The sequence below is a fragment of the Microbacterium sp. WCS2018Hpa-23 genome, assembly GCF_031843845.1.
Taxonomy (GTDB): Bacteria; Actinomycetota; Actinomycetes; order Actinomycetales; family Microbacteriaceae; genus Microbacterium.
The window spans coordinates 111,119-167,585 of sequence record NZ_JAVTIZ010000009.1 but is presented as its reverse complement, the minus strand read 5'-3'; the positions used below and the strand labels follow the sequence as shown (position 1 = coordinate 167,585).

The following is a 56,467-nucleotide window of genomic DNA, read 5'->3' as shown; positions in this document are numbered from 1 at the left end:
CCGTGGTCCCGATCGTGAACGGCGTCGAGCTGACGGCATCCGCCTCGGCATCCGTCACCGCCTGGGCCGAGGGGCACTACGACCTGCCGCTCCAGAAGCCCGCCGACGGCGTCACCCCGAAGGGGGAGGCGTACACATACTTGGCGAACGACGTCTCGGTCGGCGACGTCGACGGCGACGGGCAGTACGAGTACGTCGTGAAGTGGGATCCCTCAAACTCGAAGGACGTCTCGCAGCGCGGCTACACGGGCCCGGTCTATCTCGACACCTACGAGCTCGACGGCACCCTGCTGAACCGTCTCGACCTCGGCGTGAACATCCGCGCGGGCGCGCACTACACGCAGTTCCTCGTCTACGACTTCGACGGCGACGGGCGATCCGAGACGATGCTGAAGACGGCGCCCGGCACGAAGTCGGTGCAGTTCGCGGCCGACGGCTCGGTGGCGAGCGAGTCGTACATCACGCTCCCCAAGCCCGACCGCAAGGCCGGCTACTCGAACGACGACGACTACCGCCTCAGTGCCGCCGACTACGAGGCGCACCTGGTCGAGATGTTCCTCGGCTGGAGCGAGCGCGACGAGGTCGTGTCCGGTCAGTGGCCGGCCACTCTCGAAGAGGCATGGGGCATGCCCGTGACTCACGAGTACCCGCTGTCTCCTGAGGCCGCTCAGGAGCTCGCCACCACCTTCATCGACGTCTACGCACCCAGTCGCAGCGCGCGCAACCTGCTGCGCGAGTTCGAGGGCTTCATCGTCGACGGCCCCGAATACCTCACGGTCTTCGACAGCGCGACCGGCACGGAGCTGCAGACCATCCCATATCCGACCGAGCGAGGGGACGACGGACTGCTGTGGGGCGACTACGCGATGTCGCGCATCGAGCCGGCCAACCGCGTCGATCGATTCCTGGCCGGTGTCGGATACCTCGACGGACAGCATCCGTCGGCCGTGTTCGCTCGCGGGTACTACACGCGCACGACCGTCGCCGCCTTCGATTGGGACGGCAAGCGTCTGACGCAGCGCTGGGATGTCGACAGCGGCCACGCGCCCATGTCGAACCCTTTCAACGACTCGCCGCACGGCCGAGACGGCACCGACCCCGAGTTCGGCACGATCACGACTCAGGGCGATCACTCGCTGAGCTTCGCCGACGTGGATGCCGACGGAAAGCAGGAGCTCGTCTACGGATCGGCGACCATCGACGATGACGGCAGCCTGCTGTACAGCTCGTTCGACGTGCTGCCTGAGGGCAGTGCCGACCCCGGCGCGACCGTGCGACTCGGCCACGGAGACGCGATGCACGTGACCGACATCGATCAGAACCGCCCCGGCCTCGAGATCTGGACCGCCCACGAGGGCGCGACCAGTGCGCCGTACGGTTCCGTGATGCGCGACGCCGCGACCGGGGAGTCGCTCTTCGGCGCCTACTCCGGCCGTGACACGGGTCGAGCGATGATCGGCGACGTGCGACCGGATGTGCCCGGCATCGAGGTGTGGTCGAGCATGCCCGGCGGCACCGAGGGCAGCGGCCTTCTCAGTGCGACCGGTGAGGTGCTGCAGGCCGAGACGCCTGGCACGAACATGTCGATCCGTTGGGCGGGAGACATGACCACCCAGCTCGTCAACGGCAGCGGCGACCAGACGCCCACGATCGACGACTGGACGCGGGGCACCGTGCTGACCGCCACCGGCACGCTGACCAACAACGGCACCAAGGGCAACCCCTCGCTGGTCGCCGACGTGCTGGGTGACTGGCGGGAGGAGCTGCTCGTGCGCACGGCCGACTCGAGCGCACTGCGGTTCTTCACGACCACCGAGCCCACGGCGCACAAGCTCACGACCCTCATGCATGACGTGCAGTACCGGGTCGAGACCGCTCGTCAGCAGACGACGTACAACCAGCCGGCGTACACCTCGTTCTATCTCGCGAGCGACCTCGACTGGGCGAACGTCCCGGTGCTGACGACGCCGACGACGCCGAAGGCTCCGACCTTCACCGACAAGCCGGGCACCGCTCGCGACGAGGTGAAGGTGCCGACGAACGTGAAAGGCATCACGTACTACGTGAACGGCGAGAAGGTCGAAGCGCGCAACGGAAAGGTGCGCGTCACCGGTGAGGTGACCGTCGTCGCAGTGCCGGATGCCGGCTACCGCATCGCCGACGGCGCCGACTCGACGTGGACGGAGACCCTCCGCAAGCGCTGAGCACTCGTGCGGTGATAGACCGCCGCCCCGAGCCGAATCTTCCCGTGCCGGCTCGGGGCGGTTCTGTCTTGTCCCTCGAGTGCTGCTCCTGCTCCCGCGTGCGCGCCTCTGCGCCGCCTCAGGCGCCGGTCAGCACCAGCCAGAGCAGGGCGCCGTTGAGAGCGATGAGCAGCACCGACGCCACGACGCCCGCCGCCGTCGTCCACACCCGGTTCACCCAGGGGCCGAGCGTGCGGCGCTGGGCGGTGAGCGCGACGAGCGGAATCAGGGCGAACGGGATGCCGAACGACAGCACGACCTGGCTGAGCACGAGGGCCAGGGTCGGATCCACTCCGACGCCGAGAATCACGAGCGCCGGAATCAACGTCACCAGGCGTCGAGCGAGCAGCGGGATGCGCACGTGCAGCAGGCCGTGCATGATCTCGGCTCCCGCGTACGCGCCGACCGAGGTCGAGGCGAGGCCCGAGGCGAGCAGGCCCACCGCGAAGAATGTCGCCACGACGGGGCCGAGCCCGGCGGCCAACGCGGCATGGGCACCCTCGAGCGAATCGGTGCCCTCGACGCCGGCGAGGTTCGCGGCGGCGAGCAGCAGGATGCCGAGATTCACAGTGCCCGCGATCACCATCGCGATCGAGACGTCCCAGCGGGTCGCTGTGAGCAGGCGGCGGATGCGCGAGGTCTCGGTGCGCGCGGCCTCGGTCGGGGCGTGCGCTGCCGCCGAGCCGAATCGGTCTCGTGTCAGCGACGAGTGGGCGTAGATCGCGTGCGGCATGATGGTCGCGCCGAGAATGGATGCCGCGAGCAGCACCGACCCCGTGTCCTCGAAGCGGGGCACGAGCCCTGCGACCACGCTCGCCGCGTCCGGCGGGGCGACGAAGAGCCCGGCGACGAAGCCGACCGTGATGATCACCATGAGCCCGATGATCACGAACTCGAAGGGTCGAGCGCCGCGCCGGCTCTGCACCGTGAGCAGGATCATCGACACCGCCCCGGTGATGACCCCTCCGAGGAGCAGGGGGATGTCGAAGAGCAGGTAGAGCGCGACCGCGCCGCCGATGACCTCGGCCAGGTCGGTCGCCATCGCGACGAGCTCGGCCTGCAGCCAATACGCCCGTCGAGCCCACGGCCGCGTGAGCCGCGTGCCGAGCACCTCGGGGAGGCTCTGCCCGGTGACCACTCCGAGCTTCGCCGAGAGGTACTGGATCAGCCACGCCATGACGTTTCCGGCGACGACGACCCACACGAGCAGGTAGCCGTACTGGGCTCCGGCGGTCATGTTGCTGGCGACGTTGCCCGGGTCGAGGTAGGCGACGCCCGCGACCAGGGCGGGGCCGAGCAGCCACAGGCTGCGGGGTGCGGCGGCGCGGGCTGAGGGGGCGACCTCGTCGAGCGCGACATTTTTAGGCATGCCGAAATCGTAGCGGATTTTTCGGCACACCTAAATATGGTGTCCGTCGTGTGGCGGATAGCCTGGCGGAATGGATGAGCAGGCGCCCGCGGCAGCAGCGGAGACAGGCGGATCGTCGGCGCAGCCCGGATACGGGGTGGGGCCGTGGCCCGGGGGCGAGTCGGAATGGCCCGAGGGCGAGCAGTACGATCCCGAGCTGCTTGCGGCGGGTGACACGCGCAACGTGATCGATCGCTACCGCTACTGGCGGATGGAGGCGATCGTCGCCGACCTCGATACGCAGCGGCATCCGTTCCACGTCGCGATCGAGAACTGGCAGCACGACATGAACATCGGTTCGATCGTGCGCAGCGCCAACGCGTTCCTCGCCGACACCGTGCACATCATCGGGCGCCGCCGCTGGAACAAGCGCGGCGCCATGGTCACCGACCGATACCAGCACGTCGTGCACCACGAGGACGTCGAGACGTTCGCCGAATGGGCGGCGGCCGTCGGCATCCCGATCATCGCCGTCGACAACGTCGACGGCGCCGTGCCCGTGGATCGCGCCGAGCTGCCGCAGGCCTGCGTGCTGCTGTTCGGGCAGGAGGGTCCGGGGCTCTCGGATGCCGCGCTCGCCGCAGCATCCGCGCACGTCGAGATCACCCAGTACGGTTCGACGCGATCGATCAACGCGAGCGCGGCGGCCGCCGTGATCATGTACGAGTGGTGCCGGAGATACGCGGGCTGACAGGTGTCGCATGCTCCTCTCGACAAGGCTCGGTCACGGGCGTAGCGTGAGTGCCGATCCGAGGAGGCTGCCATGGCAGAGATCAGTCCCATCCGCCCGTTCCTCTGGTTCGACGGTCGGGCGCAGGAGGCGATGGAGTACTACGTCTCGGTGTTCCCGAACTCGTCGATCGACCAGGTGGTGCTCTACCCCGACGAATCGCTCGATCGACATTTCGAGGGCATGAGCGGCAAGGTGCTCAACGGGGAGTTCACCCTGAACGGCACACCGTTCGGCTGCCTCGACGGCGGACCCGAGTTCGCCTTCAACGAGTCCATCTCGTTCGTGATCGGCTGTGCGGATCAGGACGAGATCGATCGCTATTGGGCGGCGCTCTCTGCCGTGCCCGAGTCCGAGGCCTGCGGCTGGTGCAAGGACAGGTTCGGGGTCAGCTGGCAGGTCGTGCCGGCGGGCCTCGATCTGCTGCAGCAGCGGCCGGAGCAGATCCAGGCGCTCATGCACATGAAGAAGATCGTGATCGCCGACCTCGAGAACGCCTGATCCCTGACAGGTCAGTCTCTGCGACGATCGTGCAGTCTCAGATGCCGGCCGAGATCCAGCGCCCTGATCGCACGCGCCAGCCGAGGGTGCCGAGCCGTGCGAGCAGATAGACGCCGAAGAACACGACGGCGAGCCAGATGAGACCGGCGGCGCCGTCGACCCCCGTCGCGGCGATGATCCACAGCGCAGGCAGGAACGGCAGGAGGTTGAGCACGCCCGCGAGCGCGAGGTAGCGGGCATCGTTCGCGCCCATGAGAACGCCGTCGAGCACGAACACGACGCCCGCGATCGGCTGGGCGACCGCCAGGATCAGGAGCGCCGGCTGCACGAGGGCGGCGACCGTCGGGTCACCCGTGAACACGATGCCGAGCACGCCTGAGAGCGCCGCGATGAGCGCACCGACCACGACGCCGAACCATGCGCCCCAGGCGACGGTGCGCCTGAGAACGCGGTGTACCTGGAGCTCATCACCTGCGCCGAGCTCCTTGCCGATCAGCGCCTGCGCGGCGATCGCCAGAGCATCGAGGGCGAAGGCCGCCGCCGAGAAGATCGTGAACACGATCTGCCAGCCGGCGAGCTCGTCCGTGCCGATGCCCGTGGCCACGGCGACGGTTACGAGGAGAGCCGCCCGCAGGCTCACCGTGCGCAGGAACAGCCAGCCGCCCGAACGCGCAGTGCTGCCCATGCCCTCCCTGCGTGCTCGCAGTGAGGCGTCGTGCTTCACGGCGAGACGGCGGATCACCAGCACGTAGGCACCGACCATGCCCCACTGCGCGACGACGGTTCCGGCTGCCGAACCGGCGATGCCCCAACCGAACCCGTAGATGAACACGACGTTGAGCAGCGCGTTCGCGCCGAACCCCAGGCCCGCGATCCACAGGGGCGTCATGGTGTCCTGCATGCCGCGCAGCAGCCCCGTGGCAGCGAACACGATCAGCATGGCGGGGAGACCCCACATCGAGACGATGAGGTAGTCGTTCGCCTGGGCGGCCACGGCATCGGTCGCGCCGAACAGCGACACGAGCCACGGGGAAGACGCAGCGCCCGCCGCGGCGAGCACGGCTCCGATCGCGAGCGCCAGCCACATGCCGTTGATGCCGACCGAGACGGCTTCGCCCGGCCGTCCGGCGCCGAAGAGCCGAGCCACCGCAGGGGTGGTCGAGTAGGCGAGGAAGACCATGAGGCCGACGATCGTCTGCAGCACGGCTCCGGCGATGCCGAGGCCCGCGAGCGGGGTGGTGCCGAGGTGCCCGACGAGGGCGGCGTCGACGATGAGGAACGCCGGTTCGGCGATCAGCGCGCCGAGGGCGGGGACGGCGAGGCGCAGGATCTCACGATTGAGGGTGCGCTCGGTCATCCTCCGAGCCTATGGGCTGGTGCCGACAGTGCTCGCTGCGCCGTTCCGGTCGTACGCTGGGAGCACTCGGATGGCACGGGAGGTGCATCATGACGGATCCGCGCGAAGCCGCGGCGCGATATCGCGCGCGACAGCAGAGCGAGAGTTCGGAGGAGGATGCCGAGTCCGGCGCCGCTCCGGGGATCGCCGCCGCGACCGATCGGGCGGCGTTCATCGAGACGGCGATCCAGGTCGCGATCCGCCGGGGCGACTTCGACGATCTGCCCGGTGCGGGCAAGCCCCTCGAAGGACTCGGCACGCATCACGACCCGGACTGGTGGATCCGCCGCAAGATCGAGCAGGAGAACCTCACCGGACTCGGCCCGCCGGCCATCCTGCTGCGCACCGAGGACCGCGAGCTCGACGACCAGCTCGACCTGCTGGGGCGCGAGGCAGACGTGCGCGACGTGCTCGTGGACTTCAACAGGCGTGTCATCGAGGCCCGCCGTCAACTGCAGGGCGGGCCTCCCGTCGTCACGGAACCTCGCGACATCGACGCCGAGATCGCGGCCTGGGCCGACAGGCGGGCGGCGAGATTCGCCGCCCGCGCCACGGAGGCACCGGAGCAGCCGCGGCGTCGGCGGTTCGGCATCCGTCGCAGGGGCTGAGACCGCAGGGCGTCATACTGCAGGGCGTCCGTCCCTTTCCTCCCGAATGTCGGAGCGACGCATAGGCTGTTCGCATGACAGACGTGCTTCCCTCCGGCCTCGAGACCTCCGAGTTCAGCTCCGACATCCGCCCGCAGGACGACCTCTATCGTCACGTCAACGGCGCGTGGCTCGCGCGCACCGAGATCCCGGGCGACAAAGCGCGCTGGGGGTCGTTCCACCTGCTCGCCGAGCAGGCCGAGAAAGACGTCAGGGCGATCATCGAGGAGTCGCAGGATGCCGAGGACGGCACTCTCGCACGCAAGATCGGCGACCTGTTCGCGAGCTTCATGGACACCGACCGCATCGCGGCGGCCGGTGTCACGCCGCTCGCCGAGACCCTCGCCGAGATCGACTCCATCGACGGCGTCCCGGCCTTCCTCCGCACGGTCGGCGCATACGACCGCGACGGCCGCGCGCACCTGATCGGCTTCTACGTCGACGGCGACCCCGGCAACCCCGAGCGCTACCTCCCCGTCGTCGTGCAGTCGGGCCTCTCGCTCCCCGACGAGAGCTACTTCCGCCTCGACACGTTCGCCGAGACGCGTGCGGCGTACCGCGCCCATCTCGAGCGACTGCTGTCGCTCGCCGGCATCCCGGAAGCGGCAGGCACCGCCGACCGCGCGATCGCGCTCGAGACCGAGCTCGCCGGTCACCACTGGGACAACGTGAAGAGCCGCGACGCCGTCGCGACCTACAACCTCAAGTCCTGGGCCGAGCTCCAGGAACTCGCCGGCGTCGACCTCGAGCCGTGGCGCGACGCCGTCGCCCCCGAGCACCCCGAGGCGTTCTCCGAGATCGTCGTCTCCCAGCCGAGCTTCCTCGAGGGCCTCGGCACGCTTCTCGTCGCCGAGCGCCTCGACGACTGGAAGGCGTGGCTGCGCGCGCAGGTCGTGCACGCCGCAGCTCCCTACCTCACCGATGACTTCGTTCAGGAGAACTTCTCGTTCTACGGCACCGAGCTCACCGGCGTCCCGACGATCCGCGAGCGCTGGAAGCGCGGCGTCTCGGTCACCGAGAGCGCGCTGAGCGAGGCGATCGGCAAGGTCTACGTCGAGCGCCACTACCCGCCGACGGCGAAGGCCGCGATGGACGAGCTCGTCGCGAACCTCATCGAGGCATATCGCCGGAGCATCACCGACCTCGAGTGGATGACCGCCGAGACCCGAGAGCGCGCCCTTGCGAAGCTCGACTCGTTCACCCCCAAGATCGGTCACCCCACGGTCTGGCGCGACTACTCGAGCCTCGTCATCGACCGCGACGACCTGTTCGGCAACGTGCGGCGTGCGGCGATCTTCGAGCACGACCGCAACGTCGCGAAGGTCGGAAAGCCGATCGACCGTGACGAGTGGCACATGCCTCCGCAGATGGTCAACGCGTACTACAACCCGTCGATGAACGAGATCGTCTTCCCTGCGGCGATCCTGCAGTACCCGTTCTTCGACGTCTCCCGCGATGCCGCAGCGAACTACGGCGGCATCGGCGCGGTCATCGGGCACGAGATCGGCCACGGCTTCGACGATCAGGGAAGCCGCTACGACGGCGCCGGCAAGCTCGAGGACTGGTGGACGGATGCCGACCGCGCTGCGTTCGAGGAGCGCACCAAAGCTCTCATCGCGCAGTACGACGAGCTGGTTCCCGAGGGGCTCGACGCCGCGCACCATGTCAACGGCGCCCTCACGATCGGCGAGAACATCGGCGACCTCGGTGGTCTCGGCATCGCGCTGAAGGCCTACGAGCTCTCGCTCGACGGGGCGGAGGCTCCGGTCATCGACGGATACACGGGCGTGCAGCGACTGCTGCTGTCGTGGGCGCAGGTGTGGCAGCAGAAGAGCCGCGACGCCGAGACGCTGCGACTGCTGACGATCGACCCGCACTCGCCCAACGAGTTCCGCTGCAACCAGATCGTCCGCAACATCGACGCCTTCTACGAGGCCTTCGACGTCGCGGAGTCCGACGCCCTCTGGCTGCCGCAGGACTCGCGTGTGACGATCTGGTGAGTCGTCGGTCGTAGCCGAATCCGGTTCCGGGGGTGCCCTGCTTTCTCCTGCATGACGATCTGATGACCAAACATCGGAGTCTGTAGGGCATCCTCACCTGAGGGGGTTACGATATCGATGCTGCGGGGGATGAACCCCGCAGCATCCCGCCAATCCAACCCCCCTTTAAGGATCACGCGTGGGTGCTCCCGAGCCTGTCGAAGGGCCGTCACTGGCCTCGCTGCGCCGCTCTCAGCGGACCAGCCGACGCTTGCCGCGTCGTGCCGCCGCGGGGCGACGCTCGTTTACCTCGACCCTGCAGGCGCTCGAGCAGCTGGCCGATTCCGGCGCGCAGGTCTCTGTGCACGTCGTCGACCTCGACAGTCACGTGCACGTCCTCTCGGGCGACGACCACGTCACGATGCCGATCGCGGGTCTCGGGGTCGTCCCCCTGCTGATCGAGGTGGCCTCGGCGTTCGAGGCAGGAACCCTCGACCCGCTCGAGATCGTCGAACGCAGCGCCGTCGAGTCCGTCTCGAGCTCGGGACTGTGGCGGCACCTGCACGCACCGGCGCTTCCGCTCGAAGACCTCGCCGTGCTCGCGGCGACGGCCGGAGATCCGATCGCGGTCAACGCGCTGTTGCAGCGGGTCGGTCACGACCGCGTGCGCGAGCGCATCGAGGCTCTGGGGCTTCGCCGCACGGCGCTCCTCGACCGGTTCCGCGATGAGCGCGGCCCCGACGACGCGCCTCAGGTGGCCGTCGGCTCCGCGCGGGAGCTCGCCGGTCTCTTCTCGGCCCTCGTGAACTCGCAGGTGGTCGGCGCCTCGGTGAGCGCTCAGGTATCGGAGTGGCTCAGCCTGAACCAGGATCTCAGCCTCGTGGCTGCATCGACCGGGCTCGACCCGTTCGCGCACGACCACGATGCCCACGGCCTCCTGTTCATCAACAAGACCGGGCGCGACCGCGGCGTGCGGGCCGAGGCGGGTGTGCTCGCAGGGCCCCGCGCGGGCATCGCCTACTCACTGATCGTGTGCTTCGACGACCTGTCGATCACGCATCGGCTGCGCGCTCACGACGCCTTCCGCGTGCTCGGCGTCGAACTCATGGAGTACACGCACTGAGTTCCCCGCGGCCGCTCGTCGGCGCGGCTAGCATCGAGGCATGCCCCGCCCCGACTGGACCCCGCATCGCCGCGATGACCGTGAGCTGCTCGGGTGGATCCACCCGGAGGGGGACGCCTGGGTCGCCGTCGATGTGCTCGGCCGTCCGGCATCTGATCCCACGGAGTGGCTCGACCCCGAGGCTGCGCTCGAGGAACGGGGTCTCGCGTGGCTCGCGGATCCGTGGATGCTCGAGGGCGACGCGGAGCGCCCCCTTCGCGTGCGCATCCTCGAGGTCACCCCCGATGAAGCCGGGGTTCCCGGGCGCATCGTGGTGAAGATCGACGACTTCGGCGACGTCACCCGGCCATCCGTGCAGCAGTTCGTGCTCGAGTGGCCGATTCCTGCGCGGTTGCGACCGCCGACGGCGGCCGATCCCGATCCGCGCGTGATCTGACCACGGTCGGATCGGCGCCTACCCCGGGAGCGACGGATGCTGCTCGGCAGCGCGCTGGCGCGGGATGAAGAGCGACAGCACCAGGGCGACGATGCCGGCGGCGATCGCCAGCCAGAAGCACAGATCGAACGCCGCGCGGGTGGGCACGGAGACCCCGCCGACGTCGACGCTCATGGCCGCGAGCACCCCGCCCATCACGGCCGAGGCGCTGGAGGTGCCGACCGAGCGGAAGAGCGCGTTCAGTCCGTTGGAGGCACCCGTCTCGTTGGTCGGCACCGACCGCATGATGATCATCGGCATGGCGGCGAAGGTGAACCCGATGCCGACGCCGATCAGCAGGTTGCCGACCAGGATGTGCCAGACCTCGCTCGACCACAGCAGCACGAAGACGTACGCGAGCACGATCGCACCGGCGCCGACCGTGAACAGGGGGCGGGGTCCGACGGCGCGCTCGAGCCAGCCCGACAGCGGCGAGATCACCATCATCACGAGCCCCGCGGGCATGATGATGAGCGAGGCCGACACCATGTCGAGTCCGAAGCCGGCGCCGGAGGCTGCGGGGCCCTCGAGCAGCTGCGGGAACGTCACGTTCGAGGCGAAGAGCGCGAACCCCATGCCGATCGCGGCGATGTTCGTGAACAGCACCGCAGGTCGCGCGGCGACGCGAAGATCCAGCAGCGGATCCTTCGTGCGCAGCTGGTACCAGCCCCAGATCAGCAGCACGCCGACGCCGCCGATGATGCAGGTGAGCGTCAGCGGAGCGGTCCAGCCCCACTCGGCTCCCCGCGAGACGAAGAGCAGGATGCCGGTGAGGCCGATCGCGAGACCGATCGCGCCGAGCACATCGAGGCGGCCGGGGAAGCGCAGCACGTCCTCGGGGACCACGAGGAGCACGAGGGCGAGGCCGACGACTCCGAGCCCGGCGGCGAGCCAGAACAGCCAGTGCCAGTCGGCGTTCTCGGCGAGGAGGGCGGCCACCGGCATCCCGATCGCACCGCCGACGCCCATCGTGGCGCTCATCAGCGCGACCGCCGTGCCGAGGCGTTCGGGAGGGAGCACGTCGCGCATGATCGCGATGCCGAGAGGCACGACCCCCGTGACGGCGCCCTGCAGCGCACGGCCGATGATGACACCCACGATCGAGCCGGAGAGCGCGGCGATCAGGGAGCCGAGGATGAGGAGCCCGAGCAGGACGATCACCACGCGCCGCTTGCCGTACATGTCGCCGAGGCGGCCCGAGATCGGGGTGGCGACGGCCGCGACGAGCAGCGTGATCGTGACGACCCAGGTGGTGTCCTCGCGAGATGCGTTCAGGAGGCGGGGCAGCTCGGCCTGCAGCGGCACGACCAGCGTGAACATGAACGACGAGCAGAGTCCGGCGAATGCCAGAACCGCGACGATCGCCCACTTCGGAGGTGTTCGGGAGAGTCTTCTGCGCGCGCGATCATCGTTCTCTCCCATCCCTTCAGGCTATCGGCGCCCGCGACACCCGAGGCGCGCGCGGCCCGAACCAGACGCTCTCCAGACGGGCAGTGCCGTCAGTTCACGCCCTTCATGAGCCGCAGCACCGGCTTCACGGCGAAGAGCAGCCCCAGGCCGACCACGATCGCGATGCCGCCGAGGATCGAGAAGTACGGCACCTCGTTCTTCGGATCGTAGAACTGCACGAGCCAACCCGAGATCGCGGTGCCCAGGGCGATCGAGAGGAAGAACAGTGCAACCATCTGCGTGTGGAAGACCTTCGGTGCGAGCTTCGTCGTGACCGACAGGCCGACCGGTGAGATCAGCAGCTCGGCGACCGTGAACACGAACAGGATGCCGACGATCGCGAGCAGTGGAGTGGAGTTCGCACCTCCTCCAGCGAACGGGAGGAAGAGCAGGAAGGCTGCGCCCATGATGATCGCGCCGAGGGCGAACTTCACCGGCGTCGACGGCTGGCGGGTGCCGAGGCGCGTCCAGATCGCCGCGAAGACGCCCGACAGGATGATGATGAACACCGGGTTGATCGACTGCACCCACGAGACCGGCATCTCGAATCCGAAGATGTTGCGGTCGAGGCGCTCGTCCGAATAGACCGTGAGCACGGTGAACTGCTGCTGGTACAGCGACCAGAACGCGACGCTCGTGACGAACAGCGGCAGGAAGCCCCATACCCGCGAGCGTTCGGTGCCGTCGATGCGACGGCTGCTGAGGATCACCGCGAAGTAGGCGACCGCGGCGACGATCGTGCCGATGATCACGATGGTCGACAGGTTGTCGGCCTTGATGACGCCGACGAGAACCAGCACGACGATGAGGGCGATCGCCGCCAGCGCGATGATCGCGACCAGCGGGTACCGCGAGGAGGGGAGCGGGTTGGGCACGCGCCGGGCCTCGTCGGGCAGGGCCCTGCGACCGAACGAGTACTGCACGAGTCCGAGCGTCATCCCGATCGCGGCGAGCCCGAAGCCGTAGTGGAAGCCGAGCGACGACTGCAGGATGCCGGTGAGGATCGGGCCCATGAAGGCGCCGAGGTTGATGCCGAGGTAGAACAGCGAGAAGCCGGCATCCCGACGGGTGTCGTCTGCGCTGTAGAGCGTGCCGACCACCGAGGTCGCGTTCGCCTTGAGCCCGCCCGAGCCGAGGGCGACGAGCACGAGACCGACCCCGACGCCGATGAATCCGGGAAGAAGAGCGAGCGCGATGTGTCCTGCGACGATCACGATCGCGCTGAGGAACAGCACGCGCTCCGAGCCCAGCATCCGGTCGGCGATCCAGGCGCCGAGGATGGTGGAGAGGTAGACCGACCCGCCGTACGCACCGACGATGCCACCGGCGACGGCCTGCGAAAGACCGAGGCCTCCCTCGCTGACCGAGAAGTACAGGTAGATGAGCAGGATGCCCTGCATGCCGTAGAAGCTGAAGCGCTCCCACATCTCGACGCCGAAGATGTGGACGAGCGCCCAGGGCTGCCCGAAGAACCGGCTGTCGGACTTCTCGGCCCTCGTATCGCTGGTTGACATCCCTCCACGGTACGCCCGGTCAGCGTGCGCATCCCAGACCATTCGGGTCACGCGATTCCGAAAACAGCGACCGGAGGGGCAGACTGGGGGCGTGCGAACCATCCGTGATCTGGACACCGTTGAACTCATCATCGACGCGCAGGGCCTGCTCGACTCCATCCGGGGTCCCGAGCGCGTGATCGACGCCGGTACTCTGCGCGCTCTGCAGCAGTCCGGCAATTACGTCGTCGGTCTCTTCGACGCCGAGAACGGCGAAGAGCGGATGGTCGGCGCCTCGATCGCCTTCTTCGGCGCCCCCGGACGCCGGGCGATGCACTCGCACATCACCGCGCTGCTGCCCGAGTACCGCGGGCGCGGCTGGGGCCGGGAACTCAAAGAGCACCAGCGTCAGTGGGCGTTCTCGCGTGATGTCGGTCGCATCACCTGGACGTTCGACCCCCTCGTCGCCCGCAACGCGCACTTCTTCCTCACCGTTCTCGGTGCACGCGTGACCGGATACTCCGTCAACAGGTACGGCATCTTCGGCGGTGGGGATGCAGGAGACGAGAGCGACCGGCTGGATGTCGAATGGGCGCTCGCCGACATCGCGAAGTCCCCGGCATCCGATGCGGTCGTCGAGACGCTGGAGATCCCCTCCGACATCGAGACGATCCGGGTCGAGGATCCGGATGCCGCGCACGAGTGGCGCACCCGCCTTCGCGCGCAGATGGAGGGCCTGCTGAGCAGCGGACTGACCCTGGCGGGCTTCGACGTCGAGAAGGGTTACCTCTTCACGGCGTGAGTCACGGCGTGAGGGACCGAGGCCCGGTGCTGCGAGGAAGCGGTCGCGGATAGGATTGATGTGCCCGTGATCACGGGCTTTCCCACCGCCGACCATTGGAGCCACCGTGGCCGAACAGTCCCGTCTTGACAAGGTCATCGCCCTTGCCCGCCACCGCGGGTTCGTCTTTCAGGCGGGTGAGATCTACGGCGGTTCGCGGTCCGCGTGGGACTACGGGCCCCTCGGCACGGAGCTCAAGGAGAACATCCGCCGCCAGTGGTGGCAGACGTTCGTGCGCGGCCGTGGCGACATGGTGGGCCTCGACTCCAGCATCATCCTGCCCAAGCGCGTCTGGGAGGCGTCGGGTCACGTCGCGACCTTCACCGACCCGCTGGTCGAGTGCCTGAGCTGCCACAAGCGCTTCCGTGCCGACAACCTCATCGAGGACTTCGAGGCGCGCAAGGGACGCAAGGCCGAGAACGGCCTCGCCGACGTGCCGTGCCCGAACTGCGGCACGAAGGGTCAGTACACCGAGCCGAAGTCGTTCTCGGGCCTCGTGAAGACCTACCTCGGAGTCGTCGACGACGAGTCGGGCCTGCACTTCCTGCGCCCCGAGACCGCACAGGGCATCTTCGTGAACTTCTCGAACGTCCTCACGGCCAGCCGCAAGAAGCCCCCGTTCGGCATCGGCCAGGTCGGCAAGGCGTTCCGCAACGAGATCACGCCCGGCAACTTCATCTTCCGCACGCGCGAGTTCGAGCAGATGGAGATCGAGTTCTTCACGCCGCCCGCCGAGGCGCAGGAGTGGTTCGAGCACTGGGTCGAGGCGTGCTGGAACTGGTTCATCGATCTGGGCATCGACCCCGCGAACATGCGTCAGTTCGACGTGCCCGAAGACGACCGGGCGCACTACTCGGCCGGCACGATCGACGTCGAGTACCGCTTCGGCTTCACAGGCAAGGAGTGGGGCGAGCTCATGGGTGTCGCCAACCGCACCGACTACGACCTGTCGAGCCACAGTGAGGCGTCGGGCCAGAGCCTGACGTACTTCGACCAGGCAACCGGCGACCGCTACACCCCGTACGTGATCGAGCCGTCTTTCGGTCTCACCCGCGCCATGATGGCGTTCCTCGTGGACGCATACCGCGAAGAAGAGGTTCCGAACGCCAAGGGTGGAACCGACGTGCGCACCGTTCTCAAGCTCGACCCGCGTCTCGCACCGGTCAAGGCCGCTGTGCTGCCGCTGAGTCGCAACGAGCGACTGTCGCCGTTGGCACGCGAGGTCGCCGACACGCTGCGCAGCTCGTGGGCCGTCGACTTCGACGACGCGGGCGCGATCGGCCGTCGGTACCGCCGCCAGGACGAGATCGGCACGCCGTTCTGCGTCACCATCGACTTCGACTCGCTCGACGATCGCGCCGTCACCGTGCGCGACCGCGACACGATGGCGCAGGAGCGCGTCTCGATCGACGAGCTGCACCAGTACCTCGCCGATCGCCTCAAGGGCGCGTGATGTGTCAGCTGCCGGATCCCCGTGATCCGGCAGCTGAGCCCGTGACCGCGCGGGCGTAGCGCTCCGAGAGCACCTGCAGGCGTGGGATCAGCTCCGGTGGTGACTCGACCGTGAAGTCCATCATCAGCATCCCGATGTATGCGGCGACGGTGTCGAGGCTGTCGGCGCCCGTGACGAGGATGCAGTGCGTCTCGTCGACGGGTTCGACCACGCCCACTGCGGCATGGATGCGGGCGAGCACCGCCTCGGCGGGAGCATCGATGCGGAGCCTGGCGTGCACGACCCATCCGCTCACCGCGATCGTGCGCATCGCGAAGGCCGTGTAGTCACCACCGGGAAGAGGTTGCGGCTCGAAGCGGCGACGCGTCGGCATCCGCAGTTCCATCCAATCGACGCGATAGGTCGACCATTCGCCGCTCTGTGGGTCTCGGCCCACGAGATACCAGCGCCGGTGCCAGGTGAGCAGGCGATACGGTTCGACGAGTGTCGTCACGCTCTCGTAATCGAACCTCAGCCATTCCTCGCCGCGGATCGCGGTGGCGATCGCCTGCAGCGCGGCGGCGTCGACCTCAGGGTCCGGGGCGTCGGTGTCGTTGTTCTCGGGCGCGCGGTCGACGCTCGAGCGCAATGCATCGACGGTCGGACGAAGATGCGATGGCAGCACCTGCTCAAGCTTCGCGAGCGCCCTGGCGCCCGATTCCGCGATGCCTGCGATCCCCGCCGCCGCCCGCAACCCGACCGTGACCGCCACGGCCTCCTCGTCGTCGAGCAGGAGGGGTGGAAGCTTGCCGCCCGAGCCGAGCCGGTATCCGCCGGTCGATCCCCGCGTCGCATCGACCGGGTAGCCGAGGTCGCGGAGGCGCTCGACGTCGTGGCGGACAGTGCGCGTAGAGACGCCCAGGCGCGAGGCGAGTTCGGTGCCGGAGCGCTCGGGGCCCATCTGCAGCAGCGCCAGAAGGGCGAGTAATCGAGCCGTCGGGTCGGCCATGAGAACTCCTGAAAGCGATTCGTCCATTAGGAACATATCGAACCTAATGGGTTTCTACTCTCGAGACATGGACAACACGAACAGCACCCCCAGCCCCTTCTCGGCCACGCCTTTCTCCGCCACGCCTTTCACCGTCTCGGTGCCTGCCGCTGAGATCGCCGATCTGCACGATCGCCTCGCCCGGACCCGTCTTCCGCAGCCTTCGCCGACGGACGACTGGGATGCGGGAACCCCCAACACCTACCTCCGCGAAGCGCTCGACGCCTGGCGCGAGTTCGACTGGACCGCCGCCGAGGCGGGCATCAACGCCGTCCCGCACTTCACGACCGAGATCGACGGACAGAACCTGCACTTCATCCACGTCCGCTCCGCGCACAAAGGTGCGACGCCGCTGCTGCTCGCCCACACGTACCCCGGATCCGCGGTCGACTACCTCGACCTGATCGACGAGCTGGTCGACCCCGTCGCGCACGGGGGTCGGGCGGAGGACGCCTTCGACGTCGTGATCCCGGATGCTCCCGGCTACGGCTTCTCGCAGCCGCTGTCCTCGGCGGGCTGGACGACGGCCCGGGTCGCCGCGGCGTACGACCGTCTGATGCGCGGGCTCGGCTACGACAGCTACGGGATCCACGGTTCCGACAACGGCGCGATGGTCGCTCGTGAGCTCGGCCTGATGAACCCCGATGGCTTCCTCGGACTGCATGTGCTGCAGCTCTTCTCCTTCCCCTCCGGAGACCCTGCCGAGTTCGAGGCGCTCGAGCCGCAGGACTACGCCGGTCTCGAGCACATGCAGTGGTTCCAGTCGGTCGGCGGGTACAACGCGATGAACTCGTCTCGCCCGCAGACCGTCTCGGTGGGAATCAGCGACTCTCCGATCGGATTGCTCGCCTACAGCGAGCTGTTCAACTCGTTCGGCAACGGCACGTCGCTCGTGCGGTTGGATCAGATCCTGCTCGAGGTGAGCGTGGCCTGGTTCGCGAACGCAGCGTCTGGCATGAGCCGCAGCTACCTCGAGAACGCGCGAGCGGATGCGGAGGAGGGGGCCGAGCCGCAGATCAACGCCGCACGCACCGGTGTCGCGATCTTCAAGGACGACTTCCAGACGATCCGCGTCTTCGCGGAGCGCGACAACTCGAACATCGTCCACTGGAGCCGCTTCGACGAGGGTGGCCACTTCGCGGCCCTCGAGCGCCCGGCGGTGCTGGCCGGCGACATCCGCGAGTTCTTCGCCGGGGCGCGCTGAGACGCCCGATCCATAGCCGAACGGAGACCCCCTCGCCCGCACGAGGGGGTCTCTTGCGGGTGAAGTTCTTCTATGCTGACCCCATGATCGAGGAGTGGAGCGAGTTCAACGTCGCGATGGCGGGGGCGACGGCAGCTCTCGCCGGTCTCGTGATCGTCGCCGCGAGCGTCAACATCGGCGAGATCGTGAAGTCGCGCACGCTCACTGCGCGCCTGCTCGCGGGAATCGCGGCGCTTTTGCTCGCGCTCGTGGTATCGGCGCTGGGTCTCGTGCCCGGCATCGACGCGCTCTGGCTCGGCAGTATGACGCTCGTGGCAGCTCTGCTCGCGTCGGCGTCCCAGATCCACGCGACCGTGCTCATCGCGCGCGACCCGGATCCGGCCGATCGCGCCAGGACGCTGAAGTATCTGGTGGGATTCCTGCCTATCGCGGCGTACTTCGTCGCGGGCGTCTTCGTCATCTTCGGCCATCCGGCTGGACTCTACCTCGCGGCTGCCGGCTGTCTGCTCGCGGTCGTGTCCGCGATCGTGGTCTCGTGGGTGGCGCTGGTCGAGGTTCTCCGCTGAAGGGCCCCGCGACCGGATCAGCCTGATCCGGATCAGCATGAACGGATCAGTCTGATCCGGATCAGCCTGTGACGGTGAGCTGCACCTGATCCGTGCCGCCGGCCTCGACCCACGCGAGCGATCGCTCGAGGATGCCGCGGAGCACGTCGAGATCGATCTGCTCCAGGTCTTTGATATACAGGCATCCGACGCCGGTCGTGTGCGGACCCAGTGTCGAAAGCGCGTCCACATGGGCGTCGACGCCGTCGAAGAGGTAGATCGTGGTCGCCGCCTTGCGTGGTGCGAAGCCGAGCAGTCCGCTGTCGCCCTCGGTACCGGTCGGGTACCGGTAGTGGCAGCTGCCGAATCCGATGATCGTGCCCCAGGTCTGCGGGTCGCGACCGGTGATGTCCTGCATCAGCGCAGTCAGCGTCTCGGCGTCCCGACGACGGATCGCGGGGCTGGAACGGGCGATGAGTCCGGCGACGTCATCGCCGGTGGGCTTCATGCCTTCGCCTTCGCCGCGGCCTTCATCGCCTTCTTGTGCTCGCGCACCTTCGTCAGAGACTCCGGTGACACGATGTCCGCGACGCTGCGGTACGAGCCTTCGAGGCCGTAGCCGCCGGCGGCCTCACGCCAGCCCTCGCCCGTGAAGCCGTACTGCTTGCCGAGCAGCGCGAGGAAGATCTTCGCCTTCTGCTCGCCGAAGCCGGGGAGGGCCTTGAGTCGCTTCAGGACCTCTGCGCCCGACGGGTTCCCGTCGGTCCAGATCGCCGAGGCGTCACCGCCCCAATGTTCGACGAGATCGTGACACAGGGTCTGCACGCGGGTGGCCATCGAGCCCGGGAAGCGGTGGACGGCCGGGGTGGTCTTGAACGCCTCGAGGAACTCGTCAGGGTCCATGCCGGCGATGGTGGACGCATCCGTGGCTCCGGTGCGCTGCTCGATCTTCAGCGGGCCCGCGAAAGCCGTCTCCATCGGAACCTGCTGATCCAGCAGCATCCCGACCAGAAGCGCGAGCGGGTTGGCGGTGAGCAGGGCGTCCGCGGCGGTGTCTCCGGTGATGTGAAGGGCCATGCCTCCAGTCTGGCACCCCGGTCAATCCCGCGCCCGGCCTGGGCGCGCCGAATCAGATGCGCTGCAGCTTCGGAAGTGGGCCTTCGAGACGCGCGATCGACACCCGAACGTCGGCGATGTCGGCCTTGAGCTCCGTCTTGACACCGGCGATCTCCGTCTTGAGTTCGGTTCTGAGTTCGGTGATGTCGCCCTTGAGTTCGGTTCTGAGTTCGGCGATGTCGCCCTTGAGTTCGGTTCTGAGATCGGCCATCTCGACTCTGACCTCGGCGATGTCCGCCTTGAGTTCAGTCTTAAGGCCGGCGATGTCGGTTTCGACCTTCGTGAACCGCTCGTCGATCCTGTCGAAACGCACCTCCAGCCCTCGGGACTGACGGGCGATCATGCGAGAGACCCCGCCGAGCGCGGTCGCGGTGAAGCCGAAGAGGGCGATGATGATGCCGATCACATTCGGGTCCACGAGCATGCTCCCAGTCTGCGCCGAGCGTCGGGCGCTGTCATGGGTTCGACGATATGAAGCAGGAGCGATGCGCGTGGCCCGGTCGTCGTCCGAATCCCGAGTACGGGGGACAGTGGCCGTCCGACGTTCGCTGTACAGAAAGGGTGGCGACTCAGGCGGTCGCGGCGTCGGCGTCCGACGACTGCGCAGGCTCGACCGGCTGGATGCCGTAGAGCGTCGAGAGCGCGGCGGCGAACTCATCCGCCTGACCGGTGGCCGCGAGCTCGTGCGCGCGCGTGGTCGGCGTGTGCAGCAGAACGCCGGTGAGGTGGCGAAGCGCCTGCTCGACCTTGCCGTCTTCATCGCCGCGCGCGCGGGCGCGGCCGATCTCAGCTTCCAACAGCGCGAACATATGCGACCGCAGGGCGACGACCGACGGGGTCACGCTCTGTCGGCTGCCTACGACATGGAATGTGTCGGCAGCCTCGCGCACGACGGTGCGAGCGGCATCCGTCGCCTGCAGCTCTTCGAGCGGGGCGTGCAGGCTGATGGTCTCGAGGTCGAGCAGCGCGACGCCTTCGAGGGTCGCGACGGCGGGGTCGACGTTGCGGGGCATGCCGAGGTCGACGACCATCTGGCTGTGCGACGCGACGGGGCATCCCTCGGGGGCGATTCCGGTCGGCGCCTGCAGGTGCTCGGGGGTCAGCACGGGTTCGGCGGCGGCCGTGCAGGTGATGAGCAGGCTCGATCGCGAGGCGACGCGAGCGTAGTCCTCGGCTGCGACCGGGCGGATGCCGTGCTTCGCGGCGAACTTCTCGGCGCGACCGGAGGGGGAGTAGACCGAGATGTTGACGGCTCCGCGCTCGCGGAGCGTCGCGAGCGTGACCGCGGCGTAGGCGCCGGTGCCGACGAGCAGCACGCGCTCGGTCGACCAGTCGGCGATGCGGCTGTCGGCGAGTTCGAGCGCGAGACGCACGAGCGACCGGCCCGCACGACCCAGAGCCGTGACGTTCTTGACCTTGCGCTGCGCCTGGCTCGCGCGCTGGAACAGCCGCTCGAGCTCGGGGGAGGTGGTGCCCTCCTTGCGGGCGGACTTCAGCGCGCGGCGCACCTGCCCTGCGATCTCGCCCTCGCCGGAGACGACGGACTCGAGTCCTGAGGCGACCGAGAAGAGATGCTCCGCGACGCGGCGACCGGAGTGCACCTCGTAGGCGCCGTCGAGTTCTGCGGTGCTGATGCCGGTCGAGGATTCGACGGCTTCGAGCACCGCCTCGACGCCGATCGCACCCGCGGCGGTGACCGGTTCGTCCATCTCGACGTAGGCCTCGAAGCGGTTGCAGGTAGCAAGAACGACCGCACCCTGCACGCAGGACGCCATGTCCACAACAGTGGAGGCGACGTCGTCGGGGGTGCGGCTCAGGCGTTCGAGCAATTCGAAGGAGGCGGTCTTGTGACTCGCCGTGACAACCAGCAGCACGCATCGATTCTACCTGAGGCTTCATGCAGGTCGGCCCAGCACCGGATGGGAGGATGGATGCATGGCCCTCTCCGATGCTCCGCTGCTGCGCGCCCTCACCGGCCCCCGACCCGAGCATGCCCCCGTCTGGTTCATGCGGCAGGCGGGCAGGTCACTGCCCGAGTACCGCGAGCTGAGGGTCGGAACGCGCATGCTCGACGCGTGCCTCACGCCCGACCTCGCCGCCGAGATCACCCTTCAGCCGGTGCGTCGACACGGTGTCGACGCCGCGGTGTTCTTCAGCGACATCGTCATCCCCCTGCGGCTTGCCGGTGTGGAGGTCGAGATCGAGGCCGGTCGCGGACCCGTCTTCGCGAACCCCGTGCGCACGGCGGCGGACGTCGACCGCATCACGGAGATCGATCCGCTCTCGCTCGACGGCACCGCGATCGCGGAGGCCGTCGGCATCGTGACTGCGGAGCTCGGCGACACCCCGCTGATCGGCTTCGCCGGGGCGCCGTTCACTCTCGCCGCCTACCTCGTCGAGGGCGGCCCGTCGAAGGAGCACCTGCGCGCTCGGGCCATGATGCATTCGGATCCCGAGTCGTGGAACCGTCTCGCCGGCTGGCTGGCGCAGGTCTCGCGTCGCTTCCTCGAGATCCAGCGCGATGCCGGAGCATCCGTCGTGCAGCTGTTCGACTCATGGGCGGGGTCGCTGAGCACCGCCGACTATCGCGCCTTCGTCGCCCCGCACTCCCACGTGGCACTCGAGGGCATCGGAGTGCCGAGCATCCACTTCGGCGTCGGCACCGGACCCTTCCTCGCGGACATGCGGCTGGGCGGCATCGCAGACGGCGTCGGCGTCGACTGGCGACTGCCGCTGGACGAGGCCGCGGCGATCCTCGGGCCCGATGTCTCGGTGCAGGGCAACATCGACCCGGCGCTGCTCTCGGCGCCGTGGCCGGTGCTCGAGGCTCATGTGCGCGACGTGGTCGAGCGCGGTCGCGCTGCCCGTGGCCACATCGTCAACCTCGGACACGGCGTGCCGCCCGAGACCGACCCCGATCAGCTCACGCGCATCGTCGAATTGGTGCACTCGATCTGATCGTCGCGATACGTGGGCCTCACGCCTTCGTCGCTCGCCGCCGCCACCACCGCACGATCCGGAGATCGTCGGGTCCGAAGCGTCCTTCGGGGAGCGCGGCACGGATGCGGTCATCGCTGAAGGAGCGGGACGGGCGGATGTCGACGGGCGGCTCCGGGGCAGCGGGCAGAGGCTCGCTCACCCCCTCTGCGAGCATCCTCGCCTGAGCCTTGGCGACGAGTGGGGTGACCATCGCCCACTCGGTGAGCTGAGCGAGGATCCGGATGCTCCAGGTCGGCACCGGCATGAACGCGGGTCGTCGTCCTGCCACGCGGGCGATGCGCCGGATCGCCTCTCCGAGCGTGACCTCGTCGGCGCCCATGACGGCCACCGTCGGGTCGGGGATGCGTCCCTCCAGCGCCGCGACCAGGACGTCGACGGCGTCGTCGACGGGGATGGGGCGCGCGGTGCGTTCGCGGAATCCGACGGTCCAGAAGAGGGGAACCGTGCGCACGGCCTTGGTGACGTGGTCGACCATGTGGTCGCCGGGGCCGTAGATCATTCCGGACTTGAGGATCGTGTGCTCGATGCCCGAGTGGCGGATGATCTCCTCGGCCTCCCATTTCGACTCGTGGTAGGGCGATCCGCATCCGGGTCGAGCGCGGAGGAAGCTCACCATCACGATGCGGCGGACGCCCGCGCGACGGGCGGCCTCGACGACCGCGCGGGTGCCGGCGACATGCACTCTGGCGAACGTCTGGTCGCCGATCTCACGGTTGATCCCGGCGCAGTGAGCGACGGCGTCGCACCCCGCGAAAGCCTCGGCGAGGGCGTCGACGTCGTCGATCTCGACGCCGCTGCGGCGGGAGACGATGACGGCATCGGGCAGGCGCTCGGCCAGGTTCCGCCCGACGAATCCGGTACCACCGGTGATCGCGACCCTCATGAAGACTCCTTCGCTCATTAGCTATCGGGCTAAACACTATCTAGCTCGGGTGCTATATTGCAAACATGGCAGATAGCGCGTCAGACATCTTCGCCGCGTTGGCCCACCCGACCCGGCGTCAGATCCTCCAGGACCTCAAAGAGGGAGAGCTCGCGGCGGGCGAGATCGCGTCGCGATTCTCGTCGAGCGGGCCGACCATCTCACGACACCTCAGCGTGCTGCGTCAGGCCGGGCTCGTCAGCGAGCGACGCGACGCTAACCGCATCCTCTACTCGCTCGTCGGCGAGCGCCTGGCGCTCTCGGTCGGCGACTTCCTCTCGACCGTGTGCCCCGAGCAGATGGTGCTCCGCGAGGTGCGCAAGCGCGGCTCCGGCCGCGCAGCTCAGACTTCCGCCGAAGCCTGAGCGCGCGACCCGTCGGCGGGTGCGACGGTTTCTCCGGTCGGCGACCGGATGCCGTCCAGGCTGCGGGTGAAAGGATTGACCCATGACCCCGAAGCCCGCGAACCGTGAGTCGTCCCGTGCCGAGCCCGCCGATCTGGCCGTCCGCGCGTCGAAGCGACACATCGTCGTGGTCGGCGGTGGCATCGGCGGGCTGATCGCGGCCCGCGAATGCGTGAAGGTCGGCATGCGCGTGACGCTGCTGGAGGCGTCGGATGCCGTGGGCGGAGCGATCCGTCGAGCCGAGCTCGATGGGATCGTGGTCGATGCAGGAGCCGAGAGTTACGCGACCAGAGGCGGCCGGGTGCGCGCGCTCCTCGAGGAGCTCGGGCTCGAGGATCGCATCGTCGCACCCGCGGCAGGAGGCGCCTGGCTCGCCGGCATCCCCGGAATCGGTGCCGCACCGCTGCCGGTCGGCGGGATCCTCGGCATCCCCGGCAACCCGTTCCAGGAGGACGTCCGTCGCGTCATCGGCTGGTCGGGAGCATGGCGTGCGTATCTCGATCGCGTGCGCCCGCCGCTGACGATCGGTCACAACCACAGCCTCGGCAAGCTGGTGTCATCGCGTATGGGCGCCAAGGTCCGCGACCGTCTCGTGGCGCCCGTGACGACCGGTGTGTACTCCGCGTCACCCGACGACGTCGACGTCGACATCGCCGCACCGGGACTCAACGCCGCGCTGACGAGCGTCGGTTCGCTGTCGGGAGCCGTCCAGGCGCTGCGCGAGCAGAGCGCAGCGCGTGCCGCCCAGGCTTCGCGCGCCGCCCAGGCTCCCGGCGCCGCGGTCGAGGGGATCGACGGCGGCATGATGGTGCTGGTCGAAGCGCTCGTCGCAGACATCGAGAAGCTCGGCGGAGTGGTGCGCACGGCTGCTCGCGTGACGGAGATCACCCAGGCGGGGGATGCCTGGACCATTCGGGCCGAGGTGAAGACCACTGTCGACGCGAGCGATGAGCTCGATGCCGGCGAGGCGGAAGATCTCGATCTCACCGCCGACGGGGTCGTGATCGCCACCTCCGAGGATGTGGCGCGGCGTGTACTCGACAAGGCGGTACCGGCGCTCGCCGACACCACGGCGGCGGACGCCCCTGAGATCGAGATCGTGACGCTGCTGCTGGCTGCATCGGCGCTGGACGGCGCTCCTCGTGGCACCGGAGTGCTGACGGTCCCCGGAAGTCATACGGCCAAGGCGCTGACCCACTCGAGCGCGAAGTGGGACTGGGTGCGCGAGGCGGCCGGCGGCAGGCACCTCCTGCGCGTCTCATTCGGGGCGCAGGGCGAACCGGCGGCGACAGCCGCCCTCGAAGACACAGCCGCAGCGAGAGTCGCGCTGCGTGAGGCATCCGCCCTGCTCGGCGTCGCACTGCCCGAGAGCGCCCTCGTCGCCGCGCATCGTGCGCGGTACGTGCAGTCGCAGCCCGCATCGATCATCGGCTCGGCGGGGCGACGCGAGGCGGCGCGAAGCGCCATCCAGGCGGTTCCCGGGGTCGCAGCGGTGGGTGCCTGGCTCGCCGGCACGGGTCTCGCGCAGGTCATCCCGGATGCGCGGGAGGAAGCGGATCGTCTTCGTCGAGCTCTGCTCTGGGACTGATCCGCGGGCGTGGCATGTCGTGAGGCAGGGTCCGCAGCCGCTGCAACCCTCCGCGAAACCGAAAGACGGTCTGCTGTCAACCCCGTGCGAGATAGATGCCGAAATCGGCATACGGGGCTACGCTGGACACCTGGCAGGCGGCGCCGAGCCGCCGGTTCGCCGCAGGGCGTTCGCACCGGAACAACGTGAGGAGACCCCATGAAGGGGAAGATCGGACTCGTCGTAGGACTCGGCGTGGGATACGTCATCGGAACGCGCGCAGGACGCGAGCGCTACGAGCAGATCAAGACGCAGTGGCTCAAGGTCTGGAACCTCGACCCGGTGCAGGAGCAGGTCGAGCGGGTCAAGGGATACGTCGGCGACAAGGCCGCGGCCGTGCCCGGTGCCATCTGGACCGGCGTGCAGAAGGTCGTCAAGTCGGCAGGCGGCGGCGACAAGACCGCCGGTCAGCGTCTTGACTCGGCTGTCGCCGCAGGCAAGAAGGCCGCTGAGGACATCGTCGACGCGACCGAGGACGCCGTCGACGAGGCCAAGGATGCCGCGAACAAGCCCGCGGCCAAGAAGCCTGCGGCCAAGAAGCCGGCATCCTCGCGCTCCACCGCTGCGAAGTCCGGTAGCTGACATGCCCCGCGGATACCGCGACCGCGCCGAGGACAGCCTGCTGTCCCTGATCGGCGACCTCCCCGAACTCATCAGCAGCCTGGTCAAGGCCGAGGTCAACGCGGCCAAGGCGTGGGTCTCGAAGACCGCGAAGGATGCGGGCATCGGTTCCGTCTGGTTCCTGGTCGCCCTGTTCTTCCTGTTCTGGGCCGTGCCGGTGATCCTGGTGTTCGCGATCGCAGGTTTGTCGTCCTGGTGGCCGGTGTGGCTGTCGGCGCTGGCAGTGCTCGGCATCCTGATCCTCGCCGTGCTGCTGTTCGCACTGCTCGGCATCCTGAAGTTCCGCAAGGTGCTCGCTCGGAAGAACCCCGCGCAGGCGGTGGGCGAGGACATCCGACTCGTGAAGGAGGCCGGCGATGACGAACTCTGACATCACGAGGTCGCTGCCGAAGACCGCCGTCCCTGCGGGGATCGTCGATCCTGTGCAGTCGGCCCGTGCCGAGTTGAAGGCCGCTCTCGCGGCGATCGAGGTCAAGGGCAACTTCCCGCGGCGCATCGACAAGGCGTCCAAGCGGGCAGCGGCGAAGGCGCGTGTGTTCGCCGACCGCAACCCCGCGGCGGCGATCGCTGCGGCCGTCGGCGTCGCCGCAGTCGTCGGTGGGGCCGTCTGGGTCATCGCCCGGGCGCTCTCGCGCTGACCGTTCGGCGCAACTCCGGCATTCTGGCTCGCGTTCGCGAGTGCTCTGCAAAGGGGGCAGACTGGTCGTATGTCCGATGAGCGCGAAGAGAACCCGTCCGGCTTCACCCTGTGGGCCGTCTGGCGACGAAACCCCGACGTTCCGGTCACCGAATCCGACTCGACCGAACTCGAGACCATCGTCTCGTACGTCGAGGACTCCGGCGTCACCGTCCGCGGCTTCTACGACGTCTCGGGCCTGAAGGCCGACGCTGACCTGCTCGTCTGGCTGCACGGAGACACCGCAGAAGACCTGCAGAAGGCGCTCCGGCGCCTGCGTCGCACCGAACTGCTGCGCACGCTGCTGCCGGTGTGGAACGTCATGGGCGTGCACCGCGATGCGGAGTTCAACCGCGCTCACGTGCCCGGGTTCCTGCGTGGCGTCGAGCCCAAGGACTGGCTGTGCCTGTACCCGTTCGTGCGCACGCCCGAGTGGTATCTCGCGCCAGAAGAGGAGCGTCGCAAGATGCTCGCCGACCACGGTCGCAAGGGTGCCGCCTTCAAGGGCGTCATCGCGAACACGGTGGCCGCATTCGCTCTCGGCGACTACGAGTGGATCCTGCCGCTCGAGGCCGATGAGGTCACCGAGCTCGTCGACCTCATGCGCGACCTGCGCTACACCGATGCGCGTCTGTACGTGAAGGAGGAGATCCCCTTCTACACGGGGCGTCGCCTCCGGTTCGACGAGATCGCGGACGTGCTGCAGTAGGCCGACGATGACGATTCAGAGCACTCGGACCACACCGATCCGACTGGGCACCCGCCGCAGCGCGCTCGCGCAGGCGCAGTCCGGTCACGTCGCCGCCGCCCTCGAGAAGATCTCCGGACGAGCCGTCGAGCTCGTTCCGATCACGAGCGAGGGCGACACGAACCGTGCCTCGCTGTCGGAGATCGGCGGTCAGGGCATCTTCGCCACCCGTCTGCGTGAGGCACTGCTCGCGGGGGAGTGCGACTTCCTCGTGCACTCGTTGAAGGACCTGCCCACCGCGATCCCGGAGGGCCTCGTGATCGCTGCCACCCCCGTGCGTGAGGACGCCCGCGATGTCGCGATCACTCGTGGGGGCACGCCGCTGCACGAGCTTCGTTCCGGCAGCAAGGTCGGCACCGGCTCGCCGCGGCGCATCGCCCAGGTGCGCCGCAGGGCTCCGCACGCCGAGGTCGTCGACATCCGCGGCAACGTGGACTCCCGTCTGCAGCGGGTCGCAACGGGCGAGCTGGATGCCGTCATCCTGGCGGCGGCCGGACTGTCGCGTCTCGGCTCCGACTCGCCGCTCCGGCGCGAGGAGCTCGGTCTCGCCGAGTGGCCGACCGCACCGGGGCAGGGATCGCTCGCGGTCGAGACCCGGACGGATGCTCCGGAGGAGCTTCTCGCGGCGCTCGCCGAACTCGACGACGAGGCCACCCGACTGGCCGTCACGGTGGAGCGTGCTGTGCTCGAAGGACTCGACGCGGGATGCCAGGCGCCGATGGCCGCACACGCTGTCGTCGACGGCGACCAGATCCGCGTCAGGACAGTGGTCTACGCGACCGACGGGGCCCGGCGTATCGGCCTCGACGTCACCGAAGCCCTGAACGGGGAGTATATTCGTCGGAACGGCAGCGGCAACGGAGCGGATGCTGCCGGTGGTGCAGACCCGATGCACGCAGCACGCGAGATCGGGTTGTCTGTCGCCCATCGGCTGCTCGAGCAAGGGGCGGCCGACCTCGTCTCCCGAGAGCATTCCTCATCATGACCAATTCGAAGCAGGACCGACCGCTGGACGGCTGGCGCATCCTCGTACCCCGCGGAGGCCCGTGGGGCGACGGTGTGGCAGCGAGCCTGCGCGCGCAGGGCGCGGTGCCCGTCGTCGCGCCGCTGATCAACTTCGCGCCGACCACCGACCAGGCAGCGCTCGACGTGGCGCTCGCACAGCTCGCCGGCGGGTCGTACGACTGGCTGACGGTGACGAGCGCGACCACCGTCGACGTGATGTTCGCCCACAGGGCCGTCGTGCCGCGCGGCACGAAGATCGCCGCAGTCGGCGAGACCACGGCTGCCGCCCTGCAGGCCGTCGGATACGAGGTCGCTCTCGTTCCCGAGCAGGACAACTCGGCCGAGGGCATGGCCGAGCAGCTCATCGCTCTCGAGACGCAGCCCCGCCGCATCCTGGCCCTGCGCAGTGAGATCGCGAAGCCCGTGCTCAGCGTGCTGCTGCAGGAGGCGGGCCACGACGTCGACAGCGTGGTGGCATATCGCACGGTCGGTGTGCCTGTGACGGATCGCATCAAGCGCGATGTCGAGAACGGCCGCATCAACGCCATCCTGATCACGAGCGGTTCTGTCGCGGCGCAGGTGCGCGAGCAGTTCCCCGAGATCCCCGACGAGACGCTTCTCGCGGCGATCGGTCCTCGGACTGCGAAGGATGCCGGAAAGGCCGGCCTCCCGATCACGGTCGTCGCCGACAAGCAGACCGTGGATGCGCTGATCGACGCGGTGTCGACCTTCACCCTCCCGCACGCGGCAGACGAGCTGGCGCCGTGAGCTTCCCCGACGTCAGGCTGCGCCGACTGCGCCAGTCTCCGGCGGTTCGTGGCCTCGTGCGCGAGACATCTCTCGAGCCGCGTCAGCTGGTGCTCCCGCTGTTCGTGCGCGAGGGCATCACCGAGGCCGCGCCGATCGGCTCCATGCCCGGGGTCGCTCAGCACTCGCTCGACTCACTGCGGAAGGCCGCGACCGAGGCGGCCGAGGCAGGTGTCGGCGGCGTGATGCTGTTCGGAGTGCCCGCCGTGCGCGATGCGCAGGGCTCGGGCGCGGATGACCCGAAGGGCATCCTGAACGTCGCGACCGAGGTGCTCGCCGCCGAGGTCGGCGACGCGCTCGTCGTGCAGACCGACCTGTGCCTCGACGAGTTCACCGACCACGGGCACTGCGGCGTTCTCGCGGCAGACGGCTCGGTCGACAACGACGCCACGCTCGAGCGCTATGCATCGATGGCACTGGCGCAGGCCCGCGCCGGCTCCCAGCTGCTCGGCCTTTCGGGCATGATGGACGGCCAGGTCGCCGTCATCCGCGAGGCGCTCGACTCGGACGGCTACACCGACGTGCTTCTGCTCGCCTACGCCGCGAAGTACGCGAGCGCGTTCTACGGCCCGTTCCGCGAGGCCGTCGACTCTCAGCTGACGGGCGATCGCCGTACGTACCAGCTCGACCCCGGCAACCGCCGCGAGGGCGTGCGCGAAGCCGTCGTCGATGAGGAGGAGGGCGCGGACATCGTCATGGTGAAGCCGGCCATGGCCTTCCTCGACGTGCTGCGCGAGGTGCGCGACACCGTGCATATTCCGGTGTGGGCATACCAGGTGTCCGGCGAGTACGCCATGATCGAGGCCGCTGCCGCGAACGGCTGGATCGATCGTCGCGCGTCGATCCTCGAGTCCCTGCTGTCGATCCGCCGGGCGGGTGCCGACGTCGTCCTCACCTACTGGGCGACGGAAGCCGCGCGCTGGCTGCGGGGCTGAGCGAGTTCTCTCTTCTCGGTCCGAGTCGCTGTTCTCGCGTTCTCGTCTGAATCCGGTGCTCAGGTGTGCGGGCTAGCCTGGAGGGGATGCCGGGAGAGCTCCGCGCATCGTTGAGGAGTGTGCTGTGACCGACCGCAATGACGACCTGTTCTCCGCCGCACGCACGGTGATCCCCGGCGGCGTGAATTCGCCGGTGCGCGCATACGGTTCCGTCGGCGGTACGCCGCGCTTCCTCGCGTCTGCGAGGGGCGCGACGGTCACGGATGCCGCGGGCAACGAGTACGTCGACCTGGTCGCCTCGTGGGGTCCTGCGCTGCTCGGACATGCGCAACCCGAGGTCGTGGCCGCTGTGCAGGAGGCTGCCACCCGAGGGCTCTCGTTCGGCGCTCCGACCGAGGGCGAGGTCGAACTCGCCCAGCTGATCGCCGACCGCGTGCGGTTCGGCGAGGTCCGGCCCATCGAGCGCGTGCGTCTCGTCTCGACGGGCACCGAAGCCACCATGACGGCGATCCGCCTCGCACGTGGTGCGACAGGCCGCGACCTGCTGGTGAAGTTCGCCGGCCACTACCACGGGCACTCCGACGGCCTACTCGCGGCGGCGGGATCCGGCGTCGCGACGCTCGCGCTGCCGGGGTCCGCGGGTGTTCCCGCGCCGATCGCGGCTCAGACTCTGGTCATCGACTACAACGACCCCGACGCGTTGGCTGCGGTCTTCGCCGAGCACGGCGATCGCATCGCTGCGGTGATCGTCGAAGCGGCCGCCGCCAACATGGGCGTGGTGCCGCCTGCGCCCGGATTCAACCGTCTGCTGGCCGACACCGCTCACGCGCATGGCGCGCTGCTGATCCTCGATGAGGTGCTGACGGGCTTCCGTGTGCACCCCGCGGGTTTCTGGGGGCTTCAGGCTGCGGCAGGGGAGGACTACCTGCCCGACATCGTCACCTTCGGCAAGGTCGTCGGCGGGGGGATGCCCCTGGCGGCTCTCGGCGGACGTGCCGAGGTCATGGACATGCTTGCGCCCCTCGGGCCCGTCTACCAGGCGGGCACGCTCTCGGGTAATCCGCTCTCGGTCGCAGCTGGCCTCGCGACGCTGCGCCTCGCGACCCCGGAGGTCTACGCGACGGTCGATGCGGCGGCCGCTCGCGTCGCCGCTGCGCTGGACACCGCGCTGACCGATGCCGGTGTCACGCACGCCGTCGCCCATGCGGGGAGCCTGTTCAGCGCGTCCTTCCGAGCATCTGCGCCTCGTACGTATGCCGAGGCGCAGGCACAGGAGTCGTTCCGATACGCACCCTTCTTCCACGCCATGCGCGAGCAAGGGGTCGCCTTGCCGCCGAGCGTGTTCGAGGCATGGTTCCTCACCGCCGCTCACGGCGAAGAGGAGCTGCAGCGCATCGAGGCCGCACTGCCGATCGCTGCCCGTGCCGCAGCGCAGGCGACCGCCTGAGTCGCCGGCCGAACCGTCGGCGCCCCACTTCGCTCAGACAAATCCGTTTCGCTCAGACAAATCCGTTTCGCTCAGACAAACCCGTTTCGTTTAGCCGAGCGCGCTTTCCTCAGACGAACATCACTCGCCGTCGCGGTGAATCCCTGTAGGTGCGCCCGAGTGGGCTGAGCCAGTCGATCGTTCCGTCGGGAAGCTGGTGCGCCGTCCACCTGTGGTCGTCACCGACATCGGGATGTTTGATCCCGTGGTGGGTCGCGCAGAGATGACCCAGATTGTGGATGTTCGTCCTGCCGCCCTTCGCATGATCGAAGGTGTGGTCGATCTGGCACCGATGCACCGGCATTCTGCATCCGGGGAATCGGCAGTGTTGGTCTCGGGCCCGCAGGAACCGTCGCATCGGCTCGGTGGGCCGGTAGGTGTCGGTCTCGACGACCAGGCCGGTCGGATCGAGGAACAGGCGTGACCACCCGCCGTTGCGGCCGGCGAGGTCACGCGCGATGTCGGGGTGAAGAGGGCCGTGCCCGTCGAGCTGGGCGGAACGATCGTCGCACCCGGCGAGAGTGGTTGCGGCCCTCGTGACGTGAATCCGTCCCTGGATGTTGTCGAGTCCCGCGCCGTTGGCGGCGCTCGGGTCGGACGCGAGCAGGAGGTCGATCAGCAGATCGGCGCGCACCTGATCGATCGTGCGCGTATCTGCCGGGATGTGCTCGACCGCGGGCCCCGTGGGGCAGGTGGGGTCGGTCGTGAACGTCCCGTCGCCGAAGATCGCGTAGTCATCGCGTGAAGGATCGTCGTGAGCGATGTCCTCCGGGTAGATCGGATCTTCGCCGTCATCGAACGGCTCGAGCGCCGGCTCGCGGTCGTCCCGTCCGCGGATGACGGCGTGAGCGAGCTGAGTGAGGCGATCGAGGATTGCCGTCGCGAGGTGCTCGGGGAGCACGACAGTCAGGACGGAGAGCCCGTCTCCTGCCGGCCGCACGGTCACCGTGCGCTCCGACGCCGCTCGTGCGTGGCGCTCGGTGGTCGTCGAGCCCGACAGCACCGCAGCCAGCTCCCGCAGATGCACACGCGTGCGTGCAGCGGTCTCGCGCTCGGCGACGATGACAGCGACCGTGTCGTACAGGGGCAGCACGTCGGCATCCGCTCGGCCGTTGTTCACCGCCTCGCGCACGACTCCGGCAGCTCGGACGATCTCGCGGACGTGTGCACCGCTGATGGCGCCGCGCCGGAACGCCTCGCGCACGCGCGGATGGCTGGCGTCGAGGAAGACTGCGTCGGTGAAGGCGTATTCGACACTGCCCTGGGTCATGCGGCCGGCTGCTGAGTATTCTGCGACCATCGATCGATGAATCGCATCACGGTGGAACGGGCTGTCATCGGAATCCGTTCCGGCGAGCCGCATTCGCTCGGCGAGGAGGTCAGATGCCTCCGCCTCGAGACAGGCGATCTGTCGCCGCTTCTCGACCCAGGAATCGAGCAGCTCCCTGCGCTGCTCGAGACCGTTGTCGGTGGCGAATGTCATGCTCTGAGTCTAGTAGATTTGTTCGAAACTCGAGCGGAACATCGGAATGGGAGAGGGGTGGAATCGTGGGAACCGACAACGGATCGTTGCCTTCCTGTGAGCAAGACACAGACATCTGGGAGGGTGCCGCTGGCAGACTGGACGCATGGTGACGTTGCTGCTCGACCAGACGCAACTCGAGATCGTGCTCTCGCCGATCGAGCGTGCGGCGAGCTTCCACCGTGACAACGTACGACTCGTTCGCGACACCATCACCAAGGTGCAGCTGATCGACGACGCATGGACCTGGCTGCGCGGCGTGCCGAACCCCGGAACGCACATCCCCGGCGTTCTCGCCGCGGGAACGTGGAAGGCCGCCGGAAGCGTGGACTTCGTGCTGATCCGTCGGCGTCGCCCCAGTGTCGTCATCGACCTCGCGGGCGACGAGCAGTACCGGCGGCTGATCCTCACGACCAGGCACGGCCTCGCACTGACTCAGGCGCTCAGGCTCGACGTCTCCGATGAGCCGGCAGACGTCGAGGAGATCGTCGCCACGTCGCCGACTCCGGTGTCGAAGGGCAGCCGTCGCCCGGTGATCCGTCCGCGGCCGGCCTGACCCGGCCCCAGAACGAGCGAACGCCCTCCGCAGCCTTTCGGCGCAGAGGGCGTTCGCATGAAGCTCGGCGGCGCGGCCTCAGGACTGGTGGTGCTCGCCCGCGTGGCCCTCGTGCTGCTCGTGGTGCTCACCGTCGTGGTGCTGGCCCTCGTGCTGCTCGTGGTGCTCACCGTCGTGGTGCCCGCCATCGTGCTGCTCGTGGTGCTCACCCTCGTGGTGCTCACCCTCGTGGTGCTCGGCATGAGCGTCCGGCTGCTCCTCGGATGCCTCCGACTCGCCGAGCGGGTAGTCCTTCGGCTCGTCCTCGTAGTAGGCGCGTGCGGCTGCGGCGAGCATCGAGCTGACAGCCGCAGAGCGTGGGTCGTCGTCCGACGCGTCTCCCTCGCCGGAAGCCGAGTCTGCGCCGTCAGCGGAGACCGTCTCGTCGGATGCCGACTCATCGGATGCCGGAATTTCGGTGAAGAACTCGACTCCGGAGTGCTCGTCGACGCTTTCGGCTGCGGGTACGGACTCGTTCTCGGAGCCGGCATCAGCGTTGACGGACGGTTCCGCATCGTTTGCCGTCGCGTTCCCGAACAGGATGTCGTCGAACGAGGGACGGGCGCCCTCCTCGGAGGCGACGTCGCCATCGTCGGATGAACCGTCGGGATCCGCGTCGTGCCCGGAGTGTTCGTCCGACTCGGCGGCCTCCGAAACGACATCTGCCGCGTCTTCGGCGTCATTCGCGTCGGATGCGTCGGCCGCGTAGCCGAGCTCTGCCGCCGCGTGCTCGATGTCTCGCGCCGCAGCCGCCGCATAGGCAGCGTCGTCGGCCTTGGCCTCAGCGGCATCCGCCGCGGCAGCTTCGGTCTCAGCAGCAACTTCGGTCTCAGCAGCAGCGTCAGTCTCAGCAGCAGCGTCCGCCTGTCCCGAGTCAGCTGAATCCGCAGCATCCGAGCCCTCAGGTTCGGCGGAGTATTCCGTAGCAGTCTCAGCTTCGGAGGCCTCGGCGTCGATCTCCGCGCCCTCGTCGACGTTCGCCGCGTCGTCCGCAGGCGCATCTTCAGCGTCGTCCGATCCGTCTTCTGCGTCCACCGTCTCGACGGAGGCATCTGCAGCTGTCTCGACGGAGGCGTCCGCCGTCTCGACGGAGGCGTCTGCAGGTGTCTCGCCGATCACTGCAGGCAGGACCGTGGTCGCAGGAGCGGCGTCGTGCAAAGCATCCGACGACCCAGCCCCGGCCCCGGCCCCGGCCCCGGCCTCAGGGACGATGAACTGCGAGGCTGCCGCGATGGCGTGCGGTGCGAGCGTGCCGCCGCGCACGAGCTCGATGAACACGTCTTCGAGGGTGGGGCCGCGCTGCACCAGAGTGGTGAGGGCGATGCCGGCCGATGCCGCGATGGCGCCGACCTTTCCGGCGTTGCTGCCGCGGACGGTGAGTCCGGAGCGGAGCACCTCGACCTCGAGACCGGCGGCCGAGAGCGCCGCCTTCAGCGCGGCGCGGTCCGCGGCATCCACGACGACCGATCCGGCAGACGGGTCTGCGAGCTTCTCGATGCCGCTGGACAGCATGAGCTGCCCCTTCGAGAGCACGAGCACATGGTCGGCGACCTGCTCGATCTCGCTCAGCACGTGCGAGGAGACGAGAACCGTGCGGCCCTCGTCGGCGAGGCGGCGCATGAGCAGGCGCATCCAGCGGATGCCTTCGGGATCGAGTCCGTTGGCGGGCTCGTCGAACACGAGGGCACCGGGGTCGCCGAGCAGGGCGTGGGCGACGCTGAGTCGCTGACGCATGCCCAGCGAGAAGCTGCCGATGCGCCCTTCGCTCTCGTGCTCGAGACCGACCAGCGAGAGGACCTCGTCGACGCGCGACAGCGGGATGCCGTTGGCCTTGGCCGCCATGGTCAGCTGGCGGGCAGCCGAACGTCGAGGGCGGTACACCGTCTCTTCGAGCACCGATCCGATGGTGCGCAGGGGGTGGCGGAGTTCCGAGAATGCGACCCCGCCGATCGTGGCCGTGCCGGAGCTGGCGCGCACCTGACCGAGGAGGATCCGCAGTGTCGTGGTCTTCCCGGCTCCGTTCGGGCCGAGGAAGGCTGTCACGACACCGGGCTCGACTCGCGCGGAGAAGTCGGACACCGCCGTCACGTCATTGAATCGCTTGGTGACGCGCGTGAACTCGAGCACCTGTCCGTCGGGCATCTGCGACCTCTCGTTGCAGTGGGCAGTTCTCTCTATCCTGCCGGAAAAGCCGCCGGATCGCGCATTTACCGCACAAACCCACCCGAATGCAAGGCTGCGGTCGAGGGGTAACGTGGCACCCGTGACCGATTCCATCGCCGCTCCCCGGGTCCTCGTCCGCACAGAAGGCGCGCTCGGCAGGCTCACGCTGAACCGGCCCGAGGCGATCAACGCCCTCGATCTCGGCATGATCCAGCTGCTCACCGAGGCGCTCGAGGCATGGCGCGAGGACACGGATGTGCAGATCGTCCTGATCGACGGCGAGGGCGAGCGCGGGATGTGCGCGGGCGGCGACGTGCGCGGACTCCACGCGCAGATCGTGGCTGATCGAGCCGACGAGACCGCGGAGTTCTTCCGTGCCGAGTACGCACTGAACGCGATGATCGCCGAGTACTCGAAGCCGGTCGTCTCGCTGGCCGACGGCATCACGATGGGTGGAGGTGTCGGCCTCTCGGGTCACGCGGCCATCCGCATCGTCACGGAGCGCTCGAAGCTCGCGATGCCCGAGACCCGCATCGGCTTCACGCCCGACGTGGGCGGCACGTGGCTGCTCGGTCGCGCACCCGGCCGGCTGGGCGAGTACTTCGGTCTCACGGGCGGCACCATGAACGGAGCGGACGCGGTGCTGATGGGCTTCGCCGATCACTTCGTCCCGTCCGACCGCCTCGACGCGCTGCGCGAGGCGCTGGCGTACCGTGCCGATCCCACCGGGCCGGCCGAGATCGTACTGCTGTTCGACGAGACGCCCGATCCGTCCGAGCTGCCCGCCGCGCGCGCGTGGATCGACGAGGCGTTCTCCGCCGACACCGTCGCCGAGATCGTCGCGCGCCTGCAGGAGCAGGGGACGGCGGATGCCATCGCCACCGCCGAGTTGCTCGACGGCCTCGCCCCGACCGGCCTCGCCGTGACGCTCGACGCGGTTCGCGAGGCTCGAGCGCTCCCGAATCTCCGCGTAGCGCTCGAGGGCGAGTACCGCCGCGTGATGTGGTTCGTGACGCATCACCCCGATCTCGTCGAGGGGATCCGCGCGCAGCTCATCGACAAGGACCGCAACCCGCAGTGGGATCCCGCGAAGATCGCCGATCTTGCTCCGGATGCGGGTGCCGAGGCACGCGAGTTCGTGCCCGATCGCCCCCTCTTCTGACGTACATCGATATATCCGTGGTTGTTCGCCGCCGCGCATAAACGGCTGGCCGCAGGCGGAATGGTTCGCTGTCAGCGAAGGTCCACCCACAGGGGGATACGAATGTCCGCGGTTCGTGGCACTCTGTCATATGCGCGATCGTCGGCCTGCGTCCGCCCGTCGAGAGATCTGTCGCTTCATCCTTCCTAGAAAGTCCGCCTGTGCTGGGAAAAATCCTCGTTCGATATCTGTCCCGCTATAAGTGGTTGCTCGTGGCCGTTCTGGTGTTCCAGTTCGCCAGCGCGATCGCGACTCTGTACCTTCCCCGTCTCAACGAAGACATCATCAACAAGGGCGTCGCTCAGTCCGACACCGACTACATCTGGCGCACCGGTCTGTTCATGCTCGCCGTGTCGCTCGGCCAGATCATCGCCTCGGTCATCGCCACCTACTTCGCCGCCCGTGCGTCGATGGGGGCTGGCCGCGACATCCGCGCCGACGTCTTCGGCAAGGTGAGCGGTTTCTCCGAACGCGAGGTCTCGCAGTTCGGGGCCGGTTCCCTCATCACCCGCAACACGAACGACGTGCAGCAGGTGCAGATGCTCGCGATGATGGGCGCCACCATGCTCGTCACCGCGCCGCTCCTCGCGATCGGCGGCATCATCTTCGCCGTCCAGACGAACATCGGTCTCAGCTGGCTGATCGCGGTCTCCGTGCCGCTGCTGCTGATCGTCGCAGGTCTCGTCGTGAGCCGCATGGTTCCGCTGTTCCGCAGCTATCAGGGCAAGCTCGACACCGTGAACCGCGTCATGCGCGAGCAGCTGACCGGCGTGCGCGTCGTCCGGGCCTTCGTGCGCGAGCGCATCGAAGAAGAGCGATTCCGTGAGGCGAACACCGACATCATGGTCGTCGGGCGCAAGGTCGGCTCGCTGTTCGTGCTCCTGTTCCCGCTGTTCATGCTGATCCTCAACGTCACGGTCGTGGCGGTCGTCTGGTTCGGCGGCATCGAGGTCAACAGCGGCACCGTGCAGGTCGGCACGATCTTCGCCTTCATGCAGTACATCGGTCAGATCATGGGCGGCGTCATCATGGCGAGCTTCATGGCGATCATGATCCCGCGCGCCGCCGTCTCGGCCGAGCGCATCGGCGAGGTCCTCGACACGAAGTCGAGCATGGAGCGCCCGGCCGACGGCGTCACCGACTTCCCTGCTCCGGGTGCTGTCGCGTTCGACGACGTCGAGTTCACCTACCCCGGCGCGGATTCGCCCGTGCTCACCGGCATCAGCTTCGCGGCTGAGCCCGGCGAGACGGTGGCGATCGTCGGCTCGACGGGTGCGGGCAAGACCACGCTCGTCTCGCTGATCCCTCGACTCTTCGATGCCACGGGCGGCGCGGTGTTCGTCGGAGGAACCGACGTCCGCAAGGCCGATGTCGAGTCGCTGTGGGCGACCATCGGACTGGTTCCCCAGCGTCCGTTCCTGTTCACGGGAACCGTCGCATCGAACCTGCGCTACGGCCGCGAAGACGCCACGGACGAAGAGCTGTGGCACGCCCTCGAGATCGCGCAGGGTCGCGACTTCGTCGAGGAGATGCCCGACGGCCTCGACTCGCGGATCACGCAGGGTGGCACGAACGTCTCAGGCGGGCAGCGTCAGCGTCTCGCGATCGCCCGTGCGATCGTGCGGCAGCCGCAGATCCTCGTGTTCGACGACTCATTCTCGGCGCTCGACCTCACCACCGACGCGCATCTGAGGCAGGCGCTGTGGCGCGAGCTGCCTCACGTGACCAAGATCGTGGTCGCGCAGCGCGTCTCGTCCATCACCGATGCGGATCGCATCGTCGTGCTCGAAGGGGGCACCATGGTCGGCGTCGGCACGCACGAGGAACTCCTCGAGACGAGCACGACCTATCGAGAGATCGTCGAGTCGCAGCTGGGGGTGGACGCATGAGCGAGCAGAACGAACCCCAGACGCGTCGGGGCCGCGCCGCCAAGGCGACAGCGACCGAGGCGACGGCGACCACCGCGACGGCCGCGACGGCCGAGCCGGAACTGACGGACGAAGAGAAGTACGAGGCCGAGCTCGCCGAGAAGGCGCGCCAGAACGGCGGCGGCTGGGACAGCGTCGCACCGGGCAAGGCCGACAACTTCGGCAAGAGCTTCAGTCGGATGATCGGACTGCTCAAGCCCTCGGCCGTGTGGTTCATCCTGGTCTCCATCGCCGGCGCGGTCGGTGTCGTGCTCACCGTCGCTGCGCCGAAGGTGCTCGGTGAGGCCACGAACCTCATCTACAAGGGCTTCATCTCGGTGCAGCTCGGGCAGGCGAACGGCGACTTCCCCGGCTTCCCGGCCGGAACGTCGCAGGACGACGTGGTCGCCACGCTCCGCCAGGGCGGACAGGACGACTTCGCGAACCAGGTCGCGGCGCTCGGCAGCTTCCAGGTCGGCGACGGGGTGGACTTCGACGCGCTCCGGTGGGTCATCATCGCTGTCCTCGCGATCTACATCGTGGCTGCGTTCCTCAGCTGGATCCAGGGCTACGTCATCAACGTCATCATGGTGCGCACCATGTGGCGCCTGCGCGAGCAGGTCGAGGCGAAGATCAACCGTCTGCCCCTGTCGTACTTCGACAAGGTGCAGCGCGGCGACCTGATCTCGCGCGTCACCAACGACATCGACAACATCACCCAGACCATGCAGCAGTCGCTGTCCGGTGCGATCACCGCCGTTCTCACGGTCGTGGGCGTGCTGGTGCTGATGTTCTCGATCTCGTGGCAGCTCGCTCTCGTCGCGCTCGTCGCCCTCCCGCTGATGGGTGTGATCTTCGGTGTGATCGGACCGAGGTCGCAGAAGGCCTTCGGCACGCAGTGGCGCAAGGTCGGTCGACTGAACGCCCGCGTCGAGGAGGCGTTCTCGGGCCACGCGCTCGTGAAGGTCTTCGGACGCGAGCAGGACGCCCTCGAGAAGTTCAAGGACGAGAACGAGGAGCTCTTCCAGGCGAGCTTCAAGGCGCAGTTCCTCTCGGGCATCATCATGCCCGCGATGACCTTCGTCGGCAGCCTCACCTATGTGGGCATCGCCGTGCTCGGAGGGCTCATGGTCGCGAACGGCCAGCTGCGCCTCGGTGACGTGCAGGCGTTCATCCAGTACTCGCAGCAGTTCACGCAGCCGCTGTCGGAGCTGGGCGGCATGGCTGCGGTCGTGCAGTCGGGAACCGCATCGGCCGAGCGGGTGTTCGAGCTTCTCGACACCGAGGAGCAGGAGGCCGATGACGCAGACGCTCCGGCGCTCGCAGACGGCCAGGGCGTCGTGGAGTTCGAGAACGTCGCGTTCTCCTACACGCCCGAGCGTCCTCTGATCACCGACCTCTCGTTCCGCGTCGAGCCGGGCCAGACCGTCGCGATCGTCGGCCCCACCGGGGCAGGAAAGACGACGCTCGTCAACCTGATCATGCGGTTCTACGAGCTGAACGGCGGGCGCATCCTGCTCGACGGTCAGGACATCTCCGAGGTCACGCGCGACCAGCTGCGTTCGCGCACCGGCATGGTGCTGCAGGATCCGTGGCTGTTCGCCGGAAGCATCCGCGAGAACATCCGGTACGGCCGCTCGACCGCGACCGACGACGAGGTTCTCGAGGCTGCGAAGGCGACGTACGTCGACCGCTTCGTGCACGCCCTGCCCGAGGGGTACGACACGGTGCTCGACGAGGACGCGTCGAACGTCTCGGCGGGTGAGCGTCAGCTGATCACGATCGCGCGGGCGTTCGTCGCCCAGCCGTCGATCCTCATTCTCGACGAGGCGACATCGGCGGTCGACACGCGCACCGAGCTGCTGCTGCAGCACGCGATGGCCGCTCTGCGGCAGGGACGCACGTCGTTCGTGATCGCCCACCGCCTGTCGACCATCCGAGACGCCGACCTCATCCTCGTGATGGAGCATGGCGACATCGTCGAGAAGGGCACGCACGACGAGCTGATCGCCGCGCAGGGCGCCTACTGGCGTCTGTATCAGTCGCAGTTCGAACAGGCGGCGACCGACATCGACGCCGAGGACGCTCTCACGGGATCGACCCCGGTGGTCGTCAGCGGCGACGCCGAAGATGTAGCGGCGGCCGCGCAGGTCGGTGCCTCGGTGGGGGCGCAGACCCCTGCGGCCGAGACCGCTGCAGCCCAGGCGATCGTCGAGCGACCGGACTCCGGTGGTCAGAACGGCTGACGCGAACGCAGCGTGAACCGACCGACGCCCCGCCCCGTTGATTCGAGGCGGGGCGTCTGCGTGCGGGCTTCCCAGTGCACGGGGACGGCGGGAGTGATGGGCTTCCGAGCCCTGCGGGCTCCGGGTGATGCGCGCTTCCGGGACTGAGCCGGCTCAGCGCTGCGCTTCCCCGGCTCAGCGCTGCGCTTCAGTGAGTCCGAACAGTTCGAGCGGATGAGTCAGCCGCCACCACGGGCTCGGTGCGTCCACGTCGTCTGCCAGCGATACCGACGTCGTCACGGTGTTCAGCGGTCCGACGCTCGTGATCGTGCCGATCTCGTCGCCGTCTTCGCGGTTCTCCCCGAGGTTGAAGGTCGATGTCGCCTGTGCGGTCGCCCCGTTCCACATCACGAGGTTCGCGTCGGCGTCAGCGACGACATCTGTGGTCGTTCCCCACAGGGTCGTGACGGTCCCGACCACCGTGCCCTTCGCGACGGCCGGTGCCTGCGACTGCAGCGCGGTCTCGACCTGCGAGAACAGCGACCGGGTCTGCGCCAGGCGCTGTTCGTCATCGGCCTGCCCGAGCACGGCGGCGTAGAGGTGCACCGTGATGTCGTCGACGGTGATGTCCTTCGCGGTCAGCAGGTTCCAGCTGTCGCCGAGCGTGCCGGTCTTCACGCCGACGACGCCGGCATCCGCCAGCATCCCGTTCGTGTTCGTGACGGTTCCCGCGCCGGGCAGATCGATCGAGGGAGTGCCCACGATGCCCGCGAACACCGGATTCTGCATCGCCATCTCGGCGAGCGCGATGAGGGATTCGGGCGTGGCCGTGTTGCGGGCGTCGAACCCTGACGGGGTCGCGATCGTGATGCCGTCGAGACCGCGGTCGCGCAGCCAGACCGTGGCGGCGGAGGAGAACGCCGACTCCGACCCCCAGATCTCCCTGGCGAGGCGGTCGATGTAGTTGTTCGCAGAACCCAGCAGGGTCCCCTGCAGCAGCTGCAGTTCGGTGAGCGTGCCGCCGACGGGCACGTCGAGCGCCGACTGGTCCGAGCGCCGATAGTCCCAGTACGCGAGATTGTCGGCCCGGGTGAAGGCGAACTCCGGGCCCTGCTCGCCCACGGCGAGTGGCATCCGTTCGAGCACCATCAGGCTCGAGACGACCTTCGTGACACTCGCGATCGCTGCGGCATCGAGAGACGAGGAGGTGGTGGAGAGCCCGCCGACGCCGACGGCGCCGCTTCCCTGCGTGGGCCACGAGATCGCTGCCGCGTCCGCAGCGGTAGGTGTGATCTCGACCGCCTGCACGGTCGGCGCCACCTCGTGCAGAGGCCAGAGCATGGTGGTCCCCGCGTACGAGGCGACCAGTCCGACGAGAACGCCGAGCGGCACCAGAGCTCCCGGCCGCGCGATCGCCGGCCGCAGCCGAGCATCCTTCAGCAGCGCGGCGCCTGACGCGGTGCCCGCGGTGTCGTCCAGCGAGCCGCCGGTCGTCTCCTCGGCGACCCTGACCGGATCGACCCAGGTCAGCGGTGTGCCTCCGCTCGCGGCCCCCGCCCACTGCGCCTCGGGCTCGTCGTCGAACACCGTGAGCGCGTCAGCCTCGACGACGGTCGCGGGCGTCGCGGGGATGGCGCTCGTCGCATCGTCCCCGGGCGCGTCGACCCCGGGCGCGTCGACCCCGGGCGCGTCGCCAGCAGGCGCGTCGGAGGCGGTGGCCTCGGCGGATTCAGGAGCGGTCACCTCCTCACGGTACCGAACTCGCACGCAGATCCGCGGCGCTGCAACAGGAGCAGACGCGAGTGTCGGCACTGGGTAAGATCATGAGAACAACCACGGGAGTCCGGCGAGCCGGGCTGAGAGGGAGCGAATCGCGCTTCGACCGTCGAACCTGATCTGGGTAATGCCAGCGCAGGGAGGAGTCACTGATGAGTACATCCACGTCCGGATCCAGCACGGAATCGGCATCTGCCACTGCATCCCCCTCGAAGGGCCTCGGTCGCCCGGAGCTGTGGCGCTGGAGGGTCGTCGACATCGTCGTGGCCAGCGTCATCGCCGTCGCGTGCGCCCTGGTCTTCCTGCTCTGGAACGTCGGGTACGAGGTGCCGAGCACCATCCTCACCCCGCTGCTTCCCGGCGTGCAGGGTCTGCTCGCGGGTCCATGGCTGATCGCCGGAGTGCTCGGCGGTCTCATCATCCGCAAGCCCGGCGCCGCGCTCTACACCGAGCTGGTCGCCGCCATCATCTCGGCGCTCGTCGGCAACGCCTGGGGACCGCTCACGATCGTCTCGGGCCTCGTGCAGGGCCTCGGTGCCGAGCTGATCTTCCTCGTCTTCCTCTACGGCGTCTGGCGCCTTCCCGTCGTCATGCTCGCGGGAGCGGGCGCAGGCCTCGCGTGCGGCATCAACGACCGCATCCTCTGGTACGCCGGGGCTGACACGCTGTTCACCACCGTCTACATCGTCTCGACGACCATCTCGGGTGCGATCATCGCGGGGCTCGGCGCCTGGCTGATCGCCCGAGGACTCGCGGCGACCGGCGCTCTCGGTCGGTTCGCCGCCGGCCGCGAGGTCACCGCACGGGTGTGACCTCGCCCACGACACCCGCCACCCTCGAAGCCCGCGGCTGGGGGTGGCGGTACGCGACGCGGCTGCGCTGGGCGGTGCGCGGCATCGACCTGCGCATCGAGCCGGGGGAGCGGGTGCTGCTGCTCGGCGCCTCGGGTTCGGGCAAATCGACCCTGCTGCAGGGCTTCGGCGGGGTGCTCGGCGGGGCCGATGAGGGCGAGACGCAGGGTGCGCTGCTCGTCGACGGGCAGAAGCCGACCGATGCGCGCGGACGCGTCGGCATGGTCCTTCAGGACCCCGACACCCAGACGATCCTCGCCAGGGTAGGCGACGACGTCGCGTTCGGCTGTGAGAACCTCGGTGTCCCTCGCGACGAGATCTGGCAGCGGGTGCGGCAGGCGCTGGATGCCGTCGATCTCGACGTCGCGCTGGATCGGTCGACGGCAGCCCTCTCGGGCGGACAGAAGCAGCGCCTCGCCCTGGCCGGGGTGCTGGCGATGCGCCCCGGCGCGATCCTGCTCGACGAGCCGACAGCCAACCTCGATCCGCAGGGCGTGCAGGATGTGCGGGATGCGGTGGCCGCAGCGCTCGACGTCAGCGGAGCGACCCTCGTCGTGATCGAGCACCGCATCGACGTCTGGCTGCCGCTGGTCACCCGCGTCATCGTGCTCGGCGCCGCCCCCGAGGGGACGGTCGTCCTCGCCGACGGCACCCCCGACGAGGTGCTCGGGGCCCGGGGCGCGGAGCTCGCGGCATCCGGCGTGTGGGTTCCGGGGCATCCGCCCGCCACCCCGCCGGCGCCGTCGCAGCGCCCGGGGGAGACCCTGCTCGAGGCTCGAGGGCTCTCGGTCTCCCGACGGCGCGGGCTGGCGGTGGCCGGTCCCTTCGACATCGACGTGCGCGCCGGCGAGGCGTTGGGCGTGACAGGCGCGAACGGCGCCGGCAAGTCGACTCTCGGGCTCACGCTGGCGGGGCTCATCCCCGCCGAGAGCGGCGTGGTCTCGGCGCTCCCCGCCCTCGCCGCGGGCGAGAGGAGCGATCCCTTCCGCTGGTCGTCACGCGCTCTCCTCACCCGCATCGCGACGGTGATGCAGACGCCCGAGCACCAGCTGCTCGCGAAGACCGTTCGGGATGAGCTGTCGGTGGGCCCGCGAGCCCTGAAGCTCCCGGAGGCCGAGATCGCCGTGCGGGTCGACGACCTGCTCGAGAGGCTGCGGCTCACGTCGCTCGCCGGCGCGAATCCTTACACGCTGTCGGGCGGCGAGAAGAGACGGCTCACCGTCGCGGCCGCCCTCGCCACGCGCCCCCGGATGCTGGTGCTCGACGAGCCCACGTTCGGACAGGATGCGACCACCTGGGCCGAGCTCGTCGGCCTGATCGCCCGGCTCCGGGACGAGGGCACGGCCATCGTCGCGATCAGTCACGACGAGGCGGTGCTGGACGCCCTGCACGCTCGCCGCATCGAGGTCGGCCGATGATCGATCCGCTCACCGCCCGCATCGAACGACCGGGACCGATCGCCCCGCGCTCGGCCCTCGCGAAGCTCGCCGCGGCTCTGCTCATCGCGCTGCCGCTCGTGCTGACGATCGACGTCGTGTCGGCATCCGTCGCGCTGCTGCTCGAGATCCCGCTCCTGCTGCTCGCAGGCCTCCGCGCGAAGGAGTTCTGGACCCGCACAGCGGTGCTGTGGATCGCCGCCCCGCTCGGCGCCGTCACGATCGCCCTGTACGGCGCGACCAGCGGCACGATCCACTTCGAATGGCTGGTCATGCGCATCAGCGACGGATCGCTGGCGCTCGCCGCGGCGACCGCCGTGCGCGTGCTCGCGATCGGTCTGCCCGCGGTGGTGCTGTTCATCACGGTGGATCCCACCGACCTCGCCGACGGTCTCGCCCAGCGGGTCAGGCTTCCGGCGCGGTTCGTCGTCGGGGCGCTCGCCGGCATGCGGATGCTGGGCCTGCTCGTCGAGGACTGGCGAGCGCTGGCTCTCGCCCGCAGGGCCCGCGGCGTCGCCGACGAGGGACGCGTACGCCGCGCACTCGGCATGGCGTTCGCTCTGTTCGTGCTCGCGATCCGTCGCGGGTCGTCGTTGGCCACGGCCATGGAGGCGCGCGGGTTCGGCGGACGCGGACCGAGGTCGTGGGCCAGGGAATCGGTGTGGGATCGACGCGACACGCTCCTCGTGGTGGCCGCCGCGGTGATCCCGATCGTGGCGATCACCGTGGCCGTGCTGTCGGGGGCCTGGAACTTCATCCTCGGCCCGACGGCCTGACGAAGGGCCTGAGGCCCCACGCTCTGACGGCGGCGCTCGACGCTGCCAGCGCATACTCAGCTTGCTCATAGCTGGAATGCCGATGTATTCGCTAGCATCGAGTGAACCCAAGGGGAGTACTCCACCACGGGCGGCTCGTCATTACGGATGTCCCTGCATCCCGGGTCCCCGGTCCTCGTTCTCGAGGATGGAGAAGACCTTGGCGTCGACACAGTCACGCCTACGTCTTCTGGAGACCCCCTTGAACATCACACCCCTCGTGTGGATCATCACGATCGCCGTCACGATCGCCTTCTTCGTGTACGAGTTCTTCGCCCACGTGCGAAAGCCGCATGAGCCCACCATCGGCGAGTCCGCCCGCTGGTCGGCCTTCTACATCGGTCTCGCGCTGCTGTTCGGCGTCGGCATCGGCACCGTCTCGGGCTGGACGTACGGCGGCGAATATTTCGCCGGCTACCTCACCGAGAAGGCGTTGTCGATCGACAACCTCTTCGTCTTCCTGATCGTGATGACCGGGTTCGCCGTGCCGCGGATCTACCAGCAGAAGGTGCTGATGATCGGCATCGTGATCGCGCTGATCATGCGCGGTGGGTTCATCGCCCTCGGCGCCACGCTGATCGAGAACTTCTCCTGGATCTTCTACCTCTTCGGCGCTCTGCTGCTCTTCCTCGCGTACCGCCAGGCGTTCGCGCAGGGTGACCACAACCCGGCCAACGGCCGATTCATGCGCTTCGTGCGCCGCATCCTGCCGGTGAGCGACGAGTACAACGGCGACCGCCTCACCGTGCAGCGCGACGGCAAGCGGTTCTTCACCCCGATGTTCCTCGTGATCATCGCGATCGGCTTCGTCGACCTGATCTTCGCGGTCGACTCGATCCCCGCGATCTACGGCCTGACCGAAGAGGCGTACATCGTCTTCACCGCCAACGCCTTCGCTCTCATGGGGCTCCGCCAGCTGTACTTCCTCATCGGCGGTCTGCTGCAGCGCCTCGTCTACCTCGCGCAGGGCCTCGCAGTCATCCTCGCCTTCATCGGCGTGAAGCTCGTGCTGCACGCGATGCACGTCAACGAACTGCCGTTCATCAACGGCGGAGAGCCGATGCTGTGGGCGCCCGAGATCCCGATCTGGTTCTCGCTGGTGTTCATCGGCGCGACCATCGCGGTCGCCACCGTCGCCAGCCTCATGAAGACGCGCCGCGACGACAGGCGCGACGCGATCGACGACTCCTCCTCGACCTCTGTATCCCTCACCACTGACACCGGTCTCACCACTGACACCGGTCTCACCACTGACACCGGTCTCACCGCCGACACCCAGAAGGAACACTCGTGAACCAGTCGCGCCGCTCCGACGCGTCCGCAGACCCTGACAGACCCGGCGCCCGAACGACCTCGGGCGCCCCTGCACCTCGTGAGGTGACCCGCTGATGGGTGACCTCGCGCTGAACATCGCTCTGGTGTTCGTCTTCGTCCTCGTCGGCGGCGTGTTCGCCGCGACAGAGATGGCCCTCGTCACGCTGCGGGAGAGCCAGATCAACGCGATCGCCGCCCGCGGCCGGCGAGGGGAGAAGGTCGCGAGTCTGGCTCGCAACCCGAACACCTTCCTCTCGGCGGTGCAGATCGGTGTGACCGTCGCCGGGTTCGCCTCGGCGGCGTACGGTGCGACGTCCATCGCCCCCTCTGTCGCGCCGCTGCTCGAGAACCTCGGGGTCGCGGCCCCACTGGCCATGACCCTCGCGACGGTTCTGCTGACGCTGGTGATCGCGTACCTGTCGCTCGTGCTCGGCGAGCTCGTGCCCAAGCGCCTCGCGATCCAGCGCAATGCCCAGTTCGCCTACGCGGTCGCGCCGGTGCTCGATGGCTTCGCAACGTTCATGCGCCCGGTGATCTGGCTGCTCTCGGTGTCGACGAACGCCATGGTGCGTCTGCTGGGCGGCGATCCGCACAAGGCGGCGGACGAGCTCAGCGAGGAGGAGCTGCGCGACATCGTCGCGACGCATCAGAGCCTCCCGGACGACGAGCGCCGGATCCTCGACGACGTGCTGTCGCTGCGCGGCCGCCAGGTGAGCGAGGTCATGCGGCCCCGCCCCGAGGTCGTCGCCCTCGACGGTGCGGCGACGCTCGCCGATGCCATCGCCCAGGTGAGGGAGCTGCCGTTCTCGCGGTACCCGGTGATCGATGCCTCCCTCGACGACATCGTCGGCTTCGTGCACGTGCGTGACCTGTTCGAGGCCGCCGCCGACGACGCGACGCGGCCGGTGCTCGGCCTCATGCGTCCCGTCGAGTACGTGCCGTCGACGGCCGGTGTGCTGCCGACGCTGACCCGCATGCGGGCCGCCGGCCACCAGATCGCCGTCGTCGTCGACGAGTACGGCGGCACCGACGGCATCGTGACTCTCGAAGACCTCGTGGAGGAGGTCGTCGGCGAGATCTTCGACGAGTACGACACGGAAGAGCGGATGCCGGATGCCGGCGGCGCACTCGACGGCCGTCTCAACCTGCAGGACTTCTCCGAGATCACCGGGATCGACCTGCCCCGCGGCGCGTCCGACACGGTCGCGGGCTTCGTCACCGAGATGCTCGGACGCCTCGCGGTGGTCGGCGACGCGGTCGAGGTGCCAGGCGCGACGATCCGCGTGACCGCCGTCGACCGACGACGGATCGCGGAGATCCGGGTCGTCCTGCACGAGGATGCGGAGTCTGACGCGCGGGAGTGACGCTCAGCTCTCGGTCCACAGCCGCCGGTAATACTCCAGTCGCTCCCGATCGGGGGCGACGCCGTAGGCCTCGATGAGAAGGTCCTCCCACCCCGGGCCGAAGTTCCACGTCGTGCTCATCGAGGCCACGGCGATGTCCGCCCAGCGGTCCGCGGTGCCGAGAGCGGCGAGATCGACGTGGGCGAGCGGGCGGCCGTCAGCATCGAGCAGCGTGTTCGGCATGCACGCATCGCCGTGGCACACGACGAGTCGGTCGACGGGAGGCGGCGTGAGCAGGTCGTCCGGCACGTCGACGCCGCGCTCCCGGGCGTTCGCGATCCTCGACGCCGGGTCCCAGGCCCAGGGGCATTCGTCGACCGGCAGCGACTCGTGCAGCGTGCGCAGCGCGATGCCGACCGCGCGCACGGCGGTCTCCGGATCGTCACGCCACCGCGGGTCCACCGCGCTGCGACCCGCGAGCGCTGCCGTGACGAGCCACTCGTGATCGGCATCCTGGCCCTGCTCCAGGACCTCAGGCACGACGATCCACTGCCGAGCCCACTGCATCCGCTCCGCCTCGTCGCGCATGTTCGCCTCGGCGTCGTGAGGGCCCCATTTGATGTACCGCGCATCATCGGTGCGGAAGGTCAGCCCGCCGATGCCGTTGAGCCAGACAGGGGTCAGGGCGGCGTCCCCGGCGAGCGCGCGCACGACCGCCGGGATCTCGACCGCGGTGTCCGGAATCGTCATGCATCGCCCCCTTTGGAACGTATATCGGTATGCACATATTCTCCCGGTTCTGCGGGCTCGGACGCGGTTAGTGTCGATCCCGGTCGCCGTCGGCGACCGCTTCATCTCTCCCATCGATACACCGAGGTCTTCGTGCGCGTTTCGTCTCGATCGCAGTGGTGGCGACGCCACGGCAGTGATGTCGACGCGTCGTCGAACCCACCCGCGTCCGACGGTGCGGACGCGGTTCAGGACGTCGCGGGCGATCTGCCCAGGGCCCCGGTGATCTCGTCGCGGGAGCCCGACGAGGGGGACCTCGACCGGTTCGTCGAATGGATCTGGGCCGAAGAGGCCCACGCATCCACGGCAGACGAGCGCGTCGCGGACACACGCACCACCACAGAGGAGCAGTACAACATGAGTTCACTTGATGACGCCCTGCAGCAGCTGCTGGCCATCGAAGGCGCGACCGGCGCCGCGATCGTCGACTACGGCAGCGGCATGGCTCTCGCCCAGGGCGGCAATCCGTCGTTCGACCTCGGCATCGCGGCTGCGGGCAACTCCAACGTCGTCCGCGCGAAGCTGGCGACCATGCGCGACCTCGGCGTCACCGACGAGATCGATGACATCCTCATCACGCTGAGCTCGCAGTACCACCTGATCAACGTGCTCAACACGCAGAGCGCGAACGGGCTGTTCATCTACCTCGTGCTGAACCGGGCAGCGGCGAACCTCGCTCTCGCCCGCCACAAGCTGAAGGGCATCGCCGCGCAGATCGAGGTCTGAGTGCATGCGTCGACGAAGGGGGAGGGCCGTGCGGCTCTCCCCCTTCGTCGTGTGCGGCGTAGGCTCGGTGTCGATGCGCTGGGGTCGATGCGGTCGGGGTGCAACGCCGCCGCGCATCGACTGAAACTCGGAGTCAGCTAAACTGGCACTGAGTCGCACACGTTTCGAAGGAGAACCGCATGCAGATCCAGGGCTCGAGTGCTCTCATCACCGGCGGTGCGTCCGGTCTGGGCCTCGCCACCGCACGCAGGCTGGCAGCCGCCGGCGCCGTCGTGACCATCCTCGACCTCCCCTCATCGGCCGGCGCCGAGATCGCCGCCGAGCTCGGCGGAGTCTTCGCCGCCGGCGACGTCACGAGCGCGGATGACGCGGCCGAGGCCGCCACCGCAGCCCAGGCCGCAGCCCCGCTGCGCGTGGTCGTCAACTGCGCGGGGATCGCCCCTCCGGCCAAGGTCCTCGACCGCGAGGGAAACCCGGCCGTGCTCGCCGACTTCGAGCGCATCGTGCGCATCAACCTGGTGGGCACCTTCAACGTCCTCTCGCAGGCATCCGCAGTGATCGCGAAGAACGACGCCACCGATGACGGTGATCGCGGCGTCATCGTGAACACCGCGAGCGTCGCCGCCTTCGACGGCCAGATCGGCCAGCCCGCGTACTCCGCATCGAAGGGCGGAGTGCACGCCATGACCCTCCCGGTCGCTCGCGAGCTCGCCCGTTACGGCATCCGCGTCTGCACCATCGCGCCCGGCATCATGGAGACTCCGATGCTGATGGGCCTCCCGCAGGCCGCGCAGGACTCGCTCGGCCAGCAGGTGCCGTTCCCCTCGCGCCTCGGACGCCCCGACGAGTACGCCGCCCTCGTGCAGCAGATCGTTGAGAACGGCTACCTCAACGGCGAGACGATCCGCCTCGACGGCGCGATCCGCATGGCTCCCAAGTGACCCCACCGGCGTTCGAATCGCGCAACTGGCCCGATTCGAGCCCGACATGCAGCAATCCACGCGATTCGAAACGAGAAGGCGGCCGATGAACACACTGGCAGGAAAGACCATCCTCATGTCGGGCGGCAGCCGCGGCATCGGCCTCGCGATCGCGCTGCGCGCCGCAGCCGACGGCGCGAACATCGCGATGCTCGCGAAGACCGACACCCCGCATCCCAAGCTCGAGGGCACGGTGCACTCGGCGGCCGAGCAGATCCGGGCCGCCGGCGGCCAGGCGCTGCCGATCGTCGGCGACGTGCGCGACGACGACGACATCACCGAGGCCGTGCTCAAGACGCAGGGCGAGTTCGGCGGCATCGACATCGTCATCAACAACGCCAGTGTCATCGACCTCTCGCGCTCGCTCGACCTCGGCGCGAAGAAATACGACCTGATGCAGGACGTCAACGTGCGCGGCACGTTCATGCTGTCCCGCGCGGCGGTCCCGATCCTCAAGGATGCTGAGAACCCGCACATCCTGTCGCTCTCACCGCCGCTCAACCCGACGCCGAAGTGGCTCGGTGCGCACACCGGCTACACCCTCGCGAAGTTCGGCATGACGATGGTGACGCTCGGGCTCGCGGCGGAGTTCGCCCGCGACGGCATCGCCGCCAACACCCTGTGGCCGCGTACGACGATCGCCACCGCGGCGGTGCAGAACCTGCTCGGCGGCGACAAGGTCATGGCTGCGAGCCGCACGCCCGACATCTACGCCGACGCCGCCTACGCGGTGCTGCTCAAGCCCGCGGCGGAGTACACGGGTCAGACGCTGATCGTCGAAGACGTGCTCGAGGCCGACGGAGTGACCGACTTCTCGAAGTACGCCGCAGTGCTGGGAACCCCGGACGACCGGCTGTTCCCGGACATTTTCCTCGACTGAGCGGGCGCTCTCAGCATCCGCCCCGGACTCAGACCGGGAAAAGGAGACGGGACGTGGTCGGCTCGGCGTGTCGTTCGGCGACGCGCCGAGCGAAGGGCGATGCGTCTCTGTTCTCCGTGCAGAGGACGGCGGGCAGATGAGTCAGAAGAGCAGGTAGACGGCCCCGGCGATCGTCAGCACGATCACGATGCGGTCGAACAGCACCTGGTTCATCCGCTTCGCTAGGCGGATGCCGACGAGGGCACCGATCACGACGAGCGGCGCCAGCACGGCATCCATCAGCAGCACGTGCCCCTCGAACAGGCCGAGGCCCGCGAGGAACGGGATCTTCACGAGGTTGATGATCGCGAAGAACCAGGCCGAGGTGCCGAGGAACACCTGCACGGGTGTGCGGGTCGCGAGGAAGTACATCGACATGACGGGGCCGCCGGCATTCGCGACCATGGTCGTGAAACCGCCGAGTGTGCCGTAGACCCCCGAGAGCGCGAGGCCGCCGGGCGCGTGGGCCGCGGCATCCGCTCGACTCTGTCTCCATCGCCGCCAGAGCGTGACGGCGATCATCGCCAGCAGGATCACGCCGATCGCGCGGCGCACGATGCCGTCACCCGCGAGCGCGAGGAACGCGAACCCGGCGACGAGGCCGGCGATCACTGCCGGGGCGAGGCGCAGCAGGGTGGGCCAGTGCGCGTGGCGGCGGTAGGTGATCAGTGCGAACACGTCGCCGACGATGAGCAGCAGAAGCATCGCGGCTGTCGACGTGCGCGCGGGCAGGACGGTCGCGAAGAGCGCGATCGCCAGGATGCTGCCGCCGGGGAGCGCGGTCTTCGAGATGCCGATCGTGACGGCCGCGAGTCCGAGTGCGGCCCAGGCGAGGGGTGCGAGTTCGATCACCGGGTCATCGTCGTTCCAGCAGGGCGACGATCTCGTCGTAGCCGCGGGCGGCGGCGAGATCGCGAGGCAGCACGCCGTCGCCGTCGCGGATCGTGATGTCGGCACCGCCCTCGATCAGGGTGCGCACGACGTCGACGTAGGTGTCGGATCCGTCGCCGAGCACGATCGCCTCGTGCAGCGCCGTCCAGTTCAGGTTGTTGATGTGGTTCGGGTCGACGCCCGCCTCGAGCAGGATGCCGATGGTCGACAGCAGCCCGCGCTCGGATGCCGGGATCAGCGCCGTGCCTCCGAAGCGGTTCGTGCTGGCGAGGTCGGCGCCGTTCTCGAGCGTGAGCTGCAGGATCTCGTCGTGCCCGCGGGCGCCCGCGTAGAGATACGCGGAGTCCTGGATGTCGTCCTTGGCGTTCACGTCGGCCCCGGCCTCGATGAGCACCCGGGCCGCGTCGACATGGTCGGCCTTGGTCGCGGCGACGAGCGCGGTCATGCCGCCGTCTCCGCGGGCCTCTATGTCGGCTCCGGCGTCGAGGGCGGTGCGCACGGCATCCGCGTCACCCGCAGCGGCGGCGTCGAAGAGATCACGGGTGCTGTCAGACATGGAGGACTCCTCAGAGGGCGGTGGGGTGTCGAGCGACGCCGTGCAGGCGGTTGCGCCGAGAGTGAGCATGGCCGCGAGGGCGGTGGCGGCCAGCATCCGTCGAGCTCTCATGCGTCCTGGTCTACCAAAGCCGCATGAGAATCGGATCAGCTGCGGCTGGCGGCGAGTGCTGCGGCGAAGCGAGCCGAGCGCTGCTCGATGTCGGCCCAGTCGGATGCCGCGAGCGAGGCGCCGTTGGCGAGGTCGCCGCCCGCGCCGACGGCGACCGCGCCGGCGCGGAACCACTCGGCGAGGTTGTCGGGGCTGACGCCGCCGGTCGGCATCAGCGGTGCGTCCGGGAAGGGGCCCCGGAGCGCGCCGAGGTACGAGGGGCCGCCGAGAGAGGCGGGGAAGATCTTGACCACGTCGACGCCGAGCTCGAGCGCGCCCATGACCTCGGTCGGGGTCATGGCGCCGGTCATCACGACGCGGCCGGTGTCGAGCATCGCGCGGGTCAGCGCAGGCAGCGTGCCCGGGCTCACGAGGAACTCCGCTCCGGCGTCGGCTGCGAGTGCGGCCTGCTCGGCGGTCGTGACCGTGCCTGCTCCGATGTAGGCGGCATCGCCGTGGCGGGCGATCAGCTCTCGGATCACCGCGGGGGCGTCGGGCGTCGAGAAGGTCACCTCGATGCCGGTCACCCCGCCGCGGATGATCGCCTCGGAGGCCTCGAGTGCGAGCTCGGGCGACGGTGCGCGGAGAACGGCGAGAACGCCGGTGGCGCGGGCGCGGGAGAGACGGTCGGTCATCGGGGCTCCTTCAGAGGCCTTCAGCGGGGGGATCCCACCCATTCTCCCCGACGATAACCTGTAATTACAAGTGACGCGGGTGGGGCCAGGCCTCGACGACGTCCTTCGACTCTTTGAGTCCGAGGCCCGTGTGCTCTCTGACCAGCTTGATCGCGTTGATCTTCTGATCGGCCGCGACGAGGCGGTCGACCTCTGCCGCGACGGATGCCGGGAGTGCGCCGCGCACCGACGACGGCGTGGCCGTGATCGACGAGTGGGCCGCCGCGGCGTTCGAGACCGCAGCGAGATGCGGTGCCGTGGTGCTGACAGACCAGTGGTCGATGCGGTCCTTCGCCTCCTGCAGGCGGACGCCGGTGTGCTGGCGGTAGAGCTTGATGGCGTGGATCTTCTGCCCCGCGGCCACGAGGCGGTCGATCTCGGCGATTGCGGCAGGCGTCAGCTGCGAGGCCGAGGCAGTCGACGTGGAGGACGAGGCGACCGACCGGGCCATCGTCGGTGACGGGGTGAACACGTGCGGCTCCGGGGCCTTCGGCCGCATCGATCGCAGTGCGGCTCCGATGACCAGCACGCCGACGGCGATGACGAGGATGACTCCGCCGAGAGCGAGGATGATGTCCATCCGCTCAGTCTAGGGACGCGTGCCCTCCCGCCCCAGGGCCTTCCCACCCGGCACCGCGTACCCTGGAGATATGACCGAGACTCCCCGCACGCGCGAGACGCGCCCCGCCACGGCACCCGCGTCGTCCCGTTCGGGGGCCATCCGCTCCACAGGCACCCCGCAGGTGCGCCCCACGACAGAGGGCTGGACCCAGCAGAAGGATGCCGAGGGGCGGCCGCTGCTGCAGTTCGCGAGCCCCAAGCGCGGCAAGCCGCCGGTGCACCTCGCCGACCTCACCCCGGCCGAGCGCGTCGAGAAGGTCAAGGAGCTGGGCCTGCCCGGGTTCCGAGCGAAGCAGCTCTCGACCCACTACTTCCGCCACTACACGTCGGATGCCGCCGAGATGACCGACCTCCCGGCCGACACCCGCGAGCAGCTCGTCGCCGGCATGCTGCCGCCGCTGCTCACCGAGGTGCGTCGCCTCGAGACCGACCGCGGGGACACGATCAAGTTCCTGTGGCGCCTGCACGACGGCGCCCTGGTCGAGTCGGTGCTCATGCGGTACCCCGGCCGCATCACCCTGTGCGTGTCGTCGCAGGCGGGATGCGGCATGAACTGCCCGTTCTGCGCGACGGGCCAAGCGGGCCTCACGCGCAACATGTCGACCGCCGAGATCATCGAGCAGATCGTCCGTGCCAACCGTCTGATCGCCGACGGCGGCCTCGGCGGCAAGAAGGCCGACGACCACTCGATGGAGCGCGTGTCGAACATCGTCTTCATGGGCATGGGTGAGCCGCTCGCCAACTACAAGCGCGTGATGGACGCGGTGCGCTCGATGGTCGCGCCGCAGCCCGACGGGCTGGGAATGAGCGCCCGCGGCATCACGGTGTCGACCGTCGGACTCGTGCCGGCGATCAAGAAGCTCGCCGACGAGGGCATCCCCGTCACCTTCGCGCTGTCCCTGCACGCGCCGGACGACCACCTGCGTGACGAGCTCATCCCGGTGAACTCGCGCTGGAAGGTCGACGAGGCGCTCGACGCCGCGTACGACTACTACGCCAAGACCGGTCGCCGTGTCTCGATCGAGTACGCGCTGATCAAGGACATGAACGATCACGCCTGGCGTGCCGACCTGCTCGCCGACAAGCTCAACGAGCGCGGCCGCGGCTGGGTGCACGTCAACCCGATCCCGCTGAACCCGACGCCCGGCTCGA

53 protein-coding genes and 1 riboswitch (2 of these 54 cut by a window edge) are annotated in these 56,467 nt (G+C 68.7%); of the genes, 35 read left to right on the top strand and 18 right to left on the bottom strand.

The genetic code is table 11. From position 1 onward, the window contains the following. Positions 1 to 2,204 carry the 3' portion of a rhamnogalacturonan lyase gene (locus tag RQG77_RS15845; protein WP_311245600.1) on the top strand. It extends 358 nt beyond the left edge of the window, so 2,204 of the gene's 2,562 nt are visible here — the last part of the coding sequence; its start codon lies beyond the left edge, outside the window; the stop codon is at positions 2,202 to 2,204. Between the two features lie 118 nt (positions 2,205 to 2,322). On the opposite strand, the gene RQG77_RS15840 is transcribed toward RQG77_RS15845, so the two are convergent. Continuing rightward, entirely contained in the window at positions 2,323 to 3,612 is a 1,290-nt protein-coding gene (locus RQG77_RS15840; RefSeq protein WP_311245599.1) for an Nramp family divalent metal transporter, read from the bottom strand. 70 nt (positions 3,613 to 3,682) lie between these two features. On the opposite strand from RQG77_RS15840, the gene RQG77_RS15835 reads away from it, so the two are divergent. Together RQG77_RS15835 and RQG77_RS15830 are read left to right on the top strand one after the other, a co-directional pair. Further along, positions 3,683 to 4,342 (top strand): TrmH family RNA methyltransferase, encoded by a 660-nt coding sequence (locus RQG77_RS15835; RefSeq protein ID WP_311245598.1) that lies wholly within the window; start codon positions 3,683 to 3,685, stop codon positions 4,340 to 4,342. 72 nt (positions 4,343 to 4,414) lie between these two features. Next, positions 4,415 to 4,882 (top strand): VOC family protein, encoded by a 468-nt coding sequence (locus RQG77_RS15830; RefSeq protein ID WP_311245597.1) that lies wholly within the window; start codon positions 4,415 to 4,417, stop codon positions 4,880 to 4,882. Between the two features lie 37 nt (positions 4,883 to 4,919). On the opposite strand, the gene RQG77_RS15825 is transcribed toward RQG77_RS15830, so the two are convergent. Next, on the bottom strand, positions 4,920 to 6,239 hold the full coding sequence (locus RQG77_RS15825) for an MATE family efflux transporter (protein WP_311245596.1): 1,320 nt from the start codon (positions 6,237 to 6,239) through the stop codon (positions 4,920 to 4,922). 89 nt (positions 6,240 to 6,328) lie between these two features. On the opposite strand from RQG77_RS15825, the gene RQG77_RS15820 reads away from it, so the two are divergent. The 4 genes from RQG77_RS15820 (at position 6,329) to RQG77_RS15805 (ending at position 10,463) form a co-directional block, all read left to right on the top strand. After that, on the top strand, positions 6,329 to 6,886 hold the full coding sequence (locus RQG77_RS15820; RefSeq protein WP_311245595.1) for a DUF1992 domain-containing protein: 558 nt from the start codon (positions 6,329 to 6,331) through the stop codon (positions 6,884 to 6,886). Between the two features lie 74 nt (positions 6,887 to 6,960). Then, positions 6,961 to 8,925, top strand: coding sequence for a M13-type metalloendopeptidase (locus tag RQG77_RS15815; protein ID WP_311245594.1), 1,965 nt, complete (start codon positions 6,961 to 6,963; stop codon positions 8,923 to 8,925). A gap of 178 nt (positions 8,926 to 9,103) precedes the next feature. Further along, positions 9,104 to 10,027: a serine hydrolase gene (locus RQG77_RS15810; RefSeq protein ID WP_311245593.1), complete on the top strand. Its 924-nt coding sequence runs from the start codon at positions 9,104 to 9,106 to the stop codon at positions 10,025 to 10,027. A gap of 40 nt (positions 10,028 to 10,067) precedes the next feature. After that, positions 10,068 to 10,463: a hypothetical protein gene (locus tag RQG77_RS15805; RefSeq protein WP_311245592.1), complete on the top strand. Its 396-nt coding sequence runs from the start codon at positions 10,068 to 10,070 to the stop codon at positions 10,461 to 10,463. 18 nt (positions 10,464 to 10,481) lie between these two features. Here RQG77_RS15805 and RQG77_RS15800 read toward each other — a convergent pair whose 3' ends face one another. Together RQG77_RS15800 and RQG77_RS15795 are read right to left on the bottom strand one after the other, a co-directional pair. After that, complete coding sequence (locus tag RQG77_RS15800; protein ID WP_311245591.1) at positions 10,482 to 11,924, bottom strand: MFS transporter; 1,443 nt, start codon at positions 11,922 to 11,924, stop codon at positions 10,482 to 10,484. A gap of 77 nt (positions 11,925 to 12,001) precedes the next feature. Continuing rightward, the gene (locus RQG77_RS15795; RefSeq protein WP_311245590.1) at positions 12,002 to 13,465 is read right to left on the bottom strand and encodes a peptide MFS transporter; all 1,464 of its coding nucleotides are present in this window, start codon (positions 13,463 to 13,465) and stop codon (positions 12,002 to 12,004) included. A 91-nt stretch (positions 13,466 to 13,556) separates the two neighbouring features. Here RQG77_RS15795 and RQG77_RS15790 point away from each other — a divergent pair, with 91 nt between their 5' ends. Then, a complete protein-coding gene (locus RQG77_RS15790) occupies positions 13,557 to 14,246 on the top strand; it encodes a GNAT family N-acetyltransferase (protein ID WP_311245589.1) in 690 nt (229 codons plus the stop codon). Between the two features lie 106 nt (positions 14,247 to 14,352). Continuing rightward, the gene (locus tag RQG77_RS15785; protein ID WP_311245588.1) at positions 14,353 to 15,738 is read left to right on the top strand and encodes a glycine--tRNA ligase; all 1,386 of its coding nucleotides are present in this window, start codon (positions 14,353 to 14,355) and stop codon (positions 15,736 to 15,738) included. A gap of 4 nt (positions 15,739 to 15,742) precedes the next feature. On the opposite strand, the gene RQG77_RS15780 is transcribed toward RQG77_RS15785, so the two are convergent. After that, a complete protein-coding gene (locus tag RQG77_RS15780; RefSeq protein WP_311245587.1) occupies positions 15,743 to 16,726 on the bottom strand; it encodes a WYL domain-containing protein in 984 nt (327 codons plus the stop codon). 67 nt (positions 16,727 to 16,793) lie between these two features. On the opposite strand from RQG77_RS15780, the gene RQG77_RS15775 reads away from it, so the two are divergent. Both RQG77_RS15775 and RQG77_RS15770 read left to right on the top strand, forming a co-directional pair. Beyond that, the gene (locus RQG77_RS15775; protein WP_311245586.1) at positions 16,794 to 17,969 is read left to right on the top strand and encodes an epoxide hydrolase; all 1,176 of its coding nucleotides are present in this window, start codon (positions 16,794 to 16,796) and stop codon (positions 17,967 to 17,969) included. Between the two features lie 83 nt (positions 17,970 to 18,052). Further along, positions 18,053 to 18,535, top strand: a complete 483-nt coding sequence (locus RQG77_RS15770; RefSeq protein WP_311245585.1) for a hypothetical protein — start codon at positions 18,053 to 18,055, stop codon at positions 18,533 to 18,535. A 61-nt stretch (positions 18,536 to 18,596) separates the two neighbouring features. Here the strand turns inward: RQG77_RS15770 and RQG77_RS15765 are convergent, their stop codons facing one another. The 4 genes from RQG77_RS15765 to RQG77_RS15750 all read right to left on the bottom strand — a co-directional run bounded on the left by RQG77_RS15765 (position 18,597) and on the right by RQG77_RS15750 (position 21,504). Next, on the bottom strand, positions 18,597 to 19,022 hold the full coding sequence (locus tag RQG77_RS15765; RefSeq protein ID WP_311245584.1) for a DUF1801 domain-containing protein: 426 nt from the start codon (positions 19,020 to 19,022) through the stop codon (positions 18,597 to 18,599). Continuing rightward, positions 19,019 to 19,591, bottom strand: a complete 573-nt coding sequence (locus RQG77_RS15760) for an HhH-GPD-type base excision DNA repair protein (protein ID WP_311245583.1) — start codon at positions 19,589 to 19,591, stop codon at positions 19,019 to 19,021. The genes RQG77_RS15765 and RQG77_RS15760 overlap by 4 nt, the downstream gene beginning before the upstream one ends. Positions 19,592 to 19,643: 52 nt before the next feature. After that, positions 19,644 to 20,054 (bottom strand): hypothetical protein, encoded by a 411-nt coding sequence (locus RQG77_RS15755; RefSeq protein ID WP_311245582.1) that lies wholly within the window; start codon positions 20,052 to 20,054, stop codon positions 19,644 to 19,646. 145 nt (positions 20,055 to 20,199) lie between these two features. Next, complete coding sequence (locus tag RQG77_RS15750) at positions 20,200 to 21,504, bottom strand: glutamyl-tRNA reductase (protein ID WP_311245581.1); 1,305 nt, start codon at positions 21,502 to 21,504, stop codon at positions 20,200 to 20,202. A 61-nt stretch (positions 21,505 to 21,565) separates the two neighbouring features. On the opposite strand from RQG77_RS15750, the gene hemE reads away from it, so the two are divergent. After that, positions 21,566 to 22,588 carry a uroporphyrinogen decarboxylase gene (gene hemE / locus RQG77_RS15745; RefSeq protein WP_311245580.1) on the top strand — a complete coding sequence of 341 codons (1,023 nt, stop codon included), beginning with the start codon at positions 21,566 to 21,568 and terminating at the stop codon, positions 22,586 to 22,588. 19 nt (positions 22,589 to 22,607) lie between these two features. Here hemE and RQG77_RS15740 read toward each other — a convergent pair whose 3' ends face one another. Then, a complete protein-coding gene (locus RQG77_RS15740; RefSeq protein ID WP_311245579.1) occupies positions 22,608 to 23,513 on the bottom strand; it encodes an NAD(P)H-binding protein in 906 nt (301 codons plus the stop codon). A gap of 65 nt (positions 23,514 to 23,578) precedes the next feature. Between RQG77_RS15740 and RQG77_RS15735 the strand changes: the two genes are divergently transcribed. The 10 genes from RQG77_RS15735 (at position 23,579) to RQG77_RS15690 (ending at position 31,822) form a co-directional block, all read left to right on the top strand. After that, on the top strand, positions 23,579 to 23,917 hold the full coding sequence (locus tag RQG77_RS15735) for a metalloregulator ArsR/SmtB family transcription factor (RefSeq protein ID WP_311245578.1): 339 nt from the start codon (positions 23,579 to 23,581) through the stop codon (positions 23,915 to 23,917). Positions 23,918 to 23,999: 82 nt separating this feature from the next. Beyond that, complete coding sequence (gene hemG / locus RQG77_RS15730) at positions 24,000 to 25,544, top strand: protoporphyrinogen oxidase (protein ID WP_311245577.1); 1,545 nt, start codon at positions 24,000 to 24,002, stop codon at positions 25,542 to 25,544. Between the two features lie 198 nt (positions 25,545 to 25,742). Then, positions 25,743 to 26,165 (top strand): hypothetical protein, encoded by a 423-nt coding sequence (locus RQG77_RS15725; RefSeq protein ID WP_311245576.1) that lies wholly within the window; start codon positions 25,743 to 25,745, stop codon positions 26,163 to 26,165. A 1-nt stretch (position 26,166) separates the two neighbouring features. Further along, positions 26,167 to 26,574: a phage holin family protein gene (locus tag RQG77_RS15720; RefSeq protein ID WP_311245575.1), complete on the top strand. Its 408-nt coding sequence runs from the start codon at positions 26,167 to 26,169 to the stop codon at positions 26,572 to 26,574. Beyond that, on the top strand, positions 26,561 to 26,842 hold the full coding sequence (locus RQG77_RS15715; RefSeq protein WP_082477971.1) for a hypothetical protein: 282 nt from the start codon (positions 26,561 to 26,563) through the stop codon (positions 26,840 to 26,842). The genes RQG77_RS15720 and RQG77_RS15715 overlap by 14 nt, the downstream gene beginning before the upstream one ends. A gap of 69 nt (positions 26,843 to 26,911) precedes the next feature. After that, a complete protein-coding gene (gene hemQ, locus RQG77_RS15710; protein ID WP_311245574.1) occupies positions 26,912 to 27,589 on the top strand; it encodes a hydrogen peroxide-dependent heme synthase in 678 nt (225 codons plus the stop codon). A 7-nt stretch (positions 27,590 to 27,596) separates the two neighbouring features. After that, positions 27,597 to 28,613, top strand: a complete 1,017-nt coding sequence (hemC, locus tag RQG77_RS15705; RefSeq protein ID WP_311245573.1) for a hydroxymethylbilane synthase — start codon at positions 27,597 to 27,599, stop codon at positions 28,611 to 28,613. Then, positions 28,610 to 29,401, top strand: coding sequence for a uroporphyrinogen-III synthase (locus RQG77_RS15700; RefSeq protein ID WP_259161611.1), 792 nt, complete (start codon positions 28,610 to 28,612; stop codon positions 29,399 to 29,401). Before hemC ends, RQG77_RS15700 begins: the two co-directional genes overlap by 4 nt. Next, on the top strand, positions 29,398 to 30,375 hold the full coding sequence (gene hemB / locus RQG77_RS15695) for a porphobilinogen synthase (RefSeq protein WP_311245572.1): 978 nt from the start codon (positions 29,398 to 29,400) through the stop codon (positions 30,373 to 30,375). Before RQG77_RS15700 ends, hemB begins: the two co-directional genes overlap by 4 nt. 124 nt (positions 30,376 to 30,499) lie before the next feature. Next, complete coding sequence (locus RQG77_RS15690) at positions 30,500 to 31,822, top strand: glutamate-1-semialdehyde 2,1-aminomutase (RefSeq protein ID WP_311245571.1); 1,323 nt, start codon at positions 30,500 to 30,502, stop codon at positions 31,820 to 31,822. 109 nt (positions 31,823 to 31,931) lie between these two features. Here RQG77_RS15690 and RQG77_RS15685 read toward each other — a convergent pair whose 3' ends face one another. Next, complete coding sequence (locus RQG77_RS15685; RefSeq protein ID WP_311245570.1) at positions 31,932 to 33,344, bottom strand: DUF222 domain-containing protein; 1,413 nt, start codon at positions 33,342 to 33,344, stop codon at positions 31,932 to 31,934. A gap of 145 nt (positions 33,345 to 33,489) precedes the next feature. Here RQG77_RS15685 and RQG77_RS15680 point away from each other — a divergent pair, with 145 nt between their 5' ends. After that, on the top strand, positions 33,490 to 33,939 hold the full coding sequence (locus tag RQG77_RS15680) for a hypothetical protein (RefSeq protein ID WP_311245569.1): 450 nt from the start codon (positions 33,490 to 33,492) through the stop codon (positions 33,937 to 33,939). A 78-nt stretch (positions 33,940 to 34,017) separates the two neighbouring features. Here the strand turns inward: RQG77_RS15680 and RQG77_RS15675 are convergent, their stop codons facing one another. After that, positions 34,018 to 36,120 (bottom strand): ATP-binding cassette domain-containing protein, encoded by a 2,103-nt coding sequence (locus RQG77_RS15675; RefSeq protein WP_311245568.1) that lies wholly within the window; start codon positions 36,118 to 36,120, stop codon positions 34,018 to 34,020. Positions 36,121 to 36,241: 121 nt separating this feature from the next. Between RQG77_RS15675 and RQG77_RS15670 the strand changes: the two genes are divergently transcribed. The 3 genes from RQG77_RS15670 (at position 36,242) to RQG77_RS15660 (ending at position 41,495) form a co-directional block, all read left to right on the top strand. Further along, positions 36,242 to 37,303: an enoyl-CoA hydratase/isomerase family protein gene (locus RQG77_RS15670; RefSeq protein WP_311245567.1), complete on the top strand. Its 1,062-nt coding sequence runs from the start codon at positions 36,242 to 36,244 to the stop codon at positions 37,301 to 37,303. A 200-nt stretch (positions 37,304 to 37,503) separates the two neighbouring features. Beyond that, entirely contained in the window at positions 37,504 to 39,231 is a 1,728-nt protein-coding gene (locus RQG77_RS15665; protein ID WP_311245566.1) for an ABC transporter ATP-binding protein, read from the top strand. Next, complete coding sequence (locus RQG77_RS15660) at positions 39,228 to 41,495, top strand: ABC transporter ATP-binding protein (RefSeq protein WP_311245565.1); 2,268 nt, start codon at positions 39,228 to 39,230, stop codon at positions 41,493 to 41,495. The genes RQG77_RS15665 and RQG77_RS15660 overlap by 4 nt, the downstream gene beginning before the upstream one ends. 174 nt (positions 41,496 to 41,669) lie before the next feature. Here RQG77_RS15660 and RQG77_RS15655 read toward each other — a convergent pair whose 3' ends face one another. Further along, positions 41,670 to 43,217, bottom strand: coding sequence for a D-alanyl-D-alanine carboxypeptidase (locus RQG77_RS15655; protein ID WP_311245564.1), 1,548 nt, complete (start codon positions 43,215 to 43,217; stop codon positions 41,670 to 41,672). Between the two features lie 82 nt (positions 43,218 to 43,299). Next, a riboswitch (TPP riboswitch) is annotated at positions 43,300 to 43,409 on the top strand. Between RQG77_RS15655 and RQG77_RS15650 the strand changes: the two genes are divergently transcribed. The 5 genes from RQG77_RS15650 (at position 43,403) to RQG77_RS15630 (ending at position 49,030) form a co-directional block, all read left to right on the top strand. Further along, positions 43,403 to 44,062 (top strand): ECF transporter S component, encoded by a 660-nt coding sequence (locus RQG77_RS15650; RefSeq protein ID WP_311245563.1) that lies wholly within the window; start codon positions 43,403 to 43,405, stop codon positions 44,060 to 44,062. Its footprint overlaps the riboswitch before it by 7 nt. Next, a complete protein-coding gene (locus RQG77_RS15645; RefSeq protein WP_311245562.1) occupies positions 44,059 to 45,519 on the top strand; it encodes an ATP-binding cassette domain-containing protein in 1,461 nt (486 codons plus the stop codon). The genes RQG77_RS15650 and RQG77_RS15645 overlap by 4 nt, the downstream gene beginning before the upstream one ends. Then, positions 45,516 to 46,313, top strand: a complete 798-nt coding sequence (locus RQG77_RS15640; protein WP_311245561.1) for an energy-coupling factor transporter transmembrane component T — start codon at positions 45,516 to 45,518, stop codon at positions 46,311 to 46,313. The genes RQG77_RS15645 and RQG77_RS15640 overlap by 4 nt, the downstream gene beginning before the upstream one ends. 241 nt (positions 46,314 to 46,554) lie before the next feature. Continuing rightward, a complete protein-coding gene (locus tag RQG77_RS15635; RefSeq protein WP_311245560.1) occupies positions 46,555 to 47,646 on the top strand; it encodes a TerC family protein in 1,092 nt (363 codons plus the stop codon). Between the two features lie 94 nt (positions 47,647 to 47,740). Then, entirely contained in the window at positions 47,741 to 49,030 is a 1,290-nt protein-coding gene (locus tag RQG77_RS15630) for a hemolysin family protein (protein WP_311245559.1), read from the top strand. Between the two features lie 3 nt (positions 49,031 to 49,033). On the opposite strand, the gene RQG77_RS15625 is transcribed toward RQG77_RS15630, so the two are convergent. Further along, on the bottom strand, positions 49,034 to 49,759 hold the full coding sequence (locus RQG77_RS15625; RefSeq protein ID WP_311245558.1) for an aminoglycoside 3'-phosphotransferase: 726 nt from the start codon (positions 49,757 to 49,759) through the stop codon (positions 49,034 to 49,036). Positions 49,760 to 49,891: 132 nt separating this feature from the next. On the opposite strand from RQG77_RS15625, the gene RQG77_RS15620 reads away from it, so the two are divergent. The 3 genes from RQG77_RS15620 to RQG77_RS15610 all read left to right on the top strand — a co-directional run bounded on the left by RQG77_RS15620 (position 49,892) and on the right by RQG77_RS15610 (position 52,384). Then, the gene (locus tag RQG77_RS15620) at positions 49,892 to 50,524 is read left to right on the top strand and encodes a hypothetical protein (RefSeq protein ID WP_311245557.1); all 633 of its coding nucleotides are present in this window, start codon (positions 49,892 to 49,894) and stop codon (positions 50,522 to 50,524) included. A 179-nt stretch (positions 50,525 to 50,703) separates the two neighbouring features. Further along, the gene (locus RQG77_RS15615) at positions 50,704 to 51,465 is read left to right on the top strand and encodes an SDR family NAD(P)-dependent oxidoreductase (protein ID WP_311245556.1); all 762 of its coding nucleotides are present in this window, start codon (positions 50,704 to 50,706) and stop codon (positions 51,463 to 51,465) included. An 85-nt stretch (positions 51,466 to 51,550) separates the two neighbouring features. Further along, positions 51,551 to 52,384, top strand: a complete 834-nt coding sequence (locus RQG77_RS15610) for an NAD(P)-dependent oxidoreductase (protein ID WP_311245555.1) — start codon at positions 51,551 to 51,553, stop codon at positions 52,382 to 52,384. A gap of 141 nt (positions 52,385 to 52,525) precedes the next feature. On the opposite strand, the gene RQG77_RS15605 is transcribed toward RQG77_RS15610, so the two are convergent. From RQG77_RS15605 to RQG77_RS15590, 4 genes are all read right to left on the bottom strand, one after another. Further along, entirely contained in the window at positions 52,526 to 53,275 is a 750-nt protein-coding gene (locus RQG77_RS15605) for a sulfite exporter TauE/SafE family protein (protein WP_311245554.1), read from the bottom strand. A 4-nt stretch (positions 53,276 to 53,279) separates the two neighbouring features. Then, entirely contained in the window at positions 53,280 to 53,870 is a 591-nt protein-coding gene (locus RQG77_RS15600; protein WP_311245553.1) for an ankyrin repeat domain-containing protein, read from the bottom strand. 146 nt (positions 53,871 to 54,016) lie between these two features. Then, entirely contained in the window at positions 54,017 to 54,655 is a 639-nt protein-coding gene (locus RQG77_RS15595) for a bifunctional 4-hydroxy-2-oxoglutarate aldolase/2-dehydro-3-deoxy-phosphogluconate aldolase (protein ID WP_311245552.1), read from the bottom strand. Positions 54,656 to 54,719: 64 nt separating this feature from the next. After that, on the bottom strand, positions 54,720 to 55,274 hold the full coding sequence (locus RQG77_RS15590; RefSeq protein ID WP_311245551.1) for a ribosomal protein L7/L12: 555 nt from the start codon (positions 55,272 to 55,274) through the stop codon (positions 54,720 to 54,722). Between the two features lie 70 nt (positions 55,275 to 55,344). On the opposite strand from RQG77_RS15590, the gene rlmN reads away from it, so the two are divergent. After that, a protein-coding gene (gene rlmN / locus RQG77_RS15585) for a 23S rRNA (adenine(2503)-C(2))-methyltransferase RlmN (RefSeq protein WP_311245550.1) crosses the window boundary here: on the top strand, positions 55,345 to 56,467 show its 5' portion. 167 nt of this gene lie beyond the right edge of the window; the window shows 1,123 of its 1,290 coding nt (coding positions 1-1,123); the start codon lies at positions 55,345 to 55,347; the stop codon falls past the right edge of the window.

Coding starts and splice junctions, on each gene's coding strand:
- RQG77_RS15840 (WP_311245599.1), bottom strand. CDS start 3,612: ATGCCTAAAAATGTCGCGCTCGACGAGGTCGCCCCCTCAGCCCGCGCC.
- RQG77_RS15835 (WP_311245598.1), top strand. CDS start 3,683: ATGGATGAGCAGGCGCCCGCGGCAGCAGCGGAGACAGGCGGATCGTCG.
- RQG77_RS15830 (WP_311245597.1), top strand. CDS start 4,415: ATGGCAGAGATCAGTCCCATCCGCCCGTTCCTCTGGTTCGACGGTCGG.
- RQG77_RS15825 (WP_311245596.1), bottom strand. CDS start 6,239: ATGACCGAGCGCACCCTCAATCGTGAGATCCTGCGCCTCGCCGTCCCC.
- RQG77_RS15820 (WP_311245595.1), top strand. CDS start 6,329: ATGACGGATCCGCGCGAAGCCGCGGCGCGATATCGCGCGCGACAGCAG.
- RQG77_RS15815 (WP_311245594.1), top strand. CDS start 6,961: ATGACAGACGTGCTTCCCTCCGGCCTCGAGACCTCCGAGTTCAGCTCC.
- RQG77_RS15805 (WP_311245592.1), top strand. CDS start 10,068: ATGCCCCGCCCCGACTGGACCCCGCATCGCCGCGATGACCGTGAGCTG.
- RQG77_RS15800 (WP_311245591.1), bottom strand. CDS start 11,924: ATGGGAGAGAACGATGATCGCGCGCGCAGAAGACTCTCCCGAACACCT.
- RQG77_RS15795 (WP_311245590.1), bottom strand. CDS start 13,465: ATGTCAACCAGCGATACGAGGGCCGAGAAGTCCGACAGCCGGTTCTTC.
- RQG77_RS15780 (WP_311245587.1), bottom strand. CDS start 16,726: ATGGCCGACCCGACGGCTCGATTACTCGCCCTTCTGGCGCTGCTGCAG.
- RQG77_RS15775 (WP_311245586.1), top strand. CDS start 16,794: ATGGACAACACGAACAGCACCCCCAGCCCCTTCTCGGCCACGCCTTTC.
- RQG77_RS15770 (WP_311245585.1), top strand. CDS start 18,053: ATGATCGAGGAGTGGAGCGAGTTCAACGTCGCGATGGCGGGGGCGACG.
- RQG77_RS15765 (WP_311245584.1), bottom strand. CDS start 19,022: ATGAAGCCCACCGGCGATGACGTCGCCGGACTCATCGCCCGTTCCAGC.
- RQG77_RS15760 (WP_311245583.1), bottom strand. CDS start 19,591: ATGGCCCTTCACATCACCGGAGACACCGCCGCGGACGCCCTGCTCACC.
- RQG77_RS15755 (WP_311245582.1), bottom strand. CDS start 20,054: ATGCTCGTGGACCCGAATGTGATCGGCATCATCATCGCCCTCTTCGGC.
- hemE (WP_311245580.1), top strand. CDS start 21,566: ATGGCCCTCTCCGATGCTCCGCTGCTGCGCGCCCTCACCGGCCCCCGA.
- RQG77_RS15740 (WP_311245579.1), bottom strand. CDS start 23,513: ATGAGGGTCGCGATCACCGGTGGTACCGGATTCGTCGGGCGGAACCTG.
- RQG77_RS15735 (WP_311245578.1), top strand. CDS start 23,579: ATGGCAGATAGCGCGTCAGACATCTTCGCCGCGTTGGCCCACCCGACC.
- hemG (WP_311245577.1), top strand. CDS start 24,000: ATGACCCCGAAGCCCGCGAACCGTGAGTCGTCCCGTGCCGAGCCCGCC.
- RQG77_RS15725 (WP_311245576.1), top strand. CDS start 25,743: ATGAAGGGGAAGATCGGACTCGTCGTAGGACTCGGCGTGGGATACGTC.
- RQG77_RS15720 (WP_311245575.1), top strand. CDS start 26,167: ATGCCCCGCGGATACCGCGACCGCGCCGAGGACAGCCTGCTGTCCCTG.
- RQG77_RS15715 (WP_082477971.1), top strand. CDS start 26,561: ATGACGAACTCTGACATCACGAGGTCGCTGCCGAAGACCGCCGTCCCT.
- hemQ (WP_311245574.1), top strand. CDS start 26,912: ATGTCCGATGAGCGCGAAGAGAACCCGTCCGGCTTCACCCTGTGGGCC.
- hemC (WP_311245573.1), top strand. CDS start 27,597: ATGACGATTCAGAGCACTCGGACCACACCGATCCGACTGGGCACCCGC.
- RQG77_RS15700 (WP_259161611.1), top strand. CDS start 28,610: ATGACCAATTCGAAGCAGGACCGACCGCTGGACGGCTGGCGCATCCTC.
- RQG77_RS15685 (WP_311245570.1), bottom strand. CDS start 33,344: ATGACATTCGCCACCGACAACGGTCTCGAGCAGCGCAGGGAGCTGCTC.
- RQG77_RS15680 (WP_311245569.1), top strand. CDS start 33,490: ATGGTGACGTTGCTGCTCGACCAGACGCAACTCGAGATCGTGCTCTCG.
- RQG77_RS15675 (WP_311245568.1), bottom strand. CDS start 36,120: ATGCCCGACGGACAGGTGCTCGAGTTCACGCGCGTCACCAAGCGATTC.
- RQG77_RS15660 (WP_311245565.1), top strand. CDS start 39,228: ATGAGCGAGCAGAACGAACCCCAGACGCGTCGGGGCCGCGCCGCCAAG.
- RQG77_RS15650 (WP_311245563.1), top strand. CDS start 43,403: ATGAGTACATCCACGTCCGGATCCAGCACGGAATCGGCATCTGCCACT.
- RQG77_RS15640 (WP_311245561.1), top strand. CDS start 45,516: ATGATCGATCCGCTCACCGCCCGCATCGAACGACCGGGACCGATCGCC.
- RQG77_RS15630 (WP_311245559.1), top strand. CDS start 47,741: ATGGGTGACCTCGCGCTGAACATCGCTCTGGTGTTCGTCTTCGTCCTC.
- RQG77_RS15625 (WP_311245558.1), bottom strand. CDS start 49,759: ATGACGATTCCGGACACCGCGGTCGAGATCCCGGCGGTCGTGCGCGCG.
- RQG77_RS15615 (WP_311245556.1), top strand. CDS start 50,704: ATGCAGATCCAGGGCTCGAGTGCTCTCATCACCGGCGGTGCGTCCGGT.
- RQG77_RS15610 (WP_311245555.1), top strand. CDS start 51,551: ATGAACACACTGGCAGGAAAGACCATCCTCATGTCGGGCGGCAGCCGC.
- RQG77_RS15600 (WP_311245553.1), bottom strand. CDS start 53,870: ATGTCTGACAGCACCCGTGATCTCTTCGACGCCGCCGCTGCGGGTGAC.
- RQG77_RS15595 (WP_311245552.1), bottom strand. CDS start 54,655: ATGACCGACCGTCTCTCCCGCGCCCGCGCCACCGGCGTTCTCGCCGTT.
- RQG77_RS15590 (WP_311245551.1), bottom strand. CDS start 55,274: ATGGACATCATCCTCGCTCTCGGCGGAGTCATCCTCGTCATCGCCGTC.